Below are 57,671 nucleotides of genomic sequence, written 5' to 3'. Positions count from 1 at the left end.
CATACTGGTTAAAGTTCACGCGGCAAATTTTGACAACGGGTTGTCCCTCCACCAAGTTAAGGGCTCGTGCCACATGACTTGGAGCGGATGTGGGGATGACTTCAAAGTGTGAACGTTGGGTATGGAATTGGTATTTCTCTTGGTAGCACTTAGTGAGCGATAGCGTCAGGTTTTCTTCCAGTATTTTTGGAAATAGGGTGGCGATCAGACAGTTCTCTACAAACAGCACGACCCGACCATCGATATACCTTAAGCGTTCAATAATATGGATGGGTGTAATGGTATCTACGGCCAATGCCTTGGCATACATTCCGCTCGCCATTTCACTTCTTACACTGACTAGCTTAGTTTCCGCAATACGATGCTGTTCACGGATCATCTGATGAAAGTGACTGCGCGACAATGGGTTATAGCGAATACGTTCTGGAGAGACAAACCAACCTCGACGTTCCTCTCGATAAATCAATCCTTCAGTTTCTAGTGAAGTCAGCGCATCTTTAATGGTAATACGCGTGGTAGAAAACAGCTCGCTAAGGTCTCGCTCGGATGGCAGTTTCTGGCCTGCAATCATGATATTACTTTGGATTTGTTCTCGAATAGTCGTCTTTATTTTACTGAGCTGTGTTGTTTGGATTGGCATTGAGTGATCTAGTCCATGATTCATCGGCATGAACAAGATACGACAGGTGAGTAACAGTTTCATGACAGCAGAAACTGACTTATCAGTCACTGGCTTTCATAAAGTTGACGCATAACTGCCATCTAACCTCAATAAAAACGTCAAATACAGGCACATAAATTGTCACATTCCCCAAATAGCATAAAAAGTGAACTTACTGACCTAGTCCAGAAGGATAGAGACAATGAAAACTTTGCTTAACCGTGCAAGTATCACTGCAAAACTCAGTGCTGTGACACTTATTGCCACTGCGATTTCTTCCACAGCTTTTGCTAACGATAGCGTCACTGCTCTTACAGAAGCGGCGAAGCAAGAGGGTGCGGTTTACAGTGTGGGTATGCCTGATAGTTGGGCAAACTGGAAAGATACTTGGAATGACCTTAAGTCTGATTATGGACTTAAGCACCAAGATACGGATATGAGCTCGGCACAGGAAATCGCTAAGTTTGAAGCTGAAAAGAAAAATGCGACAGCAGATATTGGTGATGTCGGCTTTGCTTTCGCTCGAGTGGCGGTTCAAAAAGGCGTAACGCAACCGTATAAGCCTACCACATGGGACGAGATTCCTGATTGGGCCAAAGATAAAGACGGCCACTGGGCACTGGCGTATACAGGGACTATCGCGTTTATCTCAAACAACAACTTGGTCAAAGATGCCCCAAAAACGTGGCAAGACCTGCTTGAGGGCGACTACAAAGTGACGGTCGGCGATGTGGGTGTGGCAGCGCAGGCCAACAATGCTGTATTGGCGGCGGCTTTCGCTAACGGTGGTGATGAGTCTAACCTTGGCCCAGCGATTGAGTTTTTCTCTAAGCTTGCCAAGCAAGGGCGTCTATCATTCACTGACCCTAGCATTGCCAATCTTGAGAAAGGTGAAGTAGAAGTGGCAATCCTTTGGGATTTCAACGCACTTAATTATCGTGACCAAATTGACCGCTCACGCTTTAGCGTCAATATCCCTCAAGATGGCTCGGTGATCTCCGGTTACACCACGATTATCAACAAGTATGCGAAAAACCCTAACGCTGCAAAATTAGCTCGTGAACACATCTTCAGTGACCGCGGACAGATCAACCTAGCTGAAGGTTATGCGCGTCCAATTCGTTCCAACGTTAAGTTGCCTGAATCGGTACAAGCTAAACTGATTGCCAACGACCAATACGGTAACGTTCATCCGGTCACAGACTTTAAAGCTTGGGAAAAATCAGCGCGTCGCCTGCCTCGCCAGTGGCAAGAAAACGTACTGATTCACCAACAGTAATTTGAGACTTTTATACAGAGGTAAGTATGAGCAATAAGGTTATCCTTGTTGTCCTCGATGGTCTCAATTATCAAGTAGCCCGTGATTGCATGGGCTACTTGAATGGCTTAATCGAGCAACAAAAAGCGACGTTGTATCCCATTCAATGCGAACTCCCTTCCATGTCCAGACCACTCTATGAGTGCATTTTGACCGGGGTACCTCCCGTCATAAGTGGCATCGTAAACAATGAAATCGTTCGCTTGTCGAATCAAGAATCGGTATTCAGCTTAGCGAAATCTCAGGGTAAAGTGACCGCGGCCGCGGCTTATCACTGGGTTAGTGAACTCTACAACCGTGCGCCTTATGATGCAGTGCGCGACCGATTCACTGATGATGAAGCGTTGAACATTCAATATGGTCGTTTCTATCATTGGGATCATTATCCTGATGAGGCCCTTTTCCTTGATGCCGAATCCTTGAGGCAGAAATATCACCCCGACTTCTTGCTGATACATCCTATGAATATCGACAATACTGGGCATAAGCATGGTCTCGATTCTAGGCAGTATCGAAACAGTGCGAGAGCTGCCGATATTTTCCTATCTAACTATCTTACGACGTGGGTGGAAGCGGGCTATCAAGTGATGATCACCAGTGACCACGGTATGAATAATGACTTGTCGCATGGTGGTATTTTGCCTGAAGAACGTGAAGTGCCGCTGTTTGTTATTGGCGAGCAGTTTACTCATGCCGTGACAGATGTGAAGCAAACGGAGCTTTGTGGCATCTGTTGTCAGTTGCTTGGACTGGAACATCGCAAGCCTTATTCACCGGAATTGATTGCATTATGAGTGGCACAGCATTAACACCTGCTTATTCGGATGAGCAGCTAATAAGCAGAAAACAATCATTGTGGAACAAGTTCAAGCCTGTACTTTGGCTTGCGCCATTTGTGCTGTTTTTTTACTTGTTTCAGCTTGCTCCTATGGTTTGGGTCTTCTTCAATAGTTTTCAATATGATGATGCCTTTTCATTCGAGAACTATGCTGAGATCTTCGATTCGAGTTTTATGATGCAGGCATTTAGCAACAGTATTTGGCTATCGATTGGGTCGAGTGTCATAGGGTTGGCTATCGCTGCACTGTTGGTGTCATCACTGCGCCGAGTGGACAGCAAGCTTCGTGATGGCGTGATTGCTTTTACCAATATGAGCAGCAACTTCGCCGGTGTGCCGTTAGCATTTGCGTTCATTATTATTTTAGGGGTTAACGGTGCAGTTACGCTGCTGCTGAAGCAGTATGGGTTGATTGATGGTTTCAACTTGTATGGCAAGTGGGGATTACTGGTAATTTATATCTATTTCCAGATCCCGCTTGGCGCGTTGTTGCTCTATCCTGCTTTTGATGCGCTGCAAGATGATTGGCAGTCGGCATCTGCGTTGCTCGGTGCCAAAACTCATCAATATTGGACTCAAATAGCCCTTCCGGTGTTATCACCAGCACTACTCGGCACTTTCATTATTCTCATCGCCAATGCCATGGGCGCGTATGCGAGCGTCTATGCACTAACAACCGGTAACTACAACGTGATTACGGTACGAATTGCGAGTTTGGTGTCTGGAGATTTATTCTTAGAGCCGAACCTTGCTGCGGCAATCTCGGTGATTCTCATGGCCATTCTTGCCTTTATCACCATCATCAATCAGTGGCTATTGTCGAGGAGTTATCATGCATCGAAATAGCAATGTGAGCGTTTACTATCATAAAGCAGTCGTCTACGGAATAGTTGGCATCATGCTGATTCCAATTGTCGCTACCTTGGTTTACTCGTTGTCGTCAAGTTGGGGGGCGACCATATTGCCAGATGGATTTACCTTAAATTGGTATGTTCAGCTACTGACGGATTCTCGCTTTCTCGCCGCCTTTGGGCGTTCATTGTTGGTGTGCTTCGCAGCTCTTGCACTCAGCGTGGTATTAATTCTTCCAGCGATCTTTGTGGTGTTTTATTACTTTCCGAAGCTCGACAAGCTAATGAATGTACTGATTTTGCTGCCATTTGCGGTACCTCCTGTGGTGTCATCGGTAGGTTTGCTTCAGATCTACGCCGACAGCGCTATACCTTTGGTTGGGACGCCTTGGATCCTTATTGGTACCTATTTCACCATCGCGCTGCCTTTTATGTATAGAGCAATCTCGAACAGCTTTGAGGCCATTAACCTTAATGATTTAATGGACGCGGCGCACTTGCTTGGAGCGAGTACCACAAAAGCATTTCTCTTGATCATCGTTCCGAATTTGAAGAAAGGATTGCTGGCGTCGTTATTTCTATCGTTCTCGTTTTTACTCGGTGAATTTGTGTTCGCCAATATTTTGGTGGGAACTCGCTATGAAACATTACAAATCTATCTTTACAACATGCGTCAAACTAGTGGTCACTTCACCTCGGCGTTAGTGATGACTTACTTTTTCTTTATCTTCCTACTGACATGGCTTGCCAGCCGTTTTAGCAGTAATCAACAGAAGGGCAAATCATGAGTTACGTATCCGTCAATCAGCTTACCAAACGATTTGGCAGCAATACGGTGTTTGAAGACATCGAATTTACCATCCAGAAAGGTGAGTTCATTACCTTACTTGGCCCCAGCGGTTGTGGTAAGTCGACACTGCTACGCAGTCTCGCTGGTCTGAATCCAGTCGAAGGTGGACAGATCATTGTTGATGGCGCAGATATCACCCATGCCGCGCCTCAGCAACGTGGTATCGGCATGGTGTTTCAGTCCTATGCCCTGTTTCCGAATATGACGGTGGCGGGCAATATCGCCTTTGGACTTAAGATGCAAAGTTTGGGTAAAGCCGAAATACAGGGTGAAGTTGCAAAAGTCGTCGAGCTGGTGGAACTGCAGGGTAAAGAAAACCACTATCCGCATCAGCTTTCAGGCGGTCAAAGACAGCGTGTAGCATTAGCTCGTGCTCTGGTCGTCAAACCAAGAATTCTGTTGTTGGATGAACCTCTGTCTGCACTGGACGCCAAAATTCGTAAGAACTTAAGGCAACAAATCCGCTCTATTCAGAAAGAGCTTAATCTAACCACTATCTTTGTCACTCATGACCAAGAGGAAGCGATGATTATGTCCGATCGAATTTTCTTGATGAATAAGGGCGAGATTGTTCAGCAGGGAGCGCCCGAAGCCATCTATACCCATCCGGCAAATGAATTCGTAGCAGGTTTTATGGGCCACTACAATTTGGTGGCAGCGGATAAAGCAAAATCGTTATTTGATATGGAGGTGAACTCGAAAGTTGCGATTCGCCCGGAGTCGATTTATGTCAAAGAACAAGGACGCGAGTACGCTAACCATATCTCTGCGCCGCGAACGGGCGTGATTAAAAACCATCAGTTGCTCGGTAATGTTATTCGCTATCAAGTCGACATTGATGACTGTGAGTTGACGGTGGATCTGCTTAACCGTTCTTCGGAGCGATTACTCGCAACAGGCAGCCAATTAGAACTGCTATTTAACCTCAACGAAATTCAACCTGTGAGAGCCTAAAATGTCTAAACCTTTATACGTATTCGACATGGATGAAACCTTGTTTGATGCTGACTGTGCAGTGCTATGGAATGAGTTTTTGGTAGAGCAAGGTATTGCCACTCAACCGGATTTCCTTGACCAAGATAAAAGGCTAATGGCGCTGTACGCCGATGGTAAGATGGCGATGGAAGATTACCTTGATTTTTCTATTGCACCTTTGAGCGAGATTCCAACGGAGGAAGTACAGCAATTGGTAGATAAGTGCATTGATGAAAAAATACTGTCACGTTTCTTTCCACAAGCGCAGACTTTGCTTGTAGATTTAAAGCGTGATGACATCCAAACCATTATCATATCTGCCTCTGTCAGCTTTTTAGTTGAAGCAATCGCCAAGCGCCTGGGGATTGATGTCGCTATGGGTATTGATTTAGAACTCAAACAGAACAGTTTCACTTCCAAGATAAAAGGCATTGCGACCTATCGAGAGGGCAAAGTGGCAAAACTAGTGCAATGGTTATCTGCACAAAAAGACAGTTATAACGAGATTCACTTTTATACCGACTCCATAAACGATCGACCTTTATGCGAGTTTGCTGATTACGCTTATTTGGTCAATCCATGCCCGGCACTAAAGGCATTGGGTGAAAAAAAAGGATGGAAGCAGCTCAAGTGGTCACTATAGTGCCCCTGCCTTGATACTAGAAATCCGCCGCTGCTATCTAAGCCAATAGCGGCGGCGTCATGGTACTGATCTTATGTGGCGATATTGTTTTTGCTCGAGCGTAAGTAGCGGTACAGCAAACCAACAATCGCTCCCGCCATAAGGCATAAACTTACTATCACCAACGACTTAGAAAGTAGCTCTTGGTAGTCATTAAGTCTTGGATGAATCATCAGCCATTTTCCAGTGAGCATAAGGATCAAGCACCAAATAACAGAACTGCTTATGCTGATAAAGAGAGTTCGCATGAAATTCAGCTTCGATAACCCCATAAGCATCGGTGTAAGGACTCTCACAAATGGGATAAATCTGGAGATGAATAATGATAGGAACCCATAGCGACTCAACAAGTGTTTGGCCTTGGGGAGTGAATCATTCGGTAACACGCGGTGCAAAAAAGGCACAAGCCGAGTTTGGTTTAAAACTCGTCCTTGAATATAGGCGTTAATGCTTCCCAATGACGCGGCTAAACAGAGTGCTCCAGCGGCGGGGTAAAACTCCAAAATTCCGACTCCAACTAATCCGCCGACAAACAGTACTAAACTGTCTCCGGGCAGTGGTAAGAAGACGAAGCTAGATTCGAGCAATAGAATGAACGCGAGCAACAGGAGAAAGCTATTGAGTGAGCTTACTTGAGCAAGGGTGTCAAAATCATGGTGCCATATAGCAACGAGTATTTCTTGCATGATGAAAAAATCCTTATTGGTCAGTTAATAACATCACTCAAACATCAAGATGATGTAAGCAAAGAACAAAATGAGGTGGGCCATGCCATTTAGGGAGTTGGTTCTGCCACTACTAAAGCTGACGGTGGTCATCATGAGTGTGGTCACGAGCAAGACCATTTCGGCAGATGCCAAACCAAGTTGAATCGGTTGCTGTATGACTTCAGATATCAGAAGGACAGCCGGTACGGTGAGTGCGATAGTTGCCAGTACGGAGCCAAAGAACAAGTTCATCGCGCGCTGCAGCTGATTGTTTAAAGCGGCCTTAACAGCCCCGACTGCTTCTGGCGCAAGAATCAAGATGGCGACGATCAAGCCTCCCAGTGCTGGTGGGGCACCAAGTAAGCTGACAGTGCCATCGATAGGAATAGCCAAGCTTTTAGCTAGCAGAATCACTACGACTAAATAGCCTACAAGTAGCAGTGAATGGTAAAAGTTACTCTCGAGAGGACCGTGAAAATCGTGGTTATCTTGGTGGTCCTCATCCATAAAAAAATGGGTGTGGCTGCGTGTCTGAATAAACAGAAACACGCTATACAACACCACTGAAGCTAAAACTAGCGTGATAGTGAGCGCCTTAGACATCGACCCTAATTCTGTAACGCTGGTGAAATTTGGTAACACCAAACACAACAACGACAGAGGAATGATGGCGACGAGGTAAGATTTCAAACCATCAAGGTTGTACTTCTGTGTGTGGTATTTTAGCCCACCGATGAGTAACGTAATACCGACTAAACCATTGAGCACGGCCATCACAACTGCAAACATGGTATCTCTTGCCAAAACAGGATTGGCTTCTCCCGTCAGCATGACAGAAGAAATCATCACCACTTCCAAGAGGATGACTGAGAGGGTAAGAATTAACGTTCCATAAGGGTCTCCTAGCTTGATAGCTAGTGCGTCAGAATGGCGAACAACGGCAAATATTGACGCCATGACCACGATGAACAGAGCAAAGGTGAGTATCATGCCCCTAGGTGAGCTCATTTGAGCCTGCAAGATGCTGTCACCACCAAATTTAAACAAGACGACGGTAACGATACCAAGCAGCAGTACGAATTCCTGCTTTAAGAACGGTGTCATGGCATGGCCTCCTCTGGTTTCGGTGTTGCCACTCTATAGTGTTCAGGTCGGACACCCATCATTTGAGGTAAGGTGACACCAAGTGAAATTGACGACCATGTCCCACAGGCAATACCCACACACAACGCAATCGCGAAGCCTTCTAACGCAGGTCCACCTAATAACCACAAACTAGAAACGGTTACCAATGTGGTGCCTGAGGTAATAAGAGTTCTCGAGAAAGTGGCACGTACCGAGTTATTGATAAGCGTATCCGCTGACTCGTTTGGTTTTGCTTTGAATAGCTCGCGGGCTCTATCAGCGATAATGATGGAGTCATTCAAAGAGTAACCAAGCACTGCCAGTACAGCAGCGAGTATGGTGAGATTGAACTCCATCTGGGTGACGGCAAAGAGACCGAGTACGATAACAATGTCGTGAACCAGCGCCACTAATGCGCCTAGAGCGAGTCGCCATTCAAAGCGGTAGCTTAGATAAAGCATGGTCAACACAAAGCAAGCTAGTATTGCTACGCCACCTTGCTCAACCATATCTTGGCCGACTTGAGGGCCCACCATGCTGCTGTTTAGGATCTCTACGGATGTGCTGATGGACTCTAATGATGGCGCTAAGGACAGCACGACATCATCGAGCTGGTTATAGCGTAAGATCCAACGGCCGGGCTCTGTCGAGCTTACCACCTGAACATCTTGCATCAATGCGTTATCAAGGGACGCTTTGAGCTCAGCTGCGGCAATGGAAGCATCTAAGCGTACTTCAGCCACAATACCGCCAGTAAAATCCAATCCCCAGTTGAAGCCTTTAAAGGTGATAAAAGCAACGGCTAAAGCAAAAAGCAGCGCGGAAATTGCCGACATACTAAAGCGAACTCGGCTCAGAGAATGTTGCGAAAGAGTCATATCTAAATCCTCACTTCTCGGCGCTGGTCACGCCCCCAAACAAGATTGATGATGGCGCGCGATAAGAACACGCCAGTGAACATACTGGTCAATAGGCCGAGCCCAAGTGTGATAGCAAAACCCTGAACTGGGCCATTACCGATGGCATACAGTGCAATGGCCACGATCATAGTGGTGAGGTTGGCGTCGAAAATAGAACGGAAGGCACTGCTAAACCCTTTTTCAATGCTCTGTGCTAGCGTTCGTCCTTCTCGCATTTTGTCTTTGATGCGTTCAAAAATAAGTACATTGGCATCTACTGCCATACCGACGGTCAGCACCATGCCTGCAATACCAGGTAAGGTAAGCACGGCTCCGGGAAGTAGGGCTATTAAGCCAAATAGGCTCATCATATTGGTGAGCAAAGCGACATTGGCGACCCAGCCCAAGCGTCGATACCAAAGTGCAATGAAAGTCAGTGTCAGACCTAACCCTAGCGCTAACGCAGCAAAGCCATTTTTAACGTTTTCAGCACCCAGTGAAGGGCCGATGGTTCGTTCTTCAATAATGGTAACAGGGGCTGTGAGTGAACCTGCTCTTAGTAAAAGTGCTAGCTCTTGTGCATCTTGCATGCTGCCAACACCGGTAATACGAAAACGACTGCCTAACTGTGACTGAATGGTGGCAATACTGATCACCTTACTGAGCTGTTCGCTATCGCCTTCAGCATTGCGGCTGTACTCGCTGTAGACCGTCGCCATTGGGTTACCGATATTGCTGCGGGTAAACTGAGACATTTTTCTGCCACCCGATGTATCGAGGGAAATATTAACTTCAGCGGTTCCCATATCACCGACGCCAGCTCGAGCATCGATAATATGTTCACCGCCAAGAATGGCGCGACGTTCCAAATTTACTGGAACTCCGTCATTGTCTGGCAGTACTTGGGTGCGGTTACCACGTCCATCAGCGACGGCATGAAAGGCCAATGAAGCTGTCGCACCGATAACGTCTTTAGCCGCTGCTGGGTCTTGCACACCGGGTAATTCTATGCGAATGCGATTCTCGCCTTGTCGCTGTACCGAGGCTTCAGTAATACCAAGCTCTGCAATACGCTCTCGCATTATCTGCAAGTTTTGCTGGACTGTCAGGTTGCGCAGAGTGCTTTTCTCTTCATCAGCCAATGTGAGTCGAATCGTGTTGTCTTGGATTGACGTGTGCCAGTTAGGAAACTGCTGTCGTAAAAAGGCTCGCGCTTCTGAGGTAGAAGTCCCACCAAACAGATTGAGCTGAACGTTATCGCCCGCGATTCGACCTCGGCTAGCTCGAAATTCAGCAGAGAACTCATCGATAACCATTTGACGGTGTGCTTGATAGACGGGCTCCATATCGACTTCCAGCAAAAACTGGACGCCACCTCTTAAGTCAAGACCCAGAGCTATTGGCGAGAAGCCTGATTTTAGTAACCATTGAGGCGCTGCTGGCTCCATCGCTAGCGCGACGGTTGTGGATTCATCTAAGTGTTGTTTTAACAGTGTTTGCGCCGCAGCTTGTTGTCTGGGGCTACGTAGAATCACGATGGTTTTATCACCATCTTGTTCAATGTTAGTGGGGGTGATGTTGGCTCGTTCAAGGTATTGAGCGATTTGACTCGCATCAGAAATTTGCCCTCGATGGTTAATATGAAGGGCGGCATTCTCACCATACAAAGATGGTAGAGCACTTAACAGCATGACAAGTAAGCTAAGTATGAGTACCACATACTTCCATTTGGCGTAGCGGTTGATTGGTTGACGTGATGGTTTTTTCACAATGAAACTCTCTAAAACGGATCAGAATGAGCGCATGGTCATCATGAAAGAGGCGAAAGCCGGAACCAAATCAGTCTGTGAAGACATTTATTTCAGTCGTAAGCAAGCCGCTGCTCTTAATGTGCTGCGCGTGTTGAAGCGTTCAGGTAGTCCTGAACTTGGTCTTGAGAGTTAGTTTGAGTGAGGTTGTCTGTGAGCGTACAAGGTGTTGGCTTCTTTCCAGCCGGCCACTCTTGAGGGAGCGCTTTGTGTGCGGCTCGTCCATTGACGTTGCGGTGGAATAAGCGAGGTGCTTCTTGTGGCAAGCGCCAGCAGTGGAGGTGCTAAGAAGGCAATTAATAGGTGGTAATCAGGCGCTGCTTTTTGGTCGGCATCCCAACTATCACTGATGACACGTCTGGATGAAGAAAGAAACAGTGGGCCTGTGTAATCATTAAGAATTGAACCACTATCATCTGCTGGGGCATTAAAATCATCAGATGGCGTCGTTGAAAGATCGACGGTGATAACACTATTAGCGAGATTGGAAGTGTTGGGCGTGAGATACTCGTCTGCGCTTACAGTATGTGTGCAAACTGTAATCATAAGCGCTAGAAATAGACGATACCAACGTTTAACCAATGAATAACCTTTACGTGTAAGCGATGACTTTCTGGTTCGCGGGCAGTATACCGGATGCTGGTCACAAAATGGGCAAAGGTTAGCGAGATAAGTGTTAGTAATTGTGTCTGCACAGGCCTGCTCACCATAATGAATAACAGTGAGCAGATATTAGAGAGGGAATTGACATACCAGCAATACTCATATGCTCATTAGCCGACTGGTCACCTAAATAAACAACAGGTTAATTAAGTAGTAACGGCATCAAAAATCTTTCCGTTTGCGACTCCCTCTAAAGCGCTTTGATAGCACAAAGCAACATCCGCTGCTGAAATTCCATTAGTACTGTCCATTCCCATTCGTTCCATCGTTTCTTTTACGAATGAAGGGCTTACCGCATTGATGCGGTGATTGTTTTTGAGCTCAAGAGATGCGGTTGTGACAAACGCATTAATGGCGGCCACACCCATCGCAATAGCTGCTGTTCTTTGGGTTGGAGCGTTACTTGCCTGCCCAGAGGTTAGTGTTATCGAGCCTCCCGGAGTTAAGTAGTCAATTCCTAGTCGCGCGACGTTGACTTGTCCCATCACTTTATTAGTGAGTGCTACCTGATATGCTTGGTCAGATGTATCATCGAAGTCAGCCATCATTCCATTTCCAGCCATACTGACGATGGCATCAACAGCACCGACGCTTTCGTACATGGCTTTGATTGAGTCGTAATCTTCAATATCTACTCGATGTTCACCTTTCGAGTATCCTACAGGGATGACGGTATATTTATCGTCTAAAAGTTCGAGTACTGCTTGCCCAATGATCCCATTTGCGCCTATGGCGAGTATTTTTTTCATGCTGATTGTCCTGTTAGATTGAAATGAGTGTGGTCAAGCCAATCAATAACTTGGCTCGTAATTTCAAGATGTTGGTCTTCTTGTAGAAAGTGCGAAGCATCTGTAATTGTGCGGTGAGGCTGATGTGCGGCACCTGTAAAATTCGCTTGGAACTTTTTGTCGTATCCACGGCCTGCCAAGAAAGGGTCTTTGTCGCTAAATAGAGTCAAAACAGGCTTTTGCCACTGTTTGAGCTTCTGCCAGTCTTCATTGACTTGATTGAGGTCCGAAGCCACGATTTCCGGCATTTTTCTAGGGCCAGCGTAGTATCGCTTGTCGGGAAATGGCGCGTTATAGGCGTGAATTTCGCTCTTAGTTAATGGTTTTGTGGTTAGCGCCTGGATGACTTCTCCTATATCCAAATGACTAGCGGTTCGAAAGTAGCCGGCCCAATTTCCGTAGTTGATTTTGTTTGTGAGTTGGCTCAAGTCGGTTTGACCTGCTGAGGCAGCCATTAGCTTTAGTACACTAGGGACTAGTAATTTTTCTAACCCTTTCATTTCGGCGAGCACGGTGTTAGACACAATTAAGCGATCTAACCACTTTGGTTGATTTGCCAAAGCTCTAAGGCCAATCATACCTCCCCAATCTTGCATAAACGCGGCTGCGTGGTGGAGATTGAGTTTATTAACGAACATCGTCATCCATTTGACATGGTTGGCGTAGGTATGAGTATCGGTACTGACAGGTTTATCTGATTTCCCAAACCCGATAAGGTCGGGTGCTATTACTCGGTAGCCTGCATCGACCAAAATCGGAATCATATGACGATATAGGTAGCTCCACGAAGGTTGTCCATGAAGAAGGAAAACAGTATTTGAGTTCTGTGTCCCTTCATCAACGTAATGCATGCGATAACCATCTATCTCTATGTAATGAGGTGAGAATGGATAGTCTGCTAGGTTGTCGAACGCTGAATCTGGTGTTCTTAGAAATGTCGATGGCATGATGGATCTCCTGTGTCCCTGCTTGATATAGACTTTAGAGGAGTTTTATGGACTAAAAAAGCATAGCTTTTATATCAACTTGGTCATAAAATTAGACCATGATTGCCCTCGAACATTTACACGTTATCCACGTGATTCATCAAGAAGGGAGTTTTCGCAAAGCAAGCGAGAAACTCTTTAAAGCTCGTTCTGCGGTTTCCTATTCGGTGAAACAAGTGGAAGAGTATTATCAAGTATCCATTTTTAGCCGCGATACCTATAGACCAGAACTGACTCGTGATGGGCAACTTCTCATGCCTAAAATTCAACAGTTATTGAATGCAGCGAACGAGTTTGATGTGTTTGCCAAGCAAATGACGGGGGAAGTTGAGCCAGAATTACGACTTAGCGTCGGCGCGATTTTCCCAATTGAAAAGGTGACGGGACTATTGACGCAGCTTAAGCAGCATTTCCCAGAGACAATATTGCACCTTAATATCGAAACGGCGTCTGGTGAACGTATGTTACTGGATGGACTGGTAGACATTGGCATTTATGCGGGTCTAACACAAGATACTCAAAGAGTTAGGTATCGACATATCGATCAGATCCGTTTACCTGCTTATATTTCCAATCAATCTTCAATCGCTATTCAAGCTGATATGACCGTTAAAGACTTGTTGAGCGTACCTCAAGTTGTGGTTAAGTCGTCTTATAAGACTAGCCCTGATTCAGGCATTTTAGAGGATACCGTTCACTGGTATGTCTCTGATCATCATACTAAAAAGTCTATTATCCGCAGTGGACTTGGCTGGGGACGATTATCAAGTGATGAAGTGCAAGCAGAAGGACTCGATAATTTAATAGAACTCAACTGCATTGATAAACTTGAAGTGCCGATTTATATGGCGTGCGCTAAAAATAAAGCGTTGGGACCCGTGGCTAAGATGATTTGGCACTACTTTGATGAAATGTCGACGACGTAATGTGCGATGAAATGATGCAAACCTGACAGGTCTGCATCGTCTTTCTTATTTTAAGCCATACTGACGTTGTTAAAAACGCTCTGTTCGAGTTTGTTGAGACGTTGATACAGATGCACTGTTTCACGAGCACTTTCTATTGCTTGTATGGTGGTCATCAAATGGTCTTGAGCATGAACCATCACTAGTGTGACCGGGATTTTACCTTCACCTTCATCGGCGCCTATTAATTCCGTTTGAACTAAATGAGCTTGACGAATTGCTTCATCTGCTTGATCTAGATAGCTTTGTGCTTGTTCAAACTGTCCGTCACGGGCACTTTTAATAGATTCCATGGATAGACTTCTAGCTTCACCTGCATTGCAGATTAAGCCCATGATGGTGATCTCAAGATCCATATTTGATACCCCTACTTAAGCTGTTTCACTGAGTGCTTCAATGGCTGTTGCCAGAACTTTCTCACCGCGCATTGCACCGTAATCCATAGGGTTGATCGCTAGGACTTTCTTGCCTTGCTCTGCCGCCAAGGCTGCAAATTCTTGTTGGCGGAATTTCACTTGTGGACCGAGTAAGAACACATCCCAGTCGGCTAGCTTTGTTTCGAATTCAGCAATTGGCACAGCCAATATTTCAGCGTCAATAGATTGATTTTTAGCAGCTTCTTCCATTTTTTTTACTAGGATAGAGGTCGACATACCCGCTGAACATAGTAATAGAATTTTCATCGTTGTTTCTCCTGTTATTGACACTTATTTGTGCTTTTTGTTGTCTCTAGTGTTACGGGTAACTATCAATTCGGCAATACGTGATCTATCAAAAGTGTTATCTAGCTCAAATTTGGTGAGTGATTAGGCTTTTTTTCGTGCTCAAGCTAACAATTATCCGGATTTTTCTTTGTTTTCTAGTTTTGTTACCCGTAATGTTACCCGTAACAAATATGAGCGACACGAATGGAAGGGGATACCTCGTGCTTAATAATGCGTTTACAGAAAAGCTCAATTACTGGGCGGGCTGGTTTACCAGCTTGAAATACGTGATGGCTATCAAACAAGCATTTGTCATGCTGATGCCAGTCATTATCGTTGGTGCGTTTGGCGTACTGATTTCTAACATGGTTATGGGTACTCAGTCAGGCCTTGCTGCTTTTGAAACATTTGCCTTTTTGGCTGAATACCGTCCAATCATGGGACAAATAAACTATGCGACACTGAACTTCTTGACCATCGGAGCCATCTTTATGATTGGTCTTGAGCTTGGCAAGCTTAATGGTCAAGTTAACGCTTACTCAGGTTTACTTGCGGTCATCTGTTTTGTGGCGGTCATTCCGACGACCTATGAAGTGGTTGTGGCAGGTGAAGCGTTTGAAGTGAGCAACGTTATTGCTCGCCAATATACCGATACTAAAGGATTATTCTTGGGTATGTTTATCGCAATCTTATCGGTTGAGGTATACAGCAAGCTTTTGAAAGTTAACGCTTTACAAATCAAGATGCCTGATTCGGTGCCACCAAATGTGGCGAACTCGTTCTCTGCATTGCTACCATCTATCATCACAGTTACTGCGATTGCTACGTTTGGTTTTGCGTTCTACGAGATTTCGGGAATGACGCTTTACGATGCAACGTACGCTGCGATTCAACGTCCGCTTGAAGGCGCTATCCAAAGTCTACCTGGTGTGCTTCTACTGATGTTCCTAGCTCAGGTTTTCTGGGTAGTTGGTATTCATGGTAACCAAATGATCAAGCCTCTACGTGAGCCGCTGCTGCTTGGTGCGATTGCTGCGAACATGACAGCGTATGAAAACGGTGAAGAAATTCCGAACATCATCACGATGCCTTTCTGGGACATCTACATGAGTATTGGTGGTTCAGGTGTAACGATTGGTCTACTTGTCGCGGTATTCTTGGTATGTAAGAAACGTAAAGATATGCGCGAGATTGCCAAGCTTTCTGTAGGTCCAGGTGCATTCAATATCAACGAGCCGGTGGTGTTTGGTATGCCTATCATGCTTAACCCGATTCTAGCGATTCCATTCATTATTACACCGCTAATTACCGGTATGATTGGTTACTACGCAACGGCAATTGGTTTTGCGGGTAAAGCCGTAGTGATGATTCCGTGGACTTGTCCACCGATTCTCAGCTCTTGGCTCGCAACGGGCGGTTCCTTAGGCGCGGTGGCAACCCAGATAGCGTGTATTATCACGTCGATTCTTATCTACCTACCTTTTGTGAAAGTTTGCGAAAACCAATTCAAAGAGCAGCTCGATAATCTAGAAAACGAGCAACAAACTGAAACTAAAGAAGCTGTCGCTTAAGGAGCCGTAATGACTCAATACTCTATGAAGTTTCCTGAAGGTTTTATTCTTGGTGCAGCAGCGTCTGCATGGCAAACCGAAGGTTGGAGTGGCAAGAAAGACAGCCAAGATTCTTATATTGATGCTTGGTACAAGAATGACCGAAAAGTCTGGCACAACGGTTATGGGCCAGCAGTCGCGACCGATTTCTACAACCGTTATGTTGAAGATATTGACCTAATGCAGGTGGTGGGTTTAACCCACTACCGCAGCTCCATCAACTGGTCTCGTTTTATGCTTGATTATGAGCAGGGGATTGTAGATGAAGAGTATGCAGATTACGTTGATAAGGTCATTGATACCATGCTTGCGAAAGGTATCGAGCCGATGTTCTGCTTGGAGCATTACGAGCTGCCCGCTAATTTGCTCGAACACTACGGTGGCTGGAGCTCGCCGAAAGTGGTTGATATGTTTGTGCACTACGCGGAGGAAGTGTTCAAGCGTTACGCTCATAAGGTGAAGTACTGGTTTAGTTTCAATGAGCCTATCGTGGTACAAACCCGAGTGTATCTTGATGCGATTCGTTACCCGTACGAGCAAGACACCAATAAGTGGATGGTGTGGAATCATGCCAAAAACTTGGCGACGGCAAAAATCGTTAAAGCTTATCGTGACCAAGGCTACGACGGAAAAATCGGCGTGGTGTTAAACCCTGAAGTGACCTATCCACGTTCTAGTGCGGTGCATGACAAGCGAGCGGCTGAAATCTACGATTTGTTCTACAATCGTGTGTTTTTAGACCCGGCTATCAAAGGAGAATATCCGGCGGAGTTGTTGACGTTATTGAGAGGCAATGGCATTGACTTCGCACCAACGGAAGAAGACCTTGCGATCATCAAACATAATACTGTGGACTTTATTGGAGCTAACCTCTACTACCCACACAGAGTGAAAGCACCGGAAGCGGAATGGCCAAAGCACGTGCCGTTTCATCCGAAAAAGTACTTTAGCGGCTTTGACTTACCGGGTAGAGAAATGAACTTCTCACGAGGTTGGGAGATCGATCCGGCTATTGTTTACGATATGGCGATGCGCATTAAAAATGAGTATGGCAATATCGAGTGGATCTTGAGTGAAAATGGTATGGGTATTGAAAATGAAGCTCAGTTCAAAGATGAACAAGGCCAGATTCAAGATGACTACCGTATTGATTTTATCTCAAGGCACTTGTTCCATTTGCTAAGAGCGATCGAAGATGGCGCAAACTGTAAAGGCTACATGCTTTGGGCGTTCACGGACAATGTCTCACCTATGAATGCTTTCAAGAACCGCTATGGTTTGGTAGAGATTGATCTGGAAGACAATCGGAATCGTCGGGTGAAAAAATCCGGCCAATGGTATAAAACCTTGTCTGAGACTCGATGTTTAGATATCAATCTGGATGATGAGTACCGTTAAACCCTAATATCGGCGAGTTTACATACTCGCCGTTCTTTTCTCCCAATTTTGTTTGTCCTGTCTGATATTACTAGCTATCTATTTGAATCTGATATAAAAATCGTTATTCTTCAACCGTCCCTACCTAGAGATTTGGATAACCGTTAGTTCATTAACTGCAAAAATGTTACAGTAACATTCACTACTACTTGAGAATTCGTTGAATGACTATGGAAGCAAAACGTTCACGCCCAACTTTGCAAGATATTGCTGATAGAGTGGGTATCACTAAAATGACGGTAAGTCGCTACATGCGCAATCCAGATTCGGTCGCCCAAGCGACTCGCGATAAAATCGCTCAAGTGGTTGAAGAGCTGGGATATATCCATAATAGAACGCCTGCGATGCTGTCGAAGTCGTCGAGCAAAGCGATTGGTATACTGCTGCCTTCATTGTCTAACCAAGTATTTTCTAGCTTCGCGCAAGGTGTTGAGCAGGTAACTAACCTCAATGGTTACGATACCTTGATCGCTCACTACAGCTACGATCGCGATGTGGAAGAAAAGAAAATCGAATCTTTCCTTTCTTATCAAGTAGATGGCCTAATTCTGACGGATACCAATCATACTGAGCGTACGCTGCAAATGATAAAAACCGCAGGTATTCCTGTAGTAGAAGCCATGGACTTGCCGGTTAATCCTATTGATATGGCGGTCGGTTTGGATCATATGCAGGCGGCTTACGAAGTAGTGAAGCAAATGATAGCCAAAGGAAAGCGCAACATTGCTTATTTTGGTGCTCGCCTAGATACCCGAACTCAGCTACGTATGCACGGCTATGATAAAGCAGTTACTGAGGCTGGGTTGGAACCTTTACACGTATTAACCAAAGAGCACTCTAGTTTTGCTTTGGGCAGTACTTTGCTCGACAAAGCTCTGCTAATTCAACCAGAGCTTGATGGCGTATTCTGCACCAACGATGATATTGCGATTGGTACCATAATGGCGTGTCGTGCTAAGCAACAACGTGTTCCTGAGGACATCAGCGTCGTTGGTTTTAACGCTTTGGATATGGGTAAAGTGATTAGCCCAACCTTGGCAAGTATTGATACACCACGATTTGAGATTGGAAAAAAGAGCGCCGAGTTATTGCTATCGGCGCTATCAGGAGCCCCAAGCGAGCAAAAAGTTTTTGATATGGGCTTTACGATTACTGAGGGAGAGAGTCTCTAACTCAAAATCTCGCTTAATTAAAACTTGGGGGTAGGCTCGCGGGGTCAACATGGTTTAGTCAGCAAAGAGGAAACTCGCTCCTCGGTCTGCCGCCGAGACGTTCTGGCGACAAGTTGCAAACAGGTCTCTGCCCCAAGTCTGTTGATGGATTTCGCTATCATGAGTCTGTAGAGGTCGACTCTCGATACCTTCAAGCACTCTGAGTTCTCCACGGTGGCAATCTAATCGAATCCTATCCCCATCTTGTATACGTGCAATGTTCCCACCTCGTAGGGCTTCTGGCGATACATGAATCGCTGCTGGGATTTTCCCCGACGCGCCAGACAGCCTACCATCAGTCACCAAGGCGACGTTAAAACCTTTTTTTTGGATATTGCCAAGCAATGGCATCAGTTTATGCAGCTCAGGCATGCCGTTAGCTGCGGGGCCATTAAAACGCACGACGACCACGCAGTCGCACTCGAGTTCGCCTCGCTGATAGGCTGCTTCCACTTGGTTCTGATCGTTAAATACTCTGGCTGGTGCTTCGATGATCTGGTGCTCTGGTTTTACCGCCGACACTTTAACGATAGCTTGCCCTAAGTTACCTGATACTTGCTTTAGCCCGCCCGTTTTTTGGTAATACTGCTTGTCATTAGCGATAACCTCAGGGTTTTTCGTCCCATTAGAGCGTAACCAAGTGAGAGCCTGCTCATCAGATTGAGTGTCTAATTCCGGGTAGCAAAGCTGATCTTCAAAACGGCCAAATGCCGTCACGGTATTGCGATGCAGTAACCCTTGCTGGTTGAGTCTGGTTAATAGAGCAGGGACACCGCCCGCTGCATGAAACGCATTGATATCACTGGTGCCATTCGGGTAAATATTGACGACCAGAGGTACGATGTCGGAAAGATCGTTGATGTCTTGCCAAGTTAGTAGCAAGCCTGCAGCTCGGGCGACGGCAATCATATGAATGCTGTGATTCGTGCTACCACCAGAAGCGAGTAGGGCTACCACACCGTTAATCAAGTTATTTGCTGAGACTACGTCACACAGTGGGCGATAATTTGCTGAGCCTGCAAGACTACTGGCGATTCGCTTCGCGGCATCTTGTGTTAATGCAGTTCGCAGCGGGGAATCTGGTGGTACAAACGCGCTACCTGGCAGCATTAACCCCATGGCTTCAAACACTAATTGATTGGTATTGGCGGTGCCAAAGAAGGTACAGGTACCACTGCTGTGGTAAGCACGACATTCCATCTCTAGCAGTGAATCTTTCCCAAGCTCTCCGGCGGCGTGTTGTTGGCGAATCGTGACCTTCTCTTCATTAGAGATTCCCGTTGCCATTGGACCTGAGGGAATAAACGCAGTGGGAAGATGGCCATACGCCAGCGCGCCCATTAATTGACCGGGCGCTATCTTGTCGCAAATACCAAGCAGCAAGTTACCATCAAACATATTGTGGCTGAGTGAGAATGCGGTGCTTTGGGCGATAAGATCGCGTGAAAACAGTGACATATCCATACCTGGCTGTCCTTGTGTGACACCGTCGCACATGGCGGGAACACAGCCAGCGACTTGCGAGGTATGGCCTAACGGACTTAACGCTTGTTGGATGAGTTCCGGATAACTATCATAAGGCTTATGAGCGCTCAACATGTCGTTGTATGACGAGATGATAGCCAAATTGGCGCTGGTGTTGTTGAGTAAGGACTGTTTGTCCGCATCGCACGCGGCAGCTACGGCGTGTGCAAGGTTGCCACACGAGAGTTGCGAGCGCCCTTTGCCTGCTTGTTTTTGTTGTTCAATATTCGCCAAATATTGTTGTCTTAATTTGGCACTGCGCTGCTCGATACGCTGCGTAACGGCCAGTATGATTGTATGAGTCATGATACAACCTCAAGCGTGGCATTAGACAATTGGCTGCGGATATCACGAACAGCGGTGTGAATCACGCGTTCTAGTGGCATGTCGATTGGTACGGTCACGACATCGAGTTCACAATCAGGGCGTTCTAGAGCTTCAAATTGACTTTGCAGGAGGGAGCCTTTCATAAAATGCCCTCCTCGTTGTTCGACACGTTGTCGAATAAGCTCAAACTCACCATCTAAGAACACAAAGATCAGGTTATTGTTCCCAAGTCTTAATGTGTCGCGGTACCCTTTTTTAAGTGCAGAGCAAACAATAACACCATGCTCATTCTTGCGTCCTAGGCTGTAGGCTGCATCGTTAATACGCGTCAACCATGGCGCTCTGTCATCATCACTCAGCGGTATGCCTGCGGCCATTTTGTCGATATTGCTTCTCGGGTGAAGATCATCGCCATCGATAAACTTTGCGCCTAATACATCGGCAATCCCTTTGCCTACCGTGCTCTTACCTGAGCCAGAAACTCCCATCACAATAATGCACTTCCCCAAGTTCCCTCCTCACGAATCAAAATTTGATCCAATCCGCACAATTCAATTAATTCACAAACTGGACTTCATATTATCGATGTTACTGGTAACATGATACCGGTAACTTTTAATGTTGTGAACAAGAGCACATCCAGTTAAAAAACTTAATTACAGCCGAAATGAGGCTGGCATAGTGTTCATAAAATGCTAGCTCATCGGTTCACGATGTACGATTTAAGGGGTAACAATGTCGGTATTTCCAGAGAACTTTTTATGGGGCGGAGCTATCGCTGCTAACCAAGCTGAAGGTGGACACTTAGAGGGTGGCAAGGGCCTAACGACGGTCGATATGATTCCATATGGAGATAATCGTATGCCAATTAAACTGGGTCTGCGTGAGCAAGTAACGCTCGATGAATCAGAGTTTTATCCAAGCCATGGGGCTATCGACTTCTATCACCGTTACAAAGAAGACATTGCGCTATTAGCCGAAATGGGGTTCAAAGTGTTCCGTACCTCCATTGCGTGGGCAAGAATCTTCCCTAAAGGCGATGAGCTAGAACCTAATCAAGAAGGTATAGCTTACTACCGAGATCTGTTTCGTGAATGTCAGAAGCATGGTATTGAACCTCTTGTTACCTTATGCCATTTCGACGTGCCAATGCACTTGGTGAACACCTATGGCTCGTGGCGCAGTCGTGAAATGATTGGTTTTTTTGAGCGCTATGCTCGTACTTGTTTTGAAGCATTTGATGGTTTGGTTAAGTATTGGCTCACATTCAATGAAATCAATATCTTGCTAGCAAGCCCGTTCTCTGGTGCTGGCCTACTATTTAAAGAAGGTGAGAATAAAGAGCAGGTGAAATATCAAGCAGCGCACCATGAGCTTGTGGCAAGTGCCCTAGTGACCAAAATTGCCCATGAGATTAACCCTGATAACCAAGTGGGTTGCATGTTAGCGGGTGGCAACTTCTATCCGTATTCCTGCAAACCAGAAGATGTCAAAATGGCGCTTGATAAAGATCGTGAGAACCTCTTCTTTATTGACGTCCAAGCGAGAGGCTATTACCCATCTTATGCTCAAAGAACGTTCTTCGAAAAAGGCGTGGAGCTAGAGATTCATGACGGCGACTTGGAGATTCTAAAGCATACTGTGGACTTTATTTCCTTCAGTTACTACGCCTCTCGCTGCGCTTCCGCCGATATGAATAAAGGCAACACCAGTGAAGCTAATGTCGTGAAGTCGGTTCGTAATCCACACCTTGAAGCCAGCGATTGGGGCTGGGTTATCGACCCTCTCGGCCTGCGTATCGCCATGAACACCCTTTATGACCGTTACCAGAAGCCGTTGTTTTTAGTGGAAAATGGTCTTGGAGCCAAAGATGTGATGGAAGCGAATGGCGAGATTAACGATGACTACCGCATCGACTATCTGCGCGCTCATATCAAAGCGATGGGAGAGGCCATTGAAGATGGTGTGCCTTTGATAGGCTATACGCCTTGGGGGTGCATTGATTTGGTCGCAGCATCCACTGGAGAAATGAGTAAACGCTATGGCTTTATCTACGTTGACCGTGACAACAAAGGTAATGGTACGTTGAACCGTTCTCGTAAGAAGTCGTTCTTCTGGTATAAAAAAGTGATCGAATCCAACGGTGAGGATTTGTCATAACCTCCGTTCCTCATTGGTGATTATAAAGGGATGCCTATGTGCATCCCTTTTTTGGGTTTTAAAACTGAGGGGAATGTTTAGCGAGAACGAAACAATATGTTAATTTGGTTGCAGATTGTAACGGCTCATTTTGTCTAACTCGATGTGACCTTGTATTAATTTTGTTAATAAGCGTAGAAAACAGCAAAAAGCTCGGAGTTTTTGACAAGTAATTCCTTAACACTCAAAATACACTGCCTGCCATTGTAGTAGTCCAGTCGTCTTTTGCGGCTGAGTAGAGATTGAGGAACACACATGTTTACAGCAACAGATGTGCTAAAAACGGAGTTTGTCGAGCAGCCGCTTGAACAGCTCTGGTCACTGATCTCTCCACTTTACATGGTGGATGAGTCTCAATGGTTGAAACAGCTTTTACCTCTGGCGACGCCGCAAGGCGATGAAGCCCAGCAAATCCCACAGAAAACCACCGAGCTTATCGAAGCCATCCGTGCCGATAAAAATGCCATTCAAATGATTGATGCTTTGCTGCTTGAGTACAGTTTAGATACTCAAGAAGGCATTTTGTTGATGTGTTTAGCAGAAGCGTTAATGCGTATTCCTGATTCTGCAACGGCTGATGCGCTTATTCGCGACAAACTGAGTGTCGCTGATTGGAAATCTCACCTGAAAAATTCTGACTCTGTGTTTGTCAATGCGTCAACATGGGGTCTTATGCTGACGGGCAAAGTTGTCGGGCTTGCTGAGTCTGAATCACAAAGCCCAGCTAAAGCGGTGAACCGTTTAGTCAACAAATTCTCAGAACCTGTGATTCGTAAAGCCATGTATCAGGCCATGAAGATCATGGGTCATCAGTTCGTATTGGGTCGCAGCATTGGTGAAGCTCAGAAGAATGGTAAAAAGATGCGTGATCGCGGTTTTACCTACTCTTATGACATGCTGGGCGAAGCGGCGCTCACTAAATCTGATGCTGACAAGTATTTCAAAGACTACTTGATGGCGATCGAAGCAGTAGGCAGTGATAAATACGGCTTAGATACTAGTCCAGCACCATCAGTTTCAATCAAGCTGTCGGCACTTCACCCTCGCTACGAAGTCGCTAACGAAGAGCGCGTGCTAACTGAGCTTTGTGATACGTTAACTCAGCTTCTTACTCGAGCGCGAGAGCTGGATGTAGCGATTACGATTGATGCGGAAGAAGCTGACCGTCTTGAGCTATCACTTAAATTATTTGAGAAAGTGTATCGTAGCGACGTGGCGAAAGGGTGGGGCAAGTTTGGTCTGGTGATTCAAGCTTATTCTAAGCGTGCACTCCCTGTTTTGGTTTGGGTCAACGGCTTAGCAAAACAGCAAGGCGACCTGATTCCACTTCGCTTGGTGAAAGGGGCGTATTGGGACAGCGAAATCAAATGGTCTCAGCAAGCGGGCTATGATGCGTACCCTGTCTATACCCGTAAAGAAGCGACCGATGTTGCATACCTAGCGTGTGCTCGATTCCTATTGAGTGAAAACGTGCGTGGCAATATTTTCCCGCAGTTTGCGAGTCACAATGCACACACAGTGACGGCTATTGCGACAATGGCTCAGCACACCGATTACGAATTCCAGCGTCTACATGGTATGGGTGATTCACTCTATGACCATGTGATGGATACGCATAAACAGCCAGTACGAATTTACGCACCAGTGGGTAGTCACAAAGACTTGCTGCCATACCTAGTGCGTCGTCTGTTGGAAAACGGTGCAAACAGCAGCTTCGTTCACCGCCTTGTTGATGCGCGTTGTCCTGTTGATAGCTTAACTGTTCATCCGGTAGACGCATTGCTTGCCAATGACACCCTACACAACGCTAATATCGATCTACCTCCCGCTATTTTTGCCGAGCGTAAAAACTCTGTGGGTGTGAACGTCGATATTGAGAGCGAAGTGAAAGACTACGAACACAAAGTCGAACTGTTCCGAGCTAAGCAGTGGCAAGGTGCTCCGATCATTAATGGTCAATCGCAATACGAAAGCATGATCAAGGAAGGTGCTAGCGTTGATACGATCACTGCGGCTTATGATCGCCGTATTGTCGTGGGGCAGGTGGCTATGGCTAACCTTGATCATGTTTCCGAAGCTATCCGAGTAGCAGAGCAAGGTTTCACTAGTTGGTCGCAGACGCCATATGCTGAGCGTGGTCAGTGCTTACTAACACTGGCAGACAAGCTAGAAGAAAACCTGCATGAGTTGGTGGCGATTTGCCATCAGGAAGCGGGTAAGACCATTCACGACAGTATTGATGAAGTGCGCGAAGCGGTCGATTTCTGTCGTTACTATGCGAAACAGCCACATATTTTTGAAACGCAATCCGTGCTTGGCTTTGACGGTCAGTCAAAAACGCTGACACGCGGCGGACGAGGTGTGTTTGTTTGTATTAGTCCGTGGAACTTCCCACTGGCGATTTTCTTAGGTCAGGTCACGGCAGCACTGGTTGCGGGTAACACCGTTGTAGCTAAACCTGCGGAGCAAACTTCTCTTATCGCTGTACGTGCTGTTGAGCTAATGCTTGAAGCAGGCTTCCCAGCTGAGGTGATTCAACTGATTACAGGACGCGGCGCTGATGTGGGTCAGGCGTTAACCTCTCACGCGGCGATTGCTGGCGTAGCCTTTACTGGCTCTACGCCAACGGCTCAGCGCATCAATAGCACACTTGCGGCACGCCAAGTTGCGCCAGTACCATTTATTGCAGAAACCGGCGGTCAAAATGCAATGATTGTTGATTCGACCGCACTGCCTGAGCAAGTCGTTCGCGACGTTGTTCGCTCTGCCTTCGCTTCTGCCGGACAGCGCTGTTCTGCGTTACGTGTTCTGTTTATTCAAGAGGATATTGCGGAGCGCGTTATTAACCTGATTCAGGGTGCAATGGATGAGCTTAAAGTGGGCTTGCCATATCTGCATGCTACCGATGTGGGCCCAGTAATTGATGCTAACGCGAAGCAAAAACTACTGGCGCATATTGACGCGATGACAAAACAAGGCAACAAAGTGGCGCAACTGTCACTTGATGCTGAGTGCGAAGAAGGGGATTTTGTACCGCCTTGTGCGTTTGAAATCTCCGATATCTCTGTGCTAACGGAAGAACATTTCGGCCCTATTCTCCATATCGTTCGCTTCAAAGCATCTGAACTACCAAAAGTGGTTGAGAGCATCAACGCCACAGGCTTTGGCTTGACGCTAGGTGTCCACAGCCGTAATGAATCGACGTATGAGTGGGTAGAAAAACACGCTCGAGTAGGGAACTGCTACATCAACCGCGATCAAGTCGGTGCTGTGGTGGGGGTTCAACCATTTGGAGGACAGGGTCTCTCTGGAACTGGACCAAAAGCAGGTGGCCCACACTACCTATATCGCTTTACTGATGTCATTAACGCCAACGCTAATCAAGCGGCGAAATAAGGAGAAAAATCATGGTCAATAACGCAACTATTTTCTCCGATGTTTTGACAGCATGGGAAGGTTGGAATCTTACCGATTTTGCTGGACAACGTGAGTGCTTACTTTCTGCTCAGCGTAATATGAATGAACTGAACGCTACGCTCGCTAGCGTGATGGCATTCCATATTCAACAAGCCAATGTGCTATTAGCTAACCCGCATGTGATGCCGGGGCCGACGGGTGAAACCAATGAGCTTTATGCGGCGGGACGTGGTGTGGTTTTAGTGGTTCTTGAGAGCGAAGAAGCACAAGCTAAGATCGCGGCAATGGCGCAAATTACAGCGGCACTTATCGCTGGTAATGGTGTCATTGTTTGTTCTGGGAACGACAAGTTTAATCAAATTTTAAAATCGGCGGTCGAGCGTTCTCAACTGCCTACTAACCTAGTTCAATTTGTGGCTTTAGAAGAAGCCTCCACCTTTATCGATTTCGATGTACGAGTGGTGGGTCTTGTTGGCTCTAAAGACACTGAATGGCAGGTTAACCATCAACTGGCTAATCGCGATGGAGCGATAGGTCTTTTGGTGTCTGAGACGGATTTAGCGCTGCTGCCTGTGGCGCACGATCCGAATCTAGTGTTGAGGTTCATAACAGAAAGAACAAGAACCATCAATATTACAGCAGTGGGGGGCAACGCTACTTTGCTTGAGCTTGGTAGCTAGTGACATAAGGTCACGGACCCCTACCAGCCTCCAACATCACCGTTATGTTGGAGGCTGTATTCTAGGATGAGGAAATAATAATGATTCAAAATAGCTTCGCTATTACAACTACTTTCATCGCTTATTTGGCGTTGATGCTCGCTATCGGTGTGATTGCTTACAAGCGCACGGCCAATTCTAGCGACTACTTTCTAGGTGGTCGTTCATTAGGACCATGGCCAGCGGCTTTGTCAGCAGGTGCATCGGATATGAGTGGCTGGCTACTGCTAGGTCTTCCTGGCTACGCGTATGCAGCAGGTATTGAAGCTTTCTGGCTTGCTGGCGGCTTGCTGGTAGGTACTTGGCTAAACTGGCTAATCTGTGCAAAACGACTACGTACTTACAGTATTACTACTGACGCACTGACCCTGCCTGAATATTTGTCTCGTCGTTTTAACGACAATTCAAAAGTGATTCAGGTTGTATCTGCGTTCTTCATTTTGCTTTTCTTCCTTTTCTATACCAGTTCTGGTCTAGTGGCAGGTGGTAAACTGTTTGAAACAGTATTTGGCTTGGATTACACCATTGCCGTCATCATCGGTACGGTATGTGTTGTGTCGTACACGTTATTCGGTGGCTTCCTAGCAGTATCTTGGACTGACTTAGTTCAGGGCCTATTGATGGCAGCGGCACTGATGATTGTTCCTGTGATTGGGATGCAAGGTGGATTCGGTCAGTTAACGTCTGATCTTGAAGCCATTAATCCAGAGCTTCTCACTCTATGGAATGACACTAAAGGCCAGCCGCTATCTGCAATCGCTATCATCTCTCTAGTGGCATGGGGCCTAGGTTACTTTGGTCAGCCACACATCCTCGCGCGTTTTAAAGCATCTCGTTCAAACAAAGACTTAACAACTGCTCGTCGTATTGCTGTCATTTGGTCTGCGCTGTCTATGCTTGGTGCGATGCTAGTGGGTGTTGTAGGTCTAGTTTACACTACAGGCACTGGTGGCGATGTACTGGCAGATGGTGAGAAAATCTTCATGTTACTAGTTAATGCGCTGTTCCACCCAGTAGTCGCTGGTATCCTATTGGCGGCAATTTTAGCAGCTATTATGAGTACAGCGGATTCTCAGCTATTGGTGTCTTCGTCGGCGTTGGCAGAAGATTTCTACAAGCAAATCATCAACAAAGATGCAACATCTGAGCAAGTAGTGATGGTAGGTCGTGTCGGCGTTATCTTACTGTCAATTATCGCACTGGTTCTTGCGATGACGCCAGACAGCTCGGTACTTGGTCTAGTATCTTATGCGTGGGCTGGGTTCGGTGCTGCCTTTGGTCCAGCTATCCTACTAAGCCTATACTGGTCTGGTATGAACCGTAATGGTGCTATCGCGGGTATTTTAGTCGGTGGTGTGACTATCGTGGTTTGGAAACAGCTAACCGGCGGTATCTTCGATATCTACGAAATCGTTCCTGGATTTATCCTATCTTGGATTGCGATTATGGTAGTTAGCTCAATGACTGGCGGCCCAGACAAAGCGGTTCAAGCTCAGCATGAAGCGTTTGAGAAGAACTTGGTTGAGTTAGATTAAGAAATTATCAGTCTCTATGTGTGAAAATAGCCTCCATAATTAAGGGAGGCTATTTTTTTACCAAGATTTTTAGGCTATGAATCTAAATCGCTTTTATCACGCTGCTCTAACCACATCGCATTGATGATCCCGAAGGAACATGCGAGCAACACACCCAAAACCCAACAGATATACCACATACGTCTTATCTCCCTAGTACAGCGATGTGCTGTTGTCTTCAATGAATTGCTTGTCGATTCGGCCGAACAACTTGTAGTAACACCAAGTCGTGTATCCAAGGATTACAGGGACAACCACAACGGCGACCACTGAGATGATGCTGAGTGTTTTGTAGCTTGAGGTGGCATCCCACAACGTCAAGCTGTGAGAAGGTACTAAGCTTGATGGAATAATCATTGGAAACAGTGCAATGCCCGCGGTCAATATGATGGTTAGAATCGCCAAACTCGAGCACAAAAATGCCCAGCCAGCGCGCTTAGCCATGGACAGCAGCGCTGAGCAAAGCAGCATAGCGCATGCCATGAGAGGTACGATAAATAACGCAGGATAGCGAACAAAGTTATGCAGCATACTACTAGCGACAACCGAGACCTCTTTGCTAACTGGGTTTGAAACGCCATTGGTATCGATAAGGCTTTGGATGATATAGCCATCTTGGCCATTAGCGATGACGCCACCGACAACGAACATAATCAGCGCGGTACATGCTGTCCACACTGCTATGGACCGAGCTCTTTCATTAAGCTCCTCTACCGTTTTCAGTTGCAGGAAGGTAGCTCCTTGAAGCAGGGTCATGGCAACCGCAATGACACCGCACACAATGGGTAGTGGAGTAAACAAGCTCCAAAATCCGCCCTTATAACTGATCATCAGCAATTCATTGAGCTCGAACGGCAGACCTATAAACAAATTACCAAAACCAATACCAAATACCAATGGTGGTACGAGACCACTCATCGTTAGCGCAACATCACAAGCGAGTCGCCATCTAGGGTCGTCAATTTTGTTTCGATAATCCATACCAATAGGGCGTAACCATAGCGCGGCAAGAACAAGAACCAGCGCCAAGTAAAAACCAGAGAAAGCTGTGGCATAGACCGCGGGCCAGATGGCGAATATCGCTCCCCCCGCGGTAATTAACCAAACTTGGTTACCGTCCCAATGTGGCGCGATGCTATTAATCATAACTCTGCGTTCAACATTACTTTTACCGGCGATAGGCAGTAGTGCGGCGACGCCCATATCGAAGCCGTCGGCGATAGCGAAGCCGATGATCAATATGCCGACAATCGCCCATGTGAAAAGGCGGAGTGTTTCATAATCAAACATATAGCCTCCTTATTTGTAGTTGTCGATAAGATTGTCGAGTGAGTGGTTTTGTTCGTGATAATAACGCCCAGTTTTCAGGACACTTGGCCCGCGACGGGAGAACTTCACCATCAAATACATCTCAGCAATAAGGAACAGGGTATAGAGTATGTAAACGGCTCCTAGCGAAATCCAAATATCACTGGCCGCCAAGTCCGATGTGGCCATACTGACAGGCAGAACTTCTCCAATGGCCCACGGTTGTCGGCCATACTCAGCGACAAACCATCCAGCTTCACAGGCTATCCATGGCAATGGAATCGCCCAAAGCACCGATTTAAGTAGCCATCGTTGACTGCCGATTTTCTGACGGCAAACTTGAATAAACGAAAAGCCAATCAGCGCGAACATCAAGACGCCACACACCACCATAATTCTGAAGCTCCAGAACAGTGGTGCGACTTGCGGAATGGTGTCTTGTGTAGCCGTTTTTATTTGTTGTTCGCTGGCATCAGAGACATTGGGCGCATATTTCTTCAGCAGAAGGCCGTAGCCAAGGTCAGACTTAACGTCATTGAACTTAGCGATGTTCTCGGCGGTTTTATCACCACTTCTTAAACGCTGGAGTAAACCATAGGCGATCATTCCGTTGCGGATTCGTTGTTCGTTGATTGCCATGAGATCCCTAATACCCAACACAGGTTTATCCAAAGAGCGTGTTGCGATAATGCCCATGAGATAGGGGATCTTAAGCGCATAATCGGTTTCCATGGTTTCTTGATTGGGAAGTCCGAATACGGTAAATGAAGCTGGTGCTTCTTCGGTGTGCCACTCCGCTTCAATCGCTGCGAGCTTAACCTTTTGAACATCGCCAAGTTCATAGCCAGATTCATCGCCGAGCATAAGTGTGGAAAAGATGGCAGCCATGCCGAACGAACAGGCAATAGCAAATGAACGTTTTGCAAATGCCACGTCCCGATTTTTCAGCAAGTAGTAAGCGCTGATACCCATGATAAATAGTGCACCGGTGGTATAACCTGCGGCGACGGTATGAACGAATTTCACTTGTGTCACCGGGTTGAAAATCACGTCGGTGAAACTGGTCATTTCCATACGCATTGTTTCAAAGTTGAACTCGGCACCGACAGGGTTTTGCATCCAACCATTGGCCATCAAAATCCAAAGACCAGAGAAATTTGACCCCAGTGCTGTAAGCCAAGTAACAGTGAGGTGTTGACGCTTACTTAACCGATCCCAACCAAAGAAGAACATCCCGACCAATGTCGATTCAAGAAAAAAGGCGACTAGCGCTTCAATCGCGAGTGGGGCTCCAAAGATGTCACCAACATAGTGAGAGTAATAGGAGCAGTTGGTACCAAATTGAAACTCCATGGTTAAGCCTGTTGCAACCCCGACGGCAAAGTTGATTCCAAAGAGTTTGCCCCAGAACTTGGTCATATCCTTGTAAATGGTTTTGCCCGTCATCACATAGACCGATTCCATTATGGCCAGCAAGAATGATAACCCTATGGTGAGAGGCACGAATATAAAATGATAAAGCGCGGTACTGGCAAATTGCAGACGCGACAGATCAACGACATCTGTTAACATAGCATCCCCTTCCCGCTACGCGCGTAGCGGGCAGAAATAGTAGAAAGATAGGTTTTTATTTGGTGATTAAGCGTTTACAGGCTTGCTTAGATAGGGCTTTTTTAGCCAGTAATCGAGGCTTAGATAACGGCCACCACCGTAGACAAATAGCACCATTAACATCACGAAGTAGGTGGCAGCGAATTCCATACCGTTGTTGAGCATAACCGGGTCGCCAAGTTCGGTAATGTAGTTATAGCGACCTGGAAAGTTCTCAGCCAACCAAGTGATAAAACCATTTAGACGAATGGTCGATTCCATACTCCCTGTGGCAATTGCATCCCAGCCATGTTTCCAATGCACCATGGCACTGGCCACACTCATCATAAAAATCATTGGAATCGCGATAATGCGAGTGAACAAGCCTAAGGCAATACAGATACACCCGACGACTTCAGTGGCAGCAGCGAGGAACGCAAGAAGTTCTGGAAACGGGAGGTTCAGTCCACCGTCTGCTACGGGGGCGCCAAACCAGGCAACCGTGCCTGCGAATCCCAGTACTTTAGAGCGCGCTCCGACATAGATGACCGGAACCAAGAAAAGACGAATAGACAGTAGAACCAAAAAGTCGATTTTTCGGCACTTGTCGATAAGGTTGTCATACCAAGTTAAGACTGACTTAATCATTTTATTCTCCTAGGGTGTTGATGTTTAACAACCCGAGATGGGTGAAATGTTGTATCCAAAGGCGTACATCGAAATCGGCGAGTTGAGCTTCAGTTTGTTGTTGGAATGTCTGTAAGCTCGAACAATATGAGGGCTGAAGGATCTGAATCAGCGCCACATCGATAGGCCGAAGTTTTTGTGAGACAACGTGATGTTGAGCGTTTCGAAATACCGCGTAGTAGTTTGATGGGGTGCTATTGGTTATTTGTATCGAGCGACTCGACACCTCAAAAGGTAACTCCACTAAGCGCAGTGTGGGATTGCAGCTCAGGGTGTATTGCTCAGGGCTCTGATACACAATGTCACTGCAAGGTTTGAGATTGATTCGAGCTTGGTCAATTTCTGCGCTGAAGGCGATCCATTCGTACTCAAGTACCATAAGGTCAAATTGGTTGACCCAAGTACCATGCTGAATGAACTGCACGAACTCTGTCGCGATGTGATGAAACTCAGGTTCCATTGCACAGTGCTGCAACAGAAAGTCATCCACTAACTGAGCCAAGTCTTGATGACCGACTCGCTCAACGAAAAAAGGAAAGGTGTTGCATACGACACCAAAAACGTTGTCGCGAATAAATTCACCGTATTGGCATCCCTCAGTGCGACCTAATCGTACCTTCTGCGCAAGTGCTTCAGTTTGCTGAAGCATCAGTCCTGGAGGGCTAAGCATAGAGGACCCCACTTTCAGAAAGCTGGACTTGTCGTTCTGCAGCTTTGACAACTGCATGGATGTCTCGTAGTTCTTCAGTAAGGACGACAAGCGGTGGCACGTTGTGGTCTCTTTCTAACAGCAGTGGTTTGTTGCCGTGGAGGTTAAACACATAGTGAGCCAACTCAATTACTGAATCAGGGACGGGTTTGCCATGAGTATCGAGTAATGACTGGTCGCTCTGCTGCAGATGTCCTGCAATGTGGTAATAGCGAATCGCGTCGCTCGGCAAACTTTGCAGCATCTCATAAGCATCAAAACCGTGGTTGATGCTGTTGACGTAGACATTATTGATATCCAGCAGCATCTGACAGCCGGATTTCTCGATAAGCTCTGCAAAGAACTCTCCTTCGGGAATGTCGTTGTCATAATTGTGATAAAACGAGATGTTTTCGAGCACCAAAGGCCTAGCGACCACGTCTTGCACGCGTTGGATTCGAGAGACTAGATAGTCGATATTCCCCCTGCTTCTTGGGATCGGCAGTAGGTCATAAAGGTAGCCCTGACTGTCACGAGAGAAACTCAAATGGTCGCTGTAAATCTCGATATCAAACTCATTAAGAAAACGGGCGACATCTTTCAGGTAGATCTCGTTTAACGGCACGCAATCACCAATGGAGAGAGTGAGACCGTGAGCAACCAAGGGATACTTGTCAGCGATTTGCTCCAAGCGTTCCCGTTTTGCACCGCCAAGATTCATCCAGTTTTCAGGTGCGAGTTCGAGAAAGTCGATATCGGGATGCTTAGGCATGTCACTCAGCATATCCAGATGCTCCATACGTAGACCCAATCCCTTGCTGGTATTGGTTATTGTCCGCATACTCCACCTGTTACCTTACTATCTGCTGATGTCACTGCGTCCGCAGGCGCATTGATGCCTTGACCAGAGAGGCCGCACTTCCCATCACGCGCGCGCACTAACTTATCTTGTGGGTCGCTATCGAGCTCTTGTTTTTCAAAGCGTTTTTCGGTTCCACATTTGCCTGCTGCACATTTACCGCCATGCTGTTCTGTTGGCTGAGCGGTAATAGGTGCTTCAGCAGATTCACTGATGGCAGCGAGTGCCGAGTTCATCGATACCAGTGAGCTGAGTGCGATTGAGATAGCCATTTTATTGTTCATTTGAGGTCTCCTTGAAAGACGCCATTGGGAAGCTCGACAGATCACGAGCAGAGAATATTTTTCCTTTGTAGTACTTTTTCACGATCTCCACTGACTGTGCTTTACGCTTGAGGCCTAGCCCCATCCAGTGATTTAAAATCAGTAGCTTAGGATTAATTTCAGCGGCAATTTCCCCCACGGTCGAAGGTTTCGCATGCATAAACGATGAGATAGCATCGGCTTCTTCGTGAATGGCCATAGGCATCACCAGAATGTCAGCGCCTTTGGCAAAAGGAATGAAGGCTGGATTACTGCCATTTTGGTCTGCAGAAATAACAATGACGCCGTCCTCACTCTCAATTCGGTATGCCAAAGTGGGTACATCGCCATGAGGAATGCCGAGCGCATAAACAGTAAGCCCATCTAATTCGTAGATTTTTTGTGGTGTGGTTTCTTGATAAGAAACATCGGTGAGGGTGATTGGGAACAGGCCATCTGAGCCATCATAAAGTCCATTAAGGTAAGCGTAAGCTCCGTGTTCCTGATTGAACATCGCATCCATATAGCCTGTTAAACTCGGGAATGCAGAACCAGCTTCTGGACCGGTGATATCTAGTGCGTCCTCACGTTCGAAAAAGTAAGCGCCTTTAAGCAGGGCTGGAAGATCCGCAACGTGATCGGTGTGGAAGTGAGTGATGGCTAAAAGATCGAGGTCTTCGAGTTTGCCTCCTGCTTGGCCAAATCGTAGGTAGTTACCACCACCCGCGTCAATCATGATTCTTGATTTGCCTTTCCACCAAATCAATTCTCCCGATGAGGCGCGCATATCATCAGAGATGGGACCCCCAGAACCAAGGATTTGTAGGGTAAAGTCTTTATCTAGGGGTTCGAGATTGATTGCAAAAGATTGTGTCGCCCCAAGTGAGCAACTTAGCGCGACTGCCAGCGCTTTTATCGGCCATTTCATAACCATTTCCTATCGTTTTTGTCATCGACTACTTTTGGTCAAAGTGTGAAAGTACAGACAGGGAATCATCAGGTTTGTTGATCTCTGTCAAAGCACGCCGATACGATAAGGAAAAATTAAGGTTAAGTATGTATGAATATATTTAATGTTGTGTTTAGTTAATGTGAACGAAAAATAGCAACGGACCTCCAGTTATCCTGTAAGGTCCGTTGTGTTTAGAGGTTGTTTTGTTGAATCAATTTAATTGTTTTCAACAATTTTAGTAGAGAACGGCTTTCGCTTTGTTTGAGTCAATATTGTCTTTGGTTACATAAACAACACCAGTATCAATATAAGATGCGACTTTCTTTCCGCTCAGGATTTGAGAAACCGTTTCTACACCCATGTTACCCATGCCGTAAGAAGACTGGACAACGGCACCGTCTAACACACCATCACGAATAAATTGTTGAATATCTGAGTTACCATCAAAGGCAACGGCTACAATTTTCCCTGTGTAACCACGTTGTTGAATAGCGCGTGCCATGCCAACCGCTGTTGGTTCGTTTGACCCGAAAATACCTACTAAGTCATTATTCGAAGCTAAGACGTCAATAGTTTGGTTTAGAGCGGTAACCATATCCGCATTGGAGTAGTAAGGACCGATAACTTCGTAACCTGCCGCTTCAATGGTTTCTTTAAAGCCACCGTCACGCTCCATAGCAGAGCCAGATCCAGCAGTAAAGCTCATCATGGCCACTTTGCCTTTCTTGCCATTGAGTGACTTGATCATTTTTTCTGCGGCAAGTTTCCCTGCTGCACGGTTATCAGTAGATAGGAAAGCTTGGTGATACTTACCGTCGTCATTAAGGCCTGAGTCGATAAGAGCAACAGGAATTCCTTTCTCCCATGCTGCCTTAAGTGCAGGTACTAATGCGTTAGGATCAGTAGGTGCAACTACAAGCCCTGATACTCCGCGGTTTAGTGCGTTTTGTATCATGTTGACCTGCTCATCAACCGCAGTTTCTGCTGCTGGTCCTTGGAAAGTGATGTTGTATGCAGGAAGCTCTTTAGAGGCATCAACTGCACCGCCTTTAACATTTTGCCAAAAGTTGGAGTTTTCCGTTTTGACAACAACCGCAATCTCTTTCTGAGCGGCAGTAGCATCAGTGGAGTGACCAGCAAAGGCAAATGCGAGTCCCATCGCAGCGACAGTAGCAATCTTATTAACTTTCATATCTTTAACATCCTTTTTGGATTTTGTAGTAGGGTTTTTCACTTTTGTGGTTTGTTGCATACGGTATTGGTCGTACGCCACGGTAGCGATGATGACGCCACCAATTACGATTTGTTGAACGAAGAAGCTAACGCCATTCATATTTAGGCCGTTTCGCAGGACACCGATAATAAATGACCCGACAACCGCACCAAATACAGTTCCGACTCCACCCATCAAAGAGGTGCCACCGACCACGGCAGAAGCAATGGCATCAAGCTCTGCCATGACCGACCCATTTGGCTGTGCGGTAACAAGTCGACTCGCAATAATGACGCCAGCAAGTCCTGCTAAGAAACCAGAGGCGACATAGGCAGCGGTTTTGACTTTTTGAGTATCGATACCGGAAAGACGAGCGGCTTCTTCGTTTGATCCTATTGCGTATAGGTAGCGGCCGAGGCGCATTTTCGTTAATAGGAAAGAGAATGCTGCAACTACCAGCAACATGACGAGCACTGGATAAGGTATGCCTGCAAATTTAATGATTGGGAAACCATTCTCACCAATCTCAACCATGCGGAATAGTGCGCCATTACCTAAGTAAGAGAAGGACTCAGGCATCCCTGAAACTGGGGCTGCATTAGTGATGTAGAGTGCCACACCACGAGCCATCATCATCATACCTAGTGTTGCGATAAATGGTGGGAGGCGCAGTTTAGATACACATAGTCCGCTAATAAGACCGCAGAAGGCCCCTGTCAACACTCCTACAGCCATACCCACGGGAACTGGCATTCCAGCATTTACTGCCATGGCTGCGGTAACCCCTGAGAGCGCCATAACTGAGCCTATGGATAAGTCAATACCACCTGTTAGTATCGTCAACATTACACCGATACCTATAATGGTAATCGTTGATGTTTGCAGGCCTACGGTCATGGCATTGTCCATACTAAAAAAGTGTGGACTAGTGATGGAGAAAGCAATAATTAGTGCGAATAATCCGCCTAGCGATGCTAACTTCTGTAGCATATCCTTGTGTTTTTCGTTCATCACACTGCCTCCTCATATAGTGGGAACATGTTTTTAACTCCTGTTGCGTATTGCATAATTTCTTCTTGAGTCGTGGCTGCGGTTTCAAGCATTGCGGTCATCACTCCCTCTTTCATGACAATGACTCGATCAGACATACCTAATACTTCCGGCAACTCAGATGAAATCATGATGACTCCAATCCCATGTGTTGCTAGCTCATCTAAAAGTTCGTAGATGGCGTATTTGGCACCAACATCGATACCTCGAGTAGGCTCATCGAAAATCATGACTTTCGCATCTCTAAATAACCACTTACCGATCACTACTTTTTGCTGGTTACCACCAGAGAGGTTTCCAACCAACTGTTCGACGGTTGGGGTCTTTATTTGCATCTTGTCGATGTATTGATTTGCTGCGTCTACCTCAGCTTGATTGGATATTATTCCGAAATTCGAACTCACTTTGTCCATGGAGGCCATGGTTGTGTTCTCCCTTATGGACATTTTTACGGCAATACCGTTTAGTTTTCGGTCTTCAGAGAGGTAGGCGACGCCAGCTTTGATCGCGTCAGAAGGGGTACGAATGACTTTCTTTTGCCCATGGACGAAGAGTTCGCCGTCGGTGAGTTTATCTGCACCAAACAGCGCTCTTGCAAGTTCTGTACGTTTCGCACCAACCAAGCCTGTAATTGCTAAAATTTCGCCTTTACGAAGGTCGAAGTTTAATGGTTGGAAGACTCCCTCCCTAGCTACATTCATCACGGAGAAAATGAGGTCGTCTTGAATAACAGCTTGCTTTGGTGGGAAGTGATTATCCAGAGTTCTGCCAACCATTTTGGCAATGATTTCATCCATCGAAATTTCACAAAAACGATGGTTTGACACATACTGACCATCTCGGAAGATAGTTATGTGGTCACATATCCGACGTAATTCATTCATTCGATGTGAAATGTAGACGATGGCGACACCTTTGGCCTTCAGCTTATCGACCAACTCAAAAAGCGCATCGATTTCTTTATCCGTTAGAGCTGATGTCGGCTCATCCATAATGAGAATTTCAACATCAAAACTAAGAGACTTAGCAATCTCGACCATTTGTTGTTTTGCCACAGACAGAGTATTTACAATGTCTGTCGGCTCTACGTCTATGTCGAACATCTCAAGTAGCTTCTTAGCTTCTGACCTCATGGTTTTATAGTCAATTAAGCCGTTTTTAAGTGGTTCTCGAGCGAAGAAAATGTTCTCTGCCACGGACAGATGAGGAATAAGGTTCAGCTCTTGGAAAATCATGGATATGCCAGCTTTTTGGGCTTCCAGAACAGAATCAAATGCGACCGTTTGCCCTTTATACTGAATGTACCCTTCGTCAGCTTTATGCACGCCTATCAACACTTTCATTAATGTTGACTTCCCGGCTCCGTTTTCACCCATTAGGGCGTGCACTTCACCTGCCCGCAATTGAATGTTCACGTTTTGCAGAGCTTGAACGCCGGTGAAAGCTTTCGATATGCCACTCATTGTAAGTAATGGACTGCTCATATTGGTTCCTTGCAAATTGGAAAGATATTCTTCTCAGCAGGTATACCTTTTCTGCTGACTATTTCCTTATGAACAAATAATATACTCGAAATGTTTCGAATGGTAACGAAGTCTTACGATTATAAGGGGTTGATCACATAATTGATTACTGTCTCAACAAAGGAATCGGTGAGGTTATTAGGTTTTTTGATACGATGATTTGTTTTTAAGTTTATGATTTATAGAATAATTTATTCTAATGCAACTAAAGATAGTCAGTAAGTATGTTTTTAGGACTAAGAGTGATATGAAAGTTAGTTAGAGTTTTTTCTTTCAAATAATTACGAGTGGCTAGTGCCACCCGTAACGTAATATAAGGGGTTAGACAAATTGAGCCATATGACGGCTCAGGTGGTATTGGTATGATTCTGTTATTGTCCGGTAAGTTTGAACATTTTTCTCAATCGGTGTGACAGACTTCCCCTCATCTACCTTAAGTGTATTTGAACATATATCCGTTATCTGAGTGGGTTGATAAAGGTTTTCGTGAGCCCAACAGGCTTGAATGGCAGCACCTACAGCTGCTGCTTCGGTCGAAACTGGGCACCAAAGTGGTAAATTGGTTACGTCCGATATGAGTTGTCGCCACATTTTACTTTTTGCTCCTCCGCCTATCACACAAGTCCTATCAAATTTTACGCCTGCACTTTTTAGCACATTCGCGCCTAGTCCCAAGTTAAAAGTGACAGCCTCGACAGTGGCCTTGAGTAGGTTTGCTGGTGTGAGGTTAGTAGCAGTGATACCTTGTAGAGCACCTTTTGCATTAGGTACATTTGGTAGACGGGCACCGTTAAAAAACGGCAGGCAGGTAAGGCCGTCAGCGCCAATCGGGCTTGATTCCAGTAAGGTGTCGAATTCGCTGATATCACTGTTAATAAGGCTAAGAATCTGGTTGTTTGCAGTGGTGACGTTCATAGTGCTAGCGAGCGGTAAATAACCATTTGTCGAAGAGCAAAATGCGTTTAAATCTTTGTGATCACGACTATCTACTTGCTCGAAACTGTGTGAAAAAAGGGTACCAGATGTGCCTAAACTAATAGTAAGTTGCCCATTTTCAACATTACCAGTTCCTATAGCAGCCATCATATTATCTCCGCCTCCTGATGAGACGATGACATTGGTACTTAGCCCAAGTTTCTCTGCTATAGAAGGGTGCAGTGTTCCTACTATATCTTGAGACTGCAAGATTTCAGGTTGCGCCAATTCATTACTGAAGTCGATGAGAGTAAGTAGATCTTCACTCATCGACTTGGAATATGTGTCAAACCAGCCTGTTCCAGATGAATCCCCCGGTTCTACAGTAAAACGACCGGTAAGGCACCAATTAAGGTAATCATGCGGCAGCATCATTTTGTGAATCCGTCGAAAGCTAATTGGATCATTTTCCTTTACCCACAATAGTTTACCTAACGAGAATGCCACGGGGACTTGAATGCCTAATTTCTCTACTAAGTTAAGGTCATGGGTTTGTGTAAATGTGCTGAGAGTAGCTTGAGGTCTTGTATCACACCAGAGCAAGGCGTCTCTAATCACTTGATCGTTTTGGTCTAATAACACCAAACCATGCTGTTGACCTGAAATCCCAATTCCCTTGATCGCTGATTTATGTTGCTCAATCCCTTTAAATGCTTTGTCGATAGAAGCTATGAGGGCATCAAACCATTCTTCTGGTCTTTGCTCTCTTTGTCCCAATTGTTCCATTATTGTTGAATGTGGAGTGTAGCCCTGCCCCAAAATGCCACCATCTTGCCAAATGATCGCCTTTGTTCCTTGAGTGCCACAATCGATACCAATAAACATTTTCTAATCCTTTCTAAGTTGTTCGATTTGTGATCTAACACAAACAATACATGTAAAATAGACGAAAATCGAAACTTTCAATTGAAATCCGTAACACATAATACATAAAATCATAAGCATTCGAAAGATACATGTAAGATTCTGAAACTGATTTAATGAAAAGGTATTGAGATGCTTAGTATTGCTGTTAAATCGAACAATAAACTTGAGATAGCCCAAATTTCAAAACCTACTTTGAAAAAAAGTTCGGTTCTTGTGAAGGTGCACGTTTCAGGGTTGTGCGGTTCTGATTTGCCAAGGATTTTCGATGATGGTGCCCATTTCTATCCAATTGTACTGGGACACGAATTTTCTGGGGAAGTCGTGGAAGTTGGCGAAGGGGTTAGTCACCTAAAAAACGGAGATAGAATTTCATGTGCTCCTTTAGTCCCATGTGGCAGTTGCCCTCAGTGTATGAATGGCCGATATAGCTTGTGCAGTGATTACAGCTTTATAGGATCGCGTGCACAAGGCGGAAACGCCGAGTTTGTAGAGGTTCCCGAGCAATGTTGTTTCTTGCTCGATGAGTCTGTGTCATCAATTCAAGGTGCTTTCTTCGAACCATTAACAGTTAGCCTTCACCCTATCCTGATGGCTGGTGGCGTTGAGGGTAAAGATGTGGTGGTGGTAGGTGTTGGTACTATTGGCTTACTGGCTGTGCAGGCCGTAAAGGCAATGGGAGCTGCGACTGTTACGGCGATCGATATAGCGGATGAGAAACTTTCAAAAGCTAAATCTCTGGGTGCGGATTATTGCTTCAATTCATTGGACAATGATATTCGAGAACAAATGCAGTCAGTTCCTTTTGCTAGAGAACATCAATTGATTTTGGAAACTGCGGGCAGTCCTGCGTCTGTCAAACAATGTTTAAACATCGCAAGTCCGAGAGCGACGGTTGCTTTAATTGGCACTCTCCATCATGACTTAACTCTTACTCACCAGCAGTTTGGACAAATTCTCAGAAAAGAACTGACACTTTTTGGTAGTTGGATGAATTATTCCGCTCCTTATCCTGGAAAAGAGTGGGAAGTGGCACGTGAGCTTTTCTCAAAAAATCTTATTGATACCCAATCACTATTAGATGGCGTGTATGAACCTTCAGAGTTCATTGAACGCGTCGAAGCGCTGAACGGCAAAAGCCCAGATGGCAAAATACTTTTAAAGTGGAGCTAAGACAATGACTCTAATTCATACCAAATACTTGCTTGAGCAAGCTCAAAAATCTGGCTATGCAATCCCAGCCTTTAATATACATAACTTAGAGTCTGTTCATTGTGTGTTAGACACTGCTAAAGAGATGGACTCTCCAGTTATTCTTGCAGGTACGCCATCTACGTATCAGTACGCGGGTACACCGGAATTAGTGGCTTTGGTAGAAGCCGCAGCAAAAGACCGGGGCATGCAAGTAGCTTTGCACCTAGACCACCATACTTCTTTTGAAGATATCGAATACAAGGTAAAAGCCGGTATACGCTCGGCGATGGTAGATGGTTCCCATGCGCCATTCGAAGAAAACATCGAAATTACTCGAAAAGTTGTCGCTCTTTGTCATCGCTATGGAGCATCAGTTGAGGCTGAACTTGGTCAATTAGTGGGACAAGAGGATGACCTTATCATTGACTCCGTGGATGAACCCTACACTGACCCCGTACAAGCATTTGATTTTGCAAATCGCACTGGCATTGATTCTTTAGCCATTGCTATTGGGACTGCACATGGTCTTTATAAGGAAACACCGAAGCTAGATTTTGAACGACTCAGAGATATAGCCAGCCGAGTTTCCATTCCTTTAGTGCTGCATGGAGCATCAGGAGTGCCTTCAGATGATGTTTCGCGTTGCGTGTCTATGGGGATATGTAAAGTCAACGTAGCAACGGAACTTAAAATTGCCTATGCCGATACTCTAAAAGCTGTTTTTGAGGACGATCCTACTGTTAATGACCCTAGGGTATATAACATTGAAGCGAAAAAGGCGATGGCACGAGTTATTCGCCAGAAAATTGATATTTGTGGAAGTGCAGGTCGAATTTAAGGATAAGGAGTCAAAAATGTTGAAAAATATCAATCCCATCGTTGAACCAGAGCTACTTTTTATTCTCGCTAAAATGGGACATGGTGATGAAATTGTTTTCTCAGACATTCATTTTCCAGCCTATTCATGTGGAGACTATGTATTGCAGGCTAGAGGGTGTGAAGTGTCGGACCTTGTTGAGGCGGTTATCCCTTTGATTGAGCTCGACCAATATGTACCGGACAAAGTCGTAATGATGGCGACAGTTGGAGATGATGTTCACCCACCAGGGTTAATTGAAGAATACATATCGAAGCTTCCGAATAATACCGAGATCTCATTTATTGATAGATTTGCTTTCTATGAGAGAGCTAAGTTAGCAAAGTGTATTGTAGTAACCGGAACCACTCGAAAGTACGGCAATATTATATTGAAGAAAGGTGTTACCCCTATTCTTTAGACGCAAACCTTAATCGCAGGTCGACAGTCAACAAAGACCAATCGGCAATGCCTTTACAAAGTTGATATTGAGCTCAGATTGAGCATGGAGAACGTAGCAATGACAGTAGCATATTCATACCAGCCGACAGTTGATATAGATAAAGTACCAACTAAGACACTGTATACGGGTCAAAAAATGCCGGCGGTCGGACTCGGAACTTTTGGTTCTGATCGTTTTGGACCTGAAGAAGTATCGCAGGCAGTTTATGGAGCCATAAAGGCAGGATATCGATTCATGGATTGTGCCTCTATCTATGGGAATGAAGATCAGATTGGTGATGTTCTTAAACGCGCAATGAATGACTTCGGTATTGAGCGTGAGGAATTTTTCATAAACTCGAAAGTTTGGAATGACCAACATGATGATGTCATAAATGCATGTAAGAAGACTTTGAAAGACCTTCAAGTGGATTATCTCGATCTTTATATGGTTCATTGGCCGTTTCCTAATTTCCACCCTATTGGCTGTGACGGTGACTCTCGTAGTCCAGATGCTAAGCCATATATCCATGAAGACTTTATGAAAACATGGCGTCAAATGGAGCAACTTGTTGAAATGGGACTGGTTAAGGCGATTGGTACGTCGAATATGACCATAGCAAAAATGGCGCTGTTAATCAGGGATGCAAGAATAAAACCTGCAGTTAATGAGATGGAATGTCACCCATTATTTCAGCAAGAAGAGTTATATAACTACATGATTAATAACGATGTAGTGCCTGTGGGGTTTTGTCCGATTGGATCTCCAACAAGACCTGAACGCGATAAAACGGCGGAAGACCTCGTGGATATTGAGAATCCAGTTATTGTTGCTGCAGCTGATCGCTTGGGGGTTCATCCTGCGATTGTCTGTATCAAATGGGCAGTACAGCGAGGTCATGTACCAATACCTTTCTCTGTTGCTGAAGATCAGTATGTCTCAAACCTGAAATGTGTAACTGAAAATCCATTAACGGAGGAAGAATTGGAAGCAATATCAAGAATTGATGCTAATAACCGTTTGATTAAAGGCCAAGTTTTTTTATGGGAAGGTGCTGATAGCTGGGAACAATTGTGGGATTTAGATGGTAATATTTCCGCATAGTTTGTATTTATATATCATTTACATTGCGGAATCTTTCAAATACCATTGATGTTTTTCGCAATGTGAGCCGCCACGTTGTTTCGAAGTTGTAGAGTGAGGAACGCATGAACCCGTTAAACCGTAGAGAAAAGATACTCGAGCTCCTTAAAAAAGATGGCCAGGTTGCTGTTAAAGAGTTATCAGTATTATTTGATACTTCTGAAGTTACACTTCGCTCGGATCTGAAGTTTTTGGAAAATCAGGGCAAATTAAAACGTTTCTTTGGCGGAGCACAGTCGATTGAATCCCTCCCTCTTACTCAACAAGAGTATGAAGATGAAGTGCAAATCGACAATCGATATCAATTAAATTCAGACTCCAAAGAAAGAATTGCTTGTGTGGCGGCTGGTCTCGTTAGAAAAGGTGACTCCATTATCATTGATAGTGGCAGTACTACGCACCTTGTCGCCAAATGCCTCGCCAAGGAGGGCGGGTATACTATTATCACGAATAATCTGGCGGCTTCATCAGAGTTATTGGAAGCGCCAGATACAACTCTAGTTATTGTTGGTGGAACATATCGCAGCAAAACGAAATCCCTTCATGGATACCAAGCGGAACAGTGCTTAAATGGTGTTCAGGCCGATGTACTTTTTGTGGGTGCTGATGGTATTGACCCCGAGAAGGGTATCACGACTTTTAATGAGGGCTACGCTATTACTGGTGTAATGGCATCTTGTGTTCAAAAGGTCGTTGCAGTCGTTGATTCTGCTAAATTAGGGCGTATTGGTTTCAACAAGGTCCTAGATGCTTCTCAGATAGATACCTTAGTGACGGATAGCGGTATTCCAGCTGATACCAAAAGAAAGTTTGAAAATATTGGGTTGGAAGTAATCGTTGTTGATTAATATTTATGTTTTTAAAAAGGCCAGCATTGCTGGCCTTTTTAGTTTTACTCACACGCTTTGGAATACATCTCTACCACTTCTTGAATTTTGTCGATCACCAGCGTTGTTGGTTCTAGATCAATGACTCCTTCGCTAACTTTTTGATACTGTTTCGGCATATATTGACTGAGCATAGACAACGGAATTGGGTTTGCTCTTAGGTTGCCAATTAACAGGTTAAATGCGTTTTGAATGCGTGGCTCAGACCAGTAGTAGCGAATACGATCTGAGAAGCTGTAGTGGAGGTTATTAATGATTGTCGAGTGTTTATCACCATAGTATGACTTCCAGTACTTAGGCTCATCTAGTAGAACATCATCAACCACTTTTTTGAAGCGACTACTCTGTTCTATTGAGACTATTTCTGTTTCCATTTCGGCTAGAGCAAATAGTGCTTCACGTAAAGCAAATGTGAGCGCTGGTCCTACTTTTAGGATAGCGAAATGGTTTTCTACTAAATCACTAAGATGTTCTTGGGTTTGATAGTCGGTTGAATGTGCCTCATAAAGCCATGGAGTGCCTTCTATAAAACGGGAAATCTCAGAAGCTTTCTCTTTTTTAAATCGAATGACTTTACTGTGGTCAAATTCTACCCCCGGCTGAACTACGACCGCGATTACTCTGCTCAACGCATCGCTAATTCCCAGAGCTTCGAAAGCTGTGACGTGAGTGTCAATGGTATTTCGGATATCACTGAGCTTACTTACATGCACGGTTTCGATTTCAGTAGCTTCTCCTCCAGGAACAGGCACCTCTGTACCTATAACGTAGGTGAGTTTTGATTTTAGCTCAGCAGCAATATGCGCTTCTGCTACTTTACACATTTCCGCTGACCGTTTTGCGACAATCATAGGGTCGAGTGGGATTTCATCGTCAGCACAAGACATCGAGGCATCTAGGTGTATTTTTGTAAATCCAGCTTCCACATACGCTTTGATTAGCTCTAGGGATTTTGCCATAGCAGAGCTTGCACTCTCCTGCTGCCAACAGTTTGGACCTAAGTGGTCACCGCCGAGAATGATTCGCTCGATGGGGAAACCGACTTTAATTGCAATATCATGAACGTAGTTTACGAAGTCTTTCGGATGCATTCCCGTATAACCACCAAATTGATTCACCTGATTTGATGTTGCTTCGATCAATACTTGCTTTCCTGACGTAAGTTCGTACTTTAGTGCTGCTTCAATGACTAATGGGTGAGCTGAGCATACGGAGTAAATGCCCAACTTCTGATTGTCTTCCTTGTGTGATCTTACGAGTTCTTTCACAGCTAATCTCCAGTTAAAATTATCTATTCCGTCTTTCCGCGACGTTATATCGCTGATTGATATCTGTACTAATGATAATTTAAAATCAATCGAATGTCTTCGAATATTTGCGAATTCGAAAGTTTATGTGATATTAGTAGTGTTTGAAAGGTTTTTACTGAGTGTGATACCGTCTTTATTTTATTATTGGTTCCGTTGTGTTTCTTTTTGTTTCGTTTTTCTTGTGTTAAGGGAAGTTCAAAATGGTATGAGATGAGCACATCAGCTAACAATATTGCGCACTTCCGGAGTTTACAGAGTGAGAATATAGCCTTTGCTTGTTAACTGGAGTCGGTGCCATAGTTCAAGGGTTTGTAGGGGATACGGTACTTTGTCGAGGAGATTTTGTGGTTCAGCAACTAATAATTATGCTGGTTCTTATAGGTGTCAGCTTTGTTGCGGGAATGCTTATTCAGCACTATGCGCCGACACGCTCAGAGGCTTTACGGTCATTAGCGAGTCAATCATCGTTACTATTCATTATTCCTATTGCTGTCGTGAATTCTTTGTGGCAGTTGAGTGGCGTAGATACTGAGCTACTGATTGTGCCGTTGCTGGGAGTTGGAGTTATTGGTTCTGGTGCAGTAACGGCTATCTTCATTTCTCGTATTTTCTCTTTATCGCGGACTGATTTTGCCTCGTTACTCCCCACTACCAGTTTCTACAATATTGGTGCTTTAGGTGCGTTGTTTGCCTTTGTGTTTTTTGGTGAAGATGGTGTCGCCTTGCTTGCGCTATTCAAGTTATTTGAAGAAGCGATCTATTTTGGTTTGATATTTCCTTACTGTCGCGCGCAGGGAAAAGCAATGGGTGGCAAAGCTCATCACTTTTGGCGTAATCCTGTTTTTGTGGTTTCTGTCAGTGCTCTATGTACGGGGCTACTTTTGTCTGGTACCGATATACGTCGACCTTCCATTTTGTCGGATGTTAGTCAATGGCTTATACCACTTGGTAGTTTGTTACTTGTATTTGCCGCTGGACTAACTTTCCATCTTACTGGTTCGAGAAAGTGGGCTAGAATGGCGATAACTGCTTCTATGACGAGGATTGCATTTGGTGTTCTATTTGTCTTATTTGCTTTTTGGTCTTTGGATATCTGGAGTGCAGGTAGCGGAGTCTTGCTGCCGCTTTGTATCATGCTAGCCTGCATGCCTTGTGGCTTTATCGGGGTATTACCTGCTAGGTTGTATGGTTTGAATACGGCGGTGGCGAATACATGTTGGATAGTGACATACTTTATGTCACTTATTGTAGGCATGTTTTATTTCTTAGTTTCTTGGAGTGGATGAGAGCTTGTAGTTTAACCCTCAATCCACGGCATGCTACATTATTATCTTGGACACTCACCCCAATCACATTCAACCTGATAAACAAGCTCATCGATCTTTTTCGGCTTCAAACGATCTTGCTCACCTATAGACAATTCATTTGCAACTTGTGCTTCGAATAGCGACCAGTGTTTGACCAAACATTCATCCAGATCTGTGGTTTCCTGTGACCATGTCTCTTTGAGCATTGGGAGCATGCAAGCCGAACCGTGGGCGAACATCATCAGTTTCCACTTCAGCTCATGCATAATGAGTGGAGTTTGTGGGGAATTGGCGTTGTAGTCATCAACCAGTTTGAACACGATGCTTTCAATTTCTCCAGTGCTATCAATAAAATAGTCGAAGAATTCATTTTCTTGACGCATTGCGTCTGCGATAAGTTGGATCGGTTGGGGGATGACAATGCAGTGCGCCAACATACCCACAGCAAAACGGTAGACTTTCACATTCGCGGGGGTGTCTTCTGGGAGTTGTTCGAGAAGATAACGAATGTACTTTTGCATATACGCGTGAAGGTGGTCGCTGATGCCATACCAAATTTGTTCTTTGCTACCGAAGTGGTGACGAATCAAACTGTGCGAGACGCCTGCGCGCTCACTAATATTGCGTATGGATACACGCTCATAGCCTAGCTCACAAAACATTTCTGCTGCGACCGTCATGATCAGGTTTTTCGTCTCTTCCGCTGCCGTAGCGCTGCGACGACCTTTTTTCTTTTCCACTCGATACCTTCTAAATTCAATCAATCCTATACAGGGTACTGCAATAGTGTGCTCGACGACAAGATTCGCATTATTCCTGTCATCAAGAGCAGTAAATTTACTGAGTTAATGTCACGACTTCTTCATATAACCAAAAGCGATAAAGTTAGTCATAAAAATTATACTGCACACATGTGCAATATTTATTGATCTCTTTCAAATTATACTTATACTGCACACTTGTAAAGCAATTAACTGCACAAGTGTAAAATATAATTTGGGATAAATATTATGAAAACCCATCGTCTATTCAAAACTAGTGGTTTGATGGTCTTGCCTTTATTGGCTGTCATCGGCCTGTCCGGTTGTAATCAAGCACAATCGGAAATCAATGAACCCGTGATCAAGCCAGTTAAAGTGGTCGAAGTTCCGGAGTTGAATTTCTCGCCAGTGAGCAGTTACTTGGCGCAAGTGGATGCCACAGACCGAGCACAGCTGTCGTTTCAGGTAGCAGGACAAATATCTTCGATAGATGTGAAGATGGGTGAAGCGGTGAGAGCGGGGGAAATTCTAGCGACACTTGACCCAACGGACTATCAAGTGGCCTTGGATGCTCGTCAAGCTGAGTTTGATCTCGCACAGTCCCAACTAAAACGCGCCGAGCAGTTATTTGCTAAGAAGCTTATCAGTGCCGATGCCTTTGATCGCAATGAAACACAGTTTAAGGCTGCACGGGCGTCACTTGAGCAGGCTAAGGCGGATTTAGGCTACACACAAATTATCGCTCCGTTTGATGGTGTGGTGTCCGTTACTCATCAAAAACCATACGAAGTGGTCGGTGCCAAGCAACCCATTCTGAATCTCATCAGTAGCCAAGATTTAGACGTGACGTTCGCCATTCCTGTCACTGAAGTGAAGAATATGACGCTTGATGAGCTTAAGCATCAGCACTTTTTCGTCACGTTAGATAGCCATCGTAATCAGCGTATTGAAGCGTCCTTTAGAGAGATTGCGATGCAGCCTGATCTTGATACCAATAGCTATGCAGCGTCAGTAAAAATCACTAAGCCACAAAATATAAATGTGTTGGCAGGCATGTCAGGCCAAGTGCATATCCAAAGTGAAACCAAAGAGCGTGCGTTTTCTTTGCCTGTTGCCGCCTGGATTAACCAGAACGAAACCAGCGGTAAGGTTTGGCGCTTTGATCCAGCGACCCATCAAGTTCATCAAATCAAGCTTTCGCTTAATGAAAAGGGTGACGTGACGGCTGGATTACAACAAGGCGACCAAATTGTAGTAGCAGGTGCGGCAAACTTAGCCGAAGGACAGCAAGTCAAATTATGGACTCGTGAGGGTGGCATTTAGTGAAAAAGTCAATATTAGCATTAGGTTTAACAGCCCTTACGTTGCAAGGCTGTTATTCAGATATCACAGTGCGTGAGCGAGCACCTTTGCAGGTGGAGACGATAGAAGTTCAAAAGCCTGTTGAACAGCAATATCGCGAGTTTCGTGGTCAAGTGGTCACTGCAGAGCAGACCAATCTGGCGTTTCGTATTCAAGGTGAAATCTCACACTTATTAGTGAAGTCCGGTCAATCTGTGAAGAAAGGTCAAGTGGTCGCAAAGCTTGATGACCAGAAGCTTCAGCAACAGTACCGTGATGCGCAGGCACAATATGAGCTGGCGACTAAGCAATTGCGTCGCGGTGCAGAACTGTATTCAAGAGACATGATCTCTAGCTCAGAGCTTGATGAACTAACGTCCAACAAGCAGCTCGCGAAAGCGCAGTATCAGAATATTCAGCATCAAATTCAATATACCAGCTTGAAGGCTCCTTTTGCGGGTGTTGTCGCGAGTGTCGATAAAGAGCGTTTTGAGAATATTGGAGCGGGCGAGACCATAGTGTCTATCTATCAAGACGACAAGGTGTACGTGAAAATCAGTTTGTCGGACTACATTCTTGCATCGATTACTCCACAGGCTCAGAAAAATGCCTATCAGCCAAGAGCCTATTTTACTGGTGTAGATCAAAGCTACAGCATGACGTATTTGGAGCACTCTAGCGAACCAGATGCACAAAGCCGTGCTTATGAGCTGTGGCTTCAGATGCCTCAACCAGCCGAGAAAATCCTTCCTGGTACGAGTGTTGCTGTGAACGTGGACATGGTGGCAGCGGGGTTGAGTTCAATCCAAGGCTATCAACTACCTATGACTGTGCTTGAGGCTGGTACTAAGCCGGGAGAGTTCTTTGTATGGAAACATGCTGAAGGAGTCGTCACTAAGACGCCTGTTCATGTGGACCAAGTAAACAGTTTCGGCGTGATTGTTGATACTGGCGTTACCCAAGGCGACGTGTTAGTGAGCTCTAACTTGAGAAAACTGAGAGATGGTGAAGAAGTGGCTCTCAAGGGGAATAAATAACAATGAGTTTAACGGAATATTCAATTAAGAACCGCGTCATCAGTTGGTTGTTTCTGGTCATTTTGGCTATTGGCGGCGTGCAATCTTTTATGGATCTAGGTCGTTTGGAAGACCCTGCATTTACCATTAAAGATGCGATGATCATTTCTAATTATCCAGGGGCAACATCCACGGAAGTCGAAGAAGAACTGACGTATCCATTAGAGAAAGAAATCCGCAAACTCCCTTATATCGATAACATCAAATCGACATCATCTTCGGGTCTATCTCAAATCATGGTTAGCATGAAAATGGACTATGGCCCTGATGAGCTGCCACAGATTTGGGATGAGATGCGCCGAAAAATCAATGACTTGCAACCACAGCTCCCAAGTGGTGTGAGCTCGGTACAAATCATTGATGATTTTGGTGATGTTTTTGGCGTAATGATCATGCTCACGGGTGATGGCTACGATTATGTGGAACTTAAGCGCTATGCGGATTATTTAAGCCGAGAGCTTGAGTTAGTCGATGGTGTAGGCAAAGTAGCTATTGCAGGTGACCAGCAAGAGATGCTGTTTGTTGAGCTTTCACTAGAAAGGTTGGCAGCATTAAACCTAGATATGAAGGCGGTAATGGGGCTGCTTAATCAGCAGAACAGCGTGCTTTCCTCTGGCGAGATTATGCTTAATGGCGAGAGCTTGGCGATTCGTCCAAATGGTAGCCTAGATTCCGTTGAGTCATTGGAAAATCTGATTATCCATGGTCGTGATACCGGAAACTTAATTCGTCTTAAAGATGTCGCGGATATTTCCAAAGGTATCCAAGAGAAACCGTCGAATGTGATTACCTTCAACGGTAAGCCTGCTATTAACCTAGCGATTTCATTTTCGTCTGGGGTTAACGTAGTGGAAGTCGGTAAGGCGTTAGATGCACAGCTGAAATCGTTGGAAAGCATCAAACCTGCGGGTATTCATCTTGATTACTTCTACAATCAATCGGCGGAAGTAGACAAGTCAGTTCAGGACTTTGTAGTCAGCCTTGCTCAAGCGGTTGGAATCGTCATTTTAGTGTTGTTGTTTACCATGGGAATGCGTAGCGGCATCATCATTGGTGCGGTTTTGCTGTTAACGGTGTTTGGTACTTTCATTATGATGAGTATCAATAATATCGAGCTACATCGTATTTCTCTGGGCGCGTTGATTATTGCTCTGGGTATGCTGGTGGATAATGCCATCGTGATTGTAGAAGGCATTTTAGTGGGGCTAAAACAAGGTCAGACCAAGAAGCAAGCTGCGATGGGGATCGCTAAGCAAACACAATGGCCACTGCTTGGTGCAACCGTAATTGCGATTACAGCATTTGCGCCGATTGGTTTGTCTCAGGATGCGACGGGCGAATTCATGGGTTCTCTATTTTGGGTTCTGTGTTATTCACTGTTCCTAAGTTGGATTACTGCATTAACATTGACTCCGTTCTTGGCTGATTTATTACTGAAAGAAACGGACAAAAACGAGAGCACAGATGATTCTGACCCATACAAAGGTGTCTTGTTCACGGTCTTCCGTTGGTCATTAAAACTTGCTCTAAAACTGCGCTGGTTAACCGTCGTAGGCATGGTAGCAATGCTTATTGCCGCGGTGATGGCGTTTGGTTTGGTGAAACAGTCGTTTTTCCCACCGTCTAATACGCCTATGTTCTTTGTCGATATGTGGATGCCTGAAGGAACGGATATTCGTCAGACACTTAAGCAGACAGAAAAAGTTGAGCAATATATTCAAGCGCAGGATAACGTTGAGTTCGTCTCTACGTCGGTTGGCCAAGGACTACAACGCTTCATGTTGACCTATCAACCAGAGAAGAGCTACGAAGGCTATGCTCAGCTACAAATTCGAACAACTAGCCGCGACAATATGTTTGAGCTACTGCATAAGTTAGATGAGAACTTAGCGAGCGAATTTGCCGCACCAACGTTCCAGCTACGTTTAATGGAGTTTGGTCCGTCGCCTGCTTCAAAGATCGAGGCCCGTATCATAGGCCCAGATCCTCAAGTACTACGTGATATTGCAGTACAAGTTGAAGATGTTCTGATTGCCGATCCAGGGGCGCGTAACATTCGACATGATTGGCGTGAAAGAACCAAAGAGCTAGTCCCTCAATTCAACGAGTCGAAAGCACGTCGTTTGGGTATCTCTAAAGAGGACTTATCGAACACACTTCAGCTAGCATTTGGTGGCAATACTATTGGCGTATTCCGTGACGGCACTCAGATGTTACCAATCGTGACTCGCCTAATTGAAGATGAGCGTGTGGACTATGCATCTTTGCAAAACATTTCCATATGGAGCCCAATGCTTCAGACCTATGTTCCGGTTGAGCAAGTCATTGACAATGTTACTTTGGATTGGCAAGAACCTATTATTCAACGTCGTGATAGAAAACGTACATTAACCGTACTCGCAGACCACGACGTGCTTGGAGATGAGACCGCAGCAAGTTTATTCGCTCGTGTTAAGCCACAGGTAGAATCACTGCCTCTACCTGATGGCTACACGATCGAATGGGGTGGCGAATATGAGTCATCGAAGGATGCGCAAGAAGCGATGTTCAAATCCCTGCCTATGGGTTATTTGTTGATGTTCATTATTACCATGTTGCTATTCAACTCATTGAAAAAGCCTTTGGTAATATGGCTTACTGTTCCACTGTCGATCATTGGTGTCGCATTTGGTCTTTTACTCTCCAATATGCCATTCAGTTTTACGGCGTTACTTGGTCTGTTAAGCTTGAGCGGTATGATCCTGAAAAACGGCATTGTTCTGATGGATCAGATCAATCTTGAGCTGGAAAGTGGCAAGGATCCGTATTTAGCAATTGTTGATAGTGCTGTAAGTCGTGTGCGTCCAGTGAGTATGGCGGCCTTGACAACTATTTTGGGGATGATCCCGCTGGTGTTTGATGCGTTCTTTGGCTCTATGGCGGTGACGATCATGGCTGGACTTGGATTTGCGACGGTACTGACTTTGATCGTGGTTCCAGTATTGTTTGCTATTTTCTTCAATATCAAGCCAGCTAAGTAACTATCTAACGAAATTAAAACGTCGAGCCCACTCTTAGGAGTGGGCTTTTTTGTGCCAGTCAAATGCGCACTTTGTTGATTATTAGTAGTGATGTGTGATTTTCGCAGCAAGATGACATAATTTACTCGCATCTTGTTACACTTTCGGTTTTTTGGAGGGGTTTGTAAGTTAATTTCGAAATCTTGATCAAAAATTCGCAAAATAATGACCAAGAATTTGGAATAGCCGCCACATTTTTTGCAATGATCGTTTTGTAATTCTATCGACCTTTTACACAATATGGTCACGAAATGATCAGACCAGCTGGAGACAACGACAATGCCAACTAACTACTGCGCAGCATGCAAGAAAGATACAGCCCACAAAGCCGTGATGCGACGCAGTCCAAATGATAGTGCTTCTATGCTCCAGAGCTTCCAGCAATTAATGTCTCAACTTGTCACAGGTAGTGGTTATTACAAACTAGAGCGTCAGCTGTATTGCCGAGTTTGTAATAAGCAAAACCAAGAAGCGGCAAAACCAGTCATGAGTCAGCAAGCAAACTTAGCGTAACTTTTTCAAGCTTCCTACATTTAACCTTTTGGTTTTGTTGTGAGTTTGTGATCTGACGTCTATTTACATGCATAACGATTGATTTACAATCGAGAGAATGTCCATTCGCTCGAGATAAATCAATGGCTTCGCTCGCATTAGATAAAATCGATTTAGAAATCCTAAGAATACTCAGCCTTAAAGGTCGCATGCCAATTGTTGAGTTGGCTAAACAGGTCAATCTAACAACGTCTCCCTGCTCTGATCGGGTTAAGCGACTAGAAAAAGAAGGCTTCATTCTTGGGTACCATGCGGAGCTCAATCCAGAAAAACTGAATTTGGATGTCCAAGTTTTCATTCATATTCGACTCGATCAAACCAGTTTTTCCATCTTCGAAAAATTCGCCAAGGCGGTAGAACTGATGCCTGAAATTGAAGAGTGTTATTCTTTGTCGGGTGACTTCGATACAATGATCAAAGTCCGCACCAAAGATATGAAGTCTTATCAGGCATTTATGTCCACCAAGTTGGGTACTTTGCCGGGGGTGATTCAAACTCGCAGTGAAGTGGTCATTGAGGAACATAAAACTGGGTTCGGCGTTAACCCTGAACTTCTAGACACTCTCACTACCTAAACCATACAAATCATTACCTTTATCCTCTTGTTTTAAACGAAATGACTGCCTGTTTTCTATACAGACTCCTTTTGGTATTTCGTTTTTGAGACTACCCCTGATTTAATTCTAATTTCATTTTATATAACGAGAAATATCTGATATTTACATTACGCAATAAATTAGAAATGAAGATTAACAAACCTATAATGCTTAGTTGTGCGAGAGTGCATATCAAGTAAGTGGTGTTTGGGTATCGAAGTAACAGTTTTTTTGAACTTTTAACCAGAGTGAAGTCGGTTTTAAAAGGAGCTCGCCATGAGTATCGCTGCATTAATGGGGCTTGTGAATGTAACAGGAACCCTAGTTCTTGATTCACAAGGAAAATTGGTCTTATTACCAGAAGGGGTTGACCCCCGACCTGGAGACGTGGTGCTTGAACAGGTTGCCGAGCAGCCTAGTAATGAATTAGAGGGCATTAAGCTCGCTCAAGTCGACGTTTCAAGTGATGATTTTGGCTCAAGTCTGCTGCAAGGTGATCAAGATGCACTAGACATCATTGCTCAAATTGAATCCGGTGAAGACCCGACCCAAAATGAAGATCAAGCCACGGCGGCTGGTGATGGCTTAAGCTCCAGTATATCCGATGCGGCAACCGTTGAAGCGATAAACCCACAAGTTCAAGCTGCGACTTTTTTCGAAACTACAGGACTTGATCCTCGCAGTCTTAACGATACCCAGACTAATACACTCCTAGATATTTTCTCTAATGCTGCGCCTGTTACTGTCTTTGATTTACGCAATTATGATGAAGAAGCGCAAGATGGTGAATTAAACCTCGATTTTCCCATCGATCCGAATGGTGATGTGCTTACGCTCACTGTCACAGAGCTTCCTAAATTGGGTACCCTAACACTCGCTGATGGCACACCGGTTACATTAGGTCAGCAGTTATCACAAGCTGAGTTTGAAGGTTTACAATTTGATGCGCCAATGGAATACACCGCAGGTGAAGATGCTGGCCAATTTACCTACACAGTTGACGATGGTCGTGGGGAGATAAACTCTGTTCAGTCGGGTGGTGTAGCCATCACCATCAACCCTATCAATGATATACCCGTGATAGTCGAACCTGGGGAGGGGAGCGTAACCGAATCTGGTCATTTCGATAACGGCGATATTGACGCAGGAAATGACACGGCGACTGGCCAAGTTGTTGCCACAGATAATGATACCGACTCGGTTCTTGCTTATTCAGTCGCTAACCAATCTGACCAATACGGCTCTATCTCTATTGATAGTAAGACTGGTGAATGGACCTACACCCTAAACAACACTTCTACCGCCACACAAGCGCTAGCAGAAGGTCAAACTGCTACATCTGAATTCACGGTTTTGGTTACCGATGACAAAGGTGCGGTGGTAACAGATACGATTGTAATCACAATTACTGGGACGAACGATAAGCCAGAGTTTTCGACTTCAAGTAACTTCTCTGGACAAGTTATTGAGGCTGGTAATCTTGACGATGGAACAGAGGTGGCTGGTCAATCCATAGTGTCAGGTACGCTTGCTGCGAGTGATGTGGACCAAGGCTCAAGCTTAACTTTTACTGTGGAAGATGGAAGTAGCGACTTTGGTAGCTTACAAGTGCAACCTAGTGGTTTGTGGGTCTTTAATCTCGATAATAATTCCCCACAAACACAGGCACTTAAAGAAGGTCAAACGCAAGAGATTCAATTTACCGTCAACGTTACTGACGACAAAGGCGCAGTGACCTCGGAAGTTGTTACGATCACTATCACGGGTACGAATGATCAGCCAACGTTTAATGCCAGCAGTAAGCTTGTTGGTGCTGTGACGGAAGCGGGCCATGATGACGATGGCAATGTTATATCAGGTACGCCAACGGCTACCGGTACCTTGACTGCGGATGATGTAGACGCTGATGCACAGTTGAAGTTTACTGTGGACAATGGCGACAGCCCTTACGGCAAACTTGTGGTTCAAGAAGGTGGTCAATGGACCTTTACGCTAGATAACACCACTACTGAGACGCAAGCACTCAAAGAAGGCGAAACTAAAGACGTTCGCTTTACGGTCAAAGTGACCGATGAGTTTGGTGCAGTGAACACTGAAACGGTGACCATTACTATTACCGGTACCAATGATGTGCCTACTATTGATGGTAATAGTGTAACGGCAGGAGCGGTGAAAGAAGCGGGTCATGAAGATGACGGCACCGTGGTATCTGGCACGCCAAGCGCGACGGGTACCATTGAAGCCACTGACGTGGATGCCGACTCCGTTCTGGCGTTTAGCGCTGAAGGCAGCAGCAAC

At 45.3% G+C, this 57,671-nt stretch carries 52 protein-coding genes (1 of these 52 cut by a window edge); 27 read left to right on the top strand and 25 right to left on the bottom strand.

Annotation, left to right across the window (positions count from 1 at the left end):
* On the bottom strand, positions 1-640 hold the 5' portion of the coding sequence (locus tag AWH66_RS13560; RefSeq protein WP_083400038.1) for a UTRA domain-containing protein. 77 nt of this gene lie to the left of the window's left edge; 640 of the gene's 717 nt are visible here — the first part of the coding sequence; its start codon is at positions 638-640; its stop codon lies beyond the left edge, outside the window.
* Between the two features lie 223 nt (positions 641-863).
* On the opposite strand from AWH66_RS13560, the gene AWH66_RS13555 reads away from it, so the two are divergent.
* From AWH66_RS13555 to AWH66_RS13530, 6 genes are read left to right on the top strand one after another with little or no spacing between them, the layout of a single operon-like run.
* Positions 864-1,940, top strand: coding sequence for an ABC transporter substrate-binding protein (locus AWH66_RS13555; protein WP_006069698.1), 1,077 nt, complete (start codon positions 864-866; stop codon positions 1,938-1,940).
* Between the two features lie 26 nt (positions 1,941-1,966).
* The gene (locus tag AWH66_RS13550; protein WP_063602847.1) at positions 1,967-2,773 is read left to right on the top strand and encodes an alkaline phosphatase family protein; all 807 of its coding nucleotides are present in this window, start codon (positions 1,967-1,969) and stop codon (positions 2,771-2,773) included.
* The gene (locus tag AWH66_RS13545) at positions 2,770-3,663 is read left to right on the top strand and encodes an ABC transporter permease (RefSeq protein WP_063602846.1); all 894 of its coding nucleotides are present in this window, start codon (positions 2,770-2,772) and stop codon (positions 3,661-3,663) included. The genes AWH66_RS13550 and AWH66_RS13545 overlap by 4 nt, the downstream gene beginning before the upstream one ends.
* The gene (locus tag AWH66_RS13540; RefSeq protein WP_063602845.1) at positions 3,650-4,456 is read left to right on the top strand and encodes an ABC transporter permease; all 807 of its coding nucleotides are present in this window, start codon (positions 3,650-3,652) and stop codon (positions 4,454-4,456) included. Before AWH66_RS13545 ends, AWH66_RS13540 begins: the two co-directional genes overlap by 14 nt.
* A complete protein-coding gene (locus AWH66_RS13535; RefSeq protein ID WP_063602844.1) occupies positions 4,453-5,472 on the top strand; it encodes an ABC transporter ATP-binding protein in 1,020 nt (339 codons plus the stop codon). The genes AWH66_RS13540 and AWH66_RS13535 overlap by 4 nt, the downstream gene beginning before the upstream one ends.
* Position 5,473: 1 nt before the next feature.
* On the top strand, positions 5,474-6,136 hold the full coding sequence (locus AWH66_RS13530) for an HAD family hydrolase (protein WP_063602843.1): 663 nt from the start codon (positions 5,474-5,476) through the stop codon (positions 6,134-6,136).
* A 71-nt stretch (positions 6,137-6,207) separates the two neighbouring features.
* Here the strand turns inward: AWH66_RS13530 and AWH66_RS13525 are convergent, their stop codons facing one another.
* From AWH66_RS13525 to secD, 4 genes are read right to left on the bottom strand one after another with little or no spacing between them, the layout of a single operon-like run.
* Positions 6,208-6,861 (bottom strand): DedA family protein, encoded by a 654-nt coding sequence (locus AWH66_RS13525; protein WP_063602842.1) that lies wholly within the window; start codon positions 6,859-6,861, stop codon positions 6,208-6,210.
* A gap of 33 nt (positions 6,862-6,894) precedes the next feature.
* The gene (locus tag AWH66_RS13520; protein ID WP_063602841.1) at positions 6,895-7,986 is read right to left on the bottom strand and encodes a calcium:cation antiporter; all 1,092 of its coding nucleotides are present in this window, start codon (positions 7,984-7,986) and stop codon (positions 6,895-6,897) included.
* Positions 7,983-8,885, bottom strand: a complete 903-nt coding sequence (gene secF / locus AWH66_RS13515) for a protein translocase subunit SecF (RefSeq protein ID WP_063602840.1) — start codon at positions 8,883-8,885, stop codon at positions 7,983-7,985. Before secF ends, AWH66_RS13520 begins: the two co-directional genes overlap by 4 nt.
* Before the next feature lie 2 nt (positions 8,886-8,887).
* Positions 8,888-10,678, bottom strand: coding sequence for a protein translocase subunit SecD (secD, locus tag AWH66_RS13510; RefSeq protein WP_063602839.1), 1,791 nt, complete (start codon positions 10,676-10,678; stop codon positions 8,888-8,890).
* Here secD and AWH66_RS25945 point away from each other — a divergent pair.
* Positions 10,677-10,850 carry a hypothetical protein gene (locus AWH66_RS25945; protein ID WP_167360955.1) on the top strand — a complete coding sequence of 58 codons (174 nt, stop codon included), beginning with the start codon at positions 10,677-10,679 and terminating at the stop codon, positions 10,848-10,850. The two genes, secD and AWH66_RS25945, sit on opposite strands and share 2 nt — an antisense overlap.
* Here the strand turns inward: AWH66_RS25945 and AWH66_RS13505 are convergent.
* From AWH66_RS13505 to AWH66_RS13495, 3 genes are all read right to left on the bottom strand, one after another.
* Positions 10,847-11,296, bottom strand: coding sequence for a hypothetical protein (locus AWH66_RS13505; RefSeq protein WP_063602838.1), 450 nt, complete (start codon positions 11,294-11,296; stop codon positions 10,847-10,849). The genes AWH66_RS25945 and AWH66_RS13505 overlap by 4 nt on opposite strands.
* 227 nt (positions 11,297-11,523) lie before the next feature.
* Positions 11,524-12,126: a short chain dehydrogenase gene (locus AWH66_RS13500; protein WP_063602837.1), complete on the bottom strand. Its 603-nt coding sequence runs from the start codon at positions 12,124-12,126 to the stop codon at positions 11,524-11,526.
* The gene (locus tag AWH66_RS13495; RefSeq protein WP_063602836.1) at positions 12,123-13,112 is read right to left on the bottom strand and encodes a haloalkane dehalogenase; all 990 of its coding nucleotides are present in this window, start codon (positions 13,110-13,112) and stop codon (positions 12,123-12,125) included. Before AWH66_RS13495 ends, AWH66_RS13500 begins: the two co-directional genes overlap by 4 nt.
* Before the next feature lie 98 nt (positions 13,113-13,210).
* Here AWH66_RS13495 and AWH66_RS13490 point away from each other — a divergent pair, with 98 nt between their 5' ends.
* Positions 13,211-14,077: a LysR family transcriptional regulator gene (locus AWH66_RS13490; RefSeq protein WP_063602835.1), complete on the top strand. Its 867-nt coding sequence runs from the start codon at positions 13,211-13,213 to the stop codon at positions 14,075-14,077.
* A gap of 50 nt (positions 14,078-14,127) precedes the next feature.
* On the opposite strand, the gene AWH66_RS13485 is transcribed toward AWH66_RS13490, so the two are convergent.
* A complete protein-coding gene (locus tag AWH66_RS13485; protein WP_063602834.1) occupies positions 14,128-14,472 on the bottom strand; it encodes a PTS lactose/cellobiose transporter subunit IIA in 345 nt (114 codons plus the stop codon).
* Positions 14,473-14,487: 15 nt separating this feature from the next.
* Positions 14,488-14,799, bottom strand: a complete 312-nt coding sequence (locus tag AWH66_RS13480) for a PTS sugar transporter subunit IIB (RefSeq protein ID WP_038227649.1) — start codon at positions 14,797-14,799, stop codon at positions 14,488-14,490.
* A gap of 242 nt (positions 14,800-15,041) precedes the next feature.
* Between AWH66_RS13480 and AWH66_RS13475 the strand changes: the two genes are divergently transcribed.
* The 3 genes from AWH66_RS13475 (at position 15,042) to AWH66_RS13465 (ending at position 19,039) form a co-directional block, all read left to right on the top strand.
* The gene (locus tag AWH66_RS13475; RefSeq protein WP_143081509.1) at positions 15,042-16,391 is read left to right on the top strand and encodes a PTS sugar transporter subunit IIC; all 1,350 of its coding nucleotides are present in this window, start codon (positions 15,042-15,044) and stop codon (positions 16,389-16,391) included.
* Positions 16,392-16,400: 9 nt separating this feature from the next.
* A complete protein-coding gene (locus AWH66_RS13470; RefSeq protein ID WP_063602832.1) occupies positions 16,401-17,828 on the top strand; it encodes a glycoside hydrolase family 1 protein in 1,428 nt (475 codons plus the stop codon).
* Between the two features lie 203 nt (positions 17,829-18,031).
* The gene (locus tag AWH66_RS13465; RefSeq protein ID WP_063602831.1) at positions 18,032-19,039 is read left to right on the top strand and encodes a substrate-binding domain-containing protein; all 1,008 of its coding nucleotides are present in this window, start codon (positions 18,032-18,034) and stop codon (positions 19,037-19,039) included.
* Between the two features lie 54 nt (positions 19,040-19,093).
* Here the strand turns inward: AWH66_RS13465 and edd are convergent, their stop codons facing one another.
* Positions 19,094-20,908 carry a phosphogluconate dehydratase gene (gene edd / locus AWH66_RS13460; RefSeq protein WP_063602830.1) on the bottom strand — a complete coding sequence of 605 codons (1,815 nt, stop codon included), beginning with the start codon at positions 20,906-20,908 and terminating at the stop codon, positions 19,094-19,096.
* Positions 20,905-21,417, bottom strand: a complete 513-nt coding sequence (locus AWH66_RS13455) for a gluconokinase (RefSeq protein ID WP_063602829.1) — start codon at positions 21,415-21,417, stop codon at positions 20,905-20,907. Before AWH66_RS13455 ends, edd begins: the two co-directional genes overlap by 4 nt.
* Positions 21,418-21,664: 247 nt before the next feature.
* Between AWH66_RS13455 and AWH66_RS13450 the strand changes: the two genes are divergently transcribed.
* The 4 genes from AWH66_RS13450 to putP all read left to right on the top strand — a co-directional run bounded on the left by AWH66_RS13450 (position 21,665) and on the right by putP (position 28,799).
* Positions 21,665-23,089 carry a 6-phospho-beta-glucosidase gene (locus AWH66_RS13450; protein WP_063602828.1) on the top strand — a complete coding sequence of 475 codons (1,425 nt, stop codon included), beginning with the start codon at positions 21,665-21,667 and terminating at the stop codon, positions 23,087-23,089.
* Between the two features lie 294 nt (positions 23,090-23,383).
* Positions 23,384-26,524 carry a bifunctional proline dehydrogenase/L-glutamate gamma-semialdehyde dehydrogenase PutA gene (putA, locus tag AWH66_RS13445; RefSeq protein WP_063602827.1) on the top strand — a complete coding sequence of 1,047 codons (3,141 nt, stop codon included), beginning with the start codon at positions 23,384-23,386 and terminating at the stop codon, positions 26,522-26,524.
* An 11-nt stretch (positions 26,525-26,535) separates the two neighbouring features.
* On the top strand, positions 26,536-27,225 hold the full coding sequence (locus AWH66_RS13440) for a hypothetical protein (RefSeq protein WP_063602826.1): 690 nt from the start codon (positions 26,536-26,538) through the stop codon (positions 27,223-27,225).
* 80 nt (positions 27,226-27,305) lie between these two features.
* Positions 27,306-28,799: a sodium/proline symporter PutP gene (gene putP / locus AWH66_RS13435; RefSeq protein ID WP_063602825.1), complete on the top strand. Its 1,494-nt coding sequence runs from the start codon at positions 27,306-27,308 to the stop codon at positions 28,797-28,799.
* Between the two features lie 74 nt (positions 28,800-28,873).
* Here putP and cydX read toward each other — a convergent pair whose 3' ends face one another.
* The 11 genes from cydX to xylB form a co-directional block, all read right to left on the bottom strand.
* A complete protein-coding gene (gene cydX / locus AWH66_RS13430; protein ID WP_063602824.1) occupies positions 28,874-28,978 on the bottom strand; it encodes a cytochrome bd-I oxidase subunit CydX in 105 nt (34 codons plus the stop codon).
* A gap of 13 nt (positions 28,979-28,991) precedes the next feature.
* Entirely contained in the window at positions 28,992-30,128 is a 1,137-nt protein-coding gene (gene cydB / locus AWH66_RS13425) for a cytochrome d ubiquinol oxidase subunit II (protein ID WP_063602823.1), read from the bottom strand.
* Positions 30,129-30,137: 9 nt separating this feature from the next.
* Positions 30,138-31,718: a cytochrome ubiquinol oxidase subunit I gene (locus AWH66_RS13420; RefSeq protein ID WP_063602822.1), complete on the bottom strand. Its 1,581-nt coding sequence runs from the start codon at positions 31,716-31,718 to the stop codon at positions 30,138-30,140.
* A 66-nt stretch (positions 31,719-31,784) separates the two neighbouring features.
* Complete coding sequence (locus AWH66_RS13415) at positions 31,785-32,384, bottom strand: HvfX family Cu-binding RiPP maturation protein (protein WP_063602821.1); 600 nt, start codon at positions 32,382-32,384, stop codon at positions 31,785-31,787.
* 1 nt (position 32,385) lies between these two features.
* Entirely contained in the window at positions 32,386-33,093 is a 708-nt protein-coding gene (locus tag AWH66_RS13410; RefSeq protein ID WP_063602820.1) for an HvfC/BufC family peptide modification chaperone, read from the bottom strand.
* The gene (locus AWH66_RS13405; RefSeq protein ID WP_063602819.1) at positions 33,086-33,952 is read right to left on the bottom strand and encodes an MbnB/TglH/ChrH family RiPP precursor modification enzyme; all 867 of its coding nucleotides are present in this window, start codon (positions 33,950-33,952) and stop codon (positions 33,086-33,088) included. Before AWH66_RS13405 ends, AWH66_RS13410 begins: the two co-directional genes overlap by 8 nt.
* Positions 33,940-34,254 (bottom strand): hypothetical protein, encoded by a 315-nt coding sequence (locus tag AWH66_RS13400; protein ID WP_063602818.1) that lies wholly within the window; start codon positions 34,252-34,254, stop codon positions 33,940-33,942. Before AWH66_RS13400 ends, AWH66_RS13405 begins: the two co-directional genes overlap by 13 nt.
* Complete coding sequence (locus AWH66_RS13395) at positions 34,244-35,200, bottom strand: MBL fold metallo-hydrolase (protein WP_006069667.1); 957 nt, start codon at positions 35,198-35,200, stop codon at positions 34,244-34,246. Before AWH66_RS13395 ends, AWH66_RS13400 begins: the two co-directional genes overlap by 11 nt.
* Positions 35,201-35,459: 259 nt before the next feature.
* Complete coding sequence (locus AWH66_RS26065) at positions 35,460-37,448, bottom strand: substrate-binding domain-containing protein (protein WP_006069666.1); 1,989 nt, start codon at positions 37,446-37,448, stop codon at positions 35,460-35,462.
* Positions 37,448-38,971: a sugar ABC transporter ATP-binding protein gene (locus AWH66_RS13385; protein WP_063602817.1), complete on the bottom strand. Its 1,524-nt coding sequence runs from the start codon at positions 38,969-38,971 to the stop codon at positions 37,448-37,450. The genes AWH66_RS26065 and AWH66_RS13385 overlap by 1 nt, the downstream gene beginning before the upstream one ends.
* A 360-nt stretch (positions 38,972-39,331) precedes the next feature.
* On the bottom strand, positions 39,332-40,810 hold the full coding sequence (xylB, locus tag AWH66_RS13380) for a xylulokinase (RefSeq protein ID WP_063602816.1): 1,479 nt from the start codon (positions 40,808-40,810) through the stop codon (positions 39,332-39,334).
* Positions 40,811-40,981: 171 nt separating this feature from the next.
* Between xylB and AWH66_RS13375 the strand changes: the two genes are divergently transcribed.
* The 5 genes from AWH66_RS13375 to AWH66_RS13355 all read left to right on the top strand — a co-directional run bounded on the left by AWH66_RS13375 (position 40,982) and on the right by AWH66_RS13355 (position 45,332).
* The gene (locus AWH66_RS13375) at positions 40,982-42,022 is read left to right on the top strand and encodes an alcohol dehydrogenase catalytic domain-containing protein (RefSeq protein WP_063602815.1); all 1,041 of its coding nucleotides are present in this window, start codon (positions 40,982-40,984) and stop codon (positions 42,020-42,022) included.
* Between the two features lie 4 nt (positions 42,023-42,026).
* The gene (gene gatY / locus AWH66_RS13370; protein WP_038230874.1) at positions 42,027-42,881 is read left to right on the top strand and encodes a tagatose-bisphosphate aldolase subunit GatY; all 855 of its coding nucleotides are present in this window, start codon (positions 42,027-42,029) and stop codon (positions 42,879-42,881) included.
* 16 nt (positions 42,882-42,897) lie between these two features.
* Positions 42,898-43,320, top strand: coding sequence for an L-fucose mutarotase (gene fucU / locus AWH66_RS13365; protein WP_063602814.1), 423 nt, complete (start codon positions 42,898-42,900; stop codon positions 43,318-43,320).
* A gap of 99 nt (positions 43,321-43,419) precedes the next feature.
* Positions 43,420-44,445, top strand: coding sequence for an aldo/keto reductase (locus AWH66_RS13360; RefSeq protein ID WP_063602813.1), 1,026 nt, complete (start codon positions 43,420-43,422; stop codon positions 44,443-44,445).
* 104 nt (positions 44,446-44,549) lie between these two features.
* On the top strand, positions 44,550-45,332 hold the full coding sequence (locus tag AWH66_RS13355; RefSeq protein ID WP_006070251.1) for a DeoR/GlpR family DNA-binding transcription regulator: 783 nt from the start codon (positions 44,550-44,552) through the stop codon (positions 45,330-45,332).
* A 44-nt stretch (positions 45,333-45,376) separates the two neighbouring features.
* Here AWH66_RS13355 and gatZ read toward each other — a convergent pair whose 3' ends face one another.
* Positions 45,377-46,639 (bottom strand): tagatose-bisphosphate aldolase subunit GatZ, encoded by a 1,263-nt coding sequence (gatZ, locus tag AWH66_RS13350; protein ID WP_063602812.1) that lies wholly within the window; start codon positions 46,637-46,639, stop codon positions 45,377-45,379.
* A gap of 386 nt (positions 46,640-47,025) precedes the next feature.
* Here gatZ and AWH66_RS13345 point away from each other — a divergent pair, with 386 nt between their 5' ends.
* Positions 47,026-47,967, top strand: a complete 942-nt coding sequence (locus tag AWH66_RS13345; RefSeq protein ID WP_063602811.1) for an AEC family transporter — start codon at positions 47,026-47,028, stop codon at positions 47,965-47,967.
* Between the two features lie 41 nt (positions 47,968-48,008).
* Here AWH66_RS13345 and AWH66_RS13340 read toward each other — a convergent pair whose 3' ends face one another.
* Positions 48,009-48,728, bottom strand: coding sequence for a TetR/AcrR family transcriptional regulator (locus AWH66_RS13340; protein ID WP_063602810.1), 720 nt, complete (start codon positions 48,726-48,728; stop codon positions 48,009-48,011).
* Between the two features lie 270 nt (positions 48,729-48,998).
* Here AWH66_RS13340 and AWH66_RS13335 point away from each other — a divergent pair, with 270 nt between their 5' ends.
* The 6 genes from AWH66_RS13335 to AWH66_RS13310 all read left to right on the top strand — a co-directional run.
* Positions 48,999-50,072: an efflux RND transporter periplasmic adaptor subunit gene (locus AWH66_RS13335; RefSeq protein ID WP_063602809.1), complete on the top strand. Its 1,074-nt coding sequence runs from the start codon at positions 48,999-49,001 to the stop codon at positions 50,070-50,072.
* The gene (locus AWH66_RS13330; protein WP_063602808.1) at positions 50,072-51,127 is read left to right on the top strand and encodes an efflux RND transporter periplasmic adaptor subunit; all 1,056 of its coding nucleotides are present in this window, start codon (positions 50,072-50,074) and stop codon (positions 51,125-51,127) included. The genes AWH66_RS13335 and AWH66_RS13330 overlap by 1 nt, the downstream gene beginning before the upstream one ends.
* Positions 51,128-51,129: 2 nt before the next feature.
* Entirely contained in the window at positions 51,130-54,186 is a 3,057-nt protein-coding gene (locus AWH66_RS13325; protein ID WP_063602807.1) for an efflux RND transporter permease subunit, read from the top strand.
* A gap of 318 nt (positions 54,187-54,504) precedes the next feature.
* A complete protein-coding gene (locus AWH66_RS13320; RefSeq protein WP_063602806.1) occupies positions 54,505-54,738 on the top strand; it encodes a hypothetical protein in 234 nt (77 codons plus the stop codon).
* A 122-nt stretch (positions 54,739-54,860) separates the two neighbouring features.
* Complete coding sequence (locus tag AWH66_RS13315; protein ID WP_006070243.1) at positions 54,861-55,352, top strand: Lrp/AsnC family transcriptional regulator; 492 nt, start codon at positions 54,861-54,863, stop codon at positions 55,350-55,352.
* Between the two features lie 297 nt (positions 55,353-55,649).
* On the top strand, positions 55,650-57,671 hold a 2,022-nt coding region (locus AWH66_RS13310), incomplete at its 3' end, for a VCBS domain-containing protein (protein WP_206360050.1).

Source organism: Vibrio barjaei (assembly GCF_001639065.2).
Taxonomy (GTDB): domain Bacteria; phylum Pseudomonadota; class Gammaproteobacteria; order Enterobacterales; family Vibrionaceae; genus Vibrio; species Vibrio barjaei.
This window is presented reverse-complemented; position numbering and strand designations above follow the sequence as displayed.

What these genes read in the sequence shown, in the direction of transcription:
- AWH66_RS13555 (WP_006069698.1), top strand. Translation starts at nt 864, where the DNA reads ATGAAAACTTTGCTTAACCGTGCAAGTATCACTGCAAAACTCAGTGCT.
- AWH66_RS13550 (WP_063602847.1), top strand. Translation starts at nt 1,967, where the DNA reads ATGAGCAATAAGGTTATCCTTGTTGTCCTCGATGGTCTCAATTATCAA.
- AWH66_RS13545 (WP_063602846.1), top strand. Translation starts at nt 2,770, where the DNA reads ATGAGTGGCACAGCATTAACACCTGCTTATTCGGATGAGCAGCTAATA.
- AWH66_RS13540 (WP_063602845.1), top strand. Translation starts at nt 3,650, where the DNA reads ATGCATCGAAATAGCAATGTGAGCGTTTACTATCATAAAGCAGTCGTC.
- AWH66_RS13535 (WP_063602844.1), top strand. Translation starts at nt 4,453, where the DNA reads ATGAGTTACGTATCCGTCAATCAGCTTACCAAACGATTTGGCAGCAAT.
- AWH66_RS13530 (WP_063602843.1), top strand. Translation starts at nt 5,474, where the DNA reads ATGTCTAAACCTTTATACGTATTCGACATGGATGAAACCTTGTTTGAT.
- AWH66_RS13525 (WP_063602842.1), bottom strand. Translation starts at nt 6,861, where the DNA reads ATGCAAGAAATACTCGTTGCTATATGGCACCATGATTTTGACACCCTT.
- AWH66_RS13520 (WP_063602841.1), bottom strand. Translation starts at nt 7,986, where the DNA reads ATGACACCGTTCTTAAAGCAGGAATTCGTACTGCTGCTTGGTATCGTT.
- secF (WP_063602840.1), bottom strand. Translation starts at nt 8,885, where the DNA reads ATGACTCTTTCGCAACATTCTCTGAGCCGAGTTCGCTTTAGTATGTCG.
- AWH66_RS25945 (WP_167360955.1), top strand. Translation starts at nt 10,677, where the DNA reads ATGAAACTCTCTAAAACGGATCAGAATGAGCGCATGGTCATCATGAAA.
- AWH66_RS13500 (WP_063602837.1), bottom strand. Translation starts at nt 12,126, where the DNA reads ATGAAAAAAATACTCGCCATAGGCGCAAATGGGATCATTGGGCAAGCA.
- AWH66_RS13495 (WP_063602836.1), bottom strand. Translation starts at nt 13,112, where the DNA reads ATGCCATCGACATTTCTAAGAACACCAGATTCAGCGTTCGACAACCTA.
- AWH66_RS13490 (WP_063602835.1), top strand. Translation starts at nt 13,211, where the DNA reads ATGATTGCCCTCGAACATTTACACGTTATCCACGTGATTCATCAAGAA.
- AWH66_RS13485 (WP_063602834.1), bottom strand. Translation starts at nt 14,472, where the DNA reads ATGGATCTTGAGATCACCATCATGGGCTTAATCTGCAATGCAGGTGAA.
- AWH66_RS13480 (WP_038227649.1), bottom strand. Translation starts at nt 14,799, where the DNA reads ATGAAAATTCTATTACTATGTTCAGCGGGTATGTCGACCTCTATCCTA.
- AWH66_RS13470 (WP_063602832.1), top strand. Translation starts at nt 16,401, where the DNA reads ATGACTCAATACTCTATGAAGTTTCCTGAAGGTTTTATTCTTGGTGCA.
- AWH66_RS13465 (WP_063602831.1), top strand. Translation starts at nt 18,032, where the DNA reads ATGACTATGGAAGCAAAACGTTCACGCCCAACTTTGCAAGATATTGCT.
- edd (WP_063602830.1), bottom strand. Translation starts at nt 20,908, where the DNA reads ATGACTCATACAATCATACTGGCCGTTACGCAGCGTATCGAGCAGCGC.
- AWH66_RS13455 (WP_063602829.1), bottom strand. Translation starts at nt 21,417, where the DNA reads ATGGGAGTTTCTGGCTCAGGTAAGAGCACGGTAGGCAAAGGGATTGCC.
- AWH66_RS13450 (WP_063602828.1), top strand. Translation starts at nt 21,665, where the DNA reads ATGTCGGTATTTCCAGAGAACTTTTTATGGGGCGGAGCTATCGCTGCT.
- putA (WP_063602827.1), top strand. Translation starts at nt 23,384, where the DNA reads ATGTTTACAGCAACAGATGTGCTAAAAACGGAGTTTGTCGAGCAGCCG.
- AWH66_RS13440 (WP_063602826.1), top strand. Translation starts at nt 26,536, where the DNA reads ATGGTCAATAACGCAACTATTTTCTCCGATGTTTTGACAGCATGGGAA.
- putP (WP_063602825.1), top strand. Translation starts at nt 27,306, where the DNA reads ATGATTCAAAATAGCTTCGCTATTACAACTACTTTCATCGCTTATTTG.
- cydX (WP_063602824.1), bottom strand. Translation starts at nt 28,978, where the DNA reads ATGTGGTATATCTGTTGGGTTTTGGGTGTGTTGCTCGCATGTTCCTTC.
- cydB (WP_063602823.1), bottom strand. Translation starts at nt 30,128, where the DNA reads ATGTTTGATTATGAAACACTCCGCCTTTTCACATGGGCGATTGTCGGC.
- AWH66_RS13420 (WP_063602822.1), bottom strand. Translation starts at nt 31,718, where the DNA reads ATGTTAACAGATGTCGTTGATCTGTCGCGTCTGCAATTTGCCAGTACC.
- AWH66_RS13415 (WP_063602821.1), bottom strand. Translation starts at nt 32,384, where the DNA reads ATGATTAAGTCAGTCTTAACTTGGTATGACAACCTTATCGACAAGTGC.
- AWH66_RS13410 (WP_063602820.1), bottom strand. Translation starts at nt 33,093, where the DNA reads ATGCTTAGCCCTCCAGGACTGATGCTTCAGCAAACTGAAGCACTTGCG.
- AWH66_RS13405 (WP_063602819.1), bottom strand. Translation starts at nt 33,952, where the DNA reads ATGCGGACAATAACCAATACCAGCAAGGGATTGGGTCTACGTATGGAG.
- AWH66_RS13400 (WP_063602818.1), bottom strand. Translation starts at nt 34,254, where the DNA reads ATGAACAATAAAATGGCTATCTCAATCGCACTCAGCTCACTGGTATCG.
- AWH66_RS13395 (WP_006069667.1), bottom strand. Translation starts at nt 35,200, where the DNA reads ATGAAATGGCCGATAAAAGCGCTGGCAGTCGCGCTAAGTTGCTCACTT.
- AWH66_RS26065 (WP_006069666.1), bottom strand. Translation starts at nt 37,448, where the DNA reads ATGAACGAAAAACACAAGGATATGCTACAGAAGTTAGCATCGCTAGGC.
- AWH66_RS13385 (WP_063602817.1), bottom strand. Translation starts at nt 38,971, where the DNA reads ATGAGCAGTCCATTACTTACAATGAGTGGCATATCGAAAGCTTTCACC.
- xylB (WP_063602816.1), bottom strand. Translation starts at nt 40,810, where the DNA reads ATGTTTATTGGTATCGATTGTGGCACTCAAGGAACAAAGGCGATCATT.
- AWH66_RS13375 (WP_063602815.1), top strand. Translation starts at nt 40,982, where the DNA reads ATGCTTAGTATTGCTGTTAAATCGAACAATAAACTTGAGATAGCCCAA.
- gatY (WP_038230874.1), top strand. Translation starts at nt 42,027, where the DNA reads ATGACTCTAATTCATACCAAATACTTGCTTGAGCAAGCTCAAAAATCT.
- fucU (WP_063602814.1), top strand. Translation starts at nt 42,898, where the DNA reads ATGTTGAAAAATATCAATCCCATCGTTGAACCAGAGCTACTTTTTATT.
- AWH66_RS13360 (WP_063602813.1), top strand. Translation starts at nt 43,420, where the DNA reads ATGACAGTAGCATATTCATACCAGCCGACAGTTGATATAGATAAAGTA.
- AWH66_RS13355 (WP_006070251.1), top strand. Translation starts at nt 44,550, where the DNA reads ATGAACCCGTTAAACCGTAGAGAAAAGATACTCGAGCTCCTTAAAAAA.
- AWH66_RS13335 (WP_063602809.1), top strand. Translation starts at nt 48,999, where the DNA reads ATGAAAACCCATCGTCTATTCAAAACTAGTGGTTTGATGGTCTTGCCT.
- AWH66_RS13325 (WP_063602807.1), top strand. Translation starts at nt 51,130, where the DNA reads ATGAGTTTAACGGAATATTCAATTAAGAACCGCGTCATCAGTTGGTTG.
- AWH66_RS13320 (WP_063602806.1), top strand. Translation starts at nt 54,505, where the DNA reads ATGCCAACTAACTACTGCGCAGCATGCAAGAAAGATACAGCCCACAAA.
- AWH66_RS13315 (WP_006070243.1), top strand. Translation starts at nt 54,861, where the DNA reads ATGGCTTCGCTCGCATTAGATAAAATCGATTTAGAAATCCTAAGAATA.